This is a genomic window from Cytobacillus horneckiae (assembly GCF_002835735.1).
GTDB lineage: Bacteria > Bacillota > Bacilli > Bacillales > Cytobacillaceae > Cytobacillus > Cytobacillus horneckiae.
Genome location: NZ_PISD01000059.1, coordinates 1 through 56,230 on the forward strand (window position 1 = coordinate 1; position 56,230 = coordinate 56,230).

Sequence of the window (56,230 nt, forward strand, 5' to 3'; positions counted from 1 at the left end):
TGCGATTTGTTCACCTGAAGATGCGCGTGTGGCGTTGCTTTAGAGGGATAAATGAAATTTATTCCTCTTAAGCAGAGCAAGTATAATTGCTTAAGAGGAATAAAAAAGCAATTACTATTCTTCTCTTACATAATATCTATTTTTGTTGTTGCCTAAGTGTTTAAAGTTATTCTTGAGTACGCGATAGACAACTCTTTTATCAATCTCACATCCGCACCATTCATAGACCAGATTTGTGCTTATCTTTATTTTAGGGAAAACAAGTTCCAGTTCTTTTATATTGTAGAGGATTGCCTTGTCTAAGGATAAGGATTTATCACATTGTCCACAACATACAGTTCTTTTTCTCTTTATCATTAATCCATCACATATTGGGCAGCTCACGCCCTTTTTTAAGTCCGTCCATTCGCAAGGGACCGTTTGGCTCTGATATTGTTCTTTCTGTTTTAATATTAGCTTTTTTATTTCTTCATGTTTGCCACCTAAGACAGATGACATTTGATTAAGATGACTCCAGAATCTTTTTAGTTGTTGTGGAAGTATCACATGTTTTGAATAAGGCAATTGATAGGGGAAAAATTCAGGATTTACAAATACGATGTAGTATTCTAGCGGAAGATTAACTTTGAGGTTTTTTAAAAATGGGCTGAGCAGGGACTTACTTCGGAGGTATTGTAATAAAGGATTATTTATTTCATTTCCTGCCCCGCTCTTCCAGCGGTCGCCTTCTACATGAACTTCGCCTTTATAGTTTTTCACTTCAAAAGCAATCATACTTTTCTCAAAAATACATAGAAAATCTATTTGTATAGCTGAAGTATTGTGTATAAATGTTAAGTCATGCAAAATAATGACTTCCTGCGATAATTCATTTAACCAACTATACCAAATCTTTTCTCCTGCAAAACCTTTCTTTATATTTTCGTAGTACTTTTTCTGCTTTTGAGTTAAGGCAGCGCGTTTGTTTAAGGAATGCCAGTAAATTAGCTGATTCGGGATGGGCAGCTGCATTTTCATTTTACTCATCCTTTCTTTTTTAAAAATTATACACTCTCTACATAAAAAAGAGAACAACCTCACCCGGTCATTCTCTTTCTAAATAGCCAATAATCTTATCATACGCTTGCTCATCTGAAATTGAGTAAAAAGGTATAGTATTATATTTTAGCTGTAACTCTGAAATTGATTTATCCCAATAAATGACAAATTTGATTTGATCTAAAATATCTAAAAGGTGAGTGTCGCCAGAATTTCGCAACAGCACGACTTTAGGGTAGCCTTCCTTCTTATGTCCCTCAATAAAAATGTATTGCGGTTCGAGAGCGGAGGCCAATTCAATTTGTTTGGCTAGCTTCCATTCACTGCTCTCTGCCTGCATGATTAACCTGCCTTCCCCTTCCACTATTGAGGCGACTGCACCTGCTGCTACATGCTTGCTATTATCTTTATTGTCGACAATATCTGGCTTGCCACCATGTCCATGATGTTTAATCGTTACAATGTTCGATCCTCTGGCAGATAATAAATCAATTAGCTTTGTGACAAGAGTAGTCTTACCGCTGTTTTGATAGCCAACGAATTGGAGAATCTTCAGCTTGTTTACCAAGGCCATTCGCTGCCTACAAAGTCTTCAAGCATAAAAACATCGACTTCATCATCTATACCATATCCCCTTGTACCGCCTGGCAATAGCATTAGTGCATTTGCTCCGGCAAGGCTCATTACGATATTAGATTTATCTACACCGCTAGGGCTTGTGACCAGCTTACCATTCTCTATAGAGACGGTCGCTCTAACAAAGCGGGTAAACGGATTTGCTTTTGGAAAATCAGCTTTTAATATAGCTTTTTCTTTTCTTAAGTGCGGCTTTTTCGAATAAAGCATGTGGCGGATAATTGGACGAGTAAATAACTCAAAACCGACATAGCATGCCGATGGATTTCCTGATAAACCGAATAATAGCTTGCCGTCCAGCTGTGCGACGGTAGTGACACTTCCAGGACGCATCGCTACTTTGTTAAAAAGAACTTCAGCTTTCATTTTTTCATAAATCGCCGGCAAATAATCAAAATCGCCTACAGATACACCGCCTGTCGTAATTAGCATATCCACTTCATTCACTGCAGACTTCACCGCTTCATAGCATGTATCAAATTCATCAGGCAGTTTGCCAAAGTATTTAACCTCTGCTCCTGCTCGTTCGATTTGTGCAGCAAGCATTGTAGAATTGCTGTTTCTAATTTTACCTGGCTGGAGTTCATCCTCCACTTCGAGCAGCTCTGTACCGGTTGCAAATAAACCAACAAGCGGCTTCTTCACCACCGGAACCTCTGCATATCCGAAAGTAGCAAGAATTGCTTGTATGCCGGGGTTGATTTTTGTCCCTTTCTCTACTAGGGCATCGCCTGTTTTTGCATCTTCACCTTTAAAAGATACATTATCGCCAGGCTGATAGCTTCGTTTAATTGACATATAGTTCCTGCCATTCTTTTCATAAGCCTTTGCCAGCTCTAGCATCACGACTGCATCACAATCCTCAGGGATTTGTGCACCCGTCATAATACGCACCGCTTGAAACGGGCCAATTTGCTTTTCAGAAACAAATCCAGCGCCAATATGGTCAACGACTTCAAATTCAATCTCGTTTGACAACGATGCAGTCTGTGTATCAATGGAGCGAACTGCAAAACCATCATATGGCGAGCGGTCAAAATGCGGAACATCGCTCGTTGCAGTTAAATCCTGAGCCAAAAACCGATTATTACTATGTAAAATTGATACAAATTCTATATTACCTTCAACTTTATAATCCATAACCTTCTTCACTGCTTCTTTTACCGGTATTGGAGTTCTTTTTTCCACCATCATCTATATCTCCCATCGTATGTTAAAAACCCTGAGCGATACACGCTCAGAGTTTTTATTCATTATCCGCCAATATAAGACATCTCTAATTTTTTCCGGTTTTTTCTTGTCTCATCTGTACGCTCATCAGAATAGCGGTCCGTCCTTTTATTCCAAATATCTGTTACATATTGTTTGATTTCCTGGTCGGTTACGCCTGAACGAATAAACTTCTTAATATCATGACCATCTCCGTTAAACAGGCAAGTGTATAGCTGTCCGTTTGCTGACAATCTTGAACGGGTACAGCTTGAACAAAACGATTCAGAAACAGAAGTAATAAAGCCTACATCTACATCTGTTCCTTTATATCTGTACCTTTTGGCTACCTCACCAAAATAATCCGGATCAACAGGCTCTAAAAGATAATGCTCTTTTAACGTATTGTATATCTCTTTTTTCGTCACTACTTCATCCATGCGCCAACCATTTGTGCTGCCAACGTCCATATATTCAATAAATCTCAATTGCAATTCATTTTCTTTGCAGAACTTTGCCATCGGCAAGATTTCCTGATCATTCAGGCCCTTTTTTACGACCATATTCAACTTCACGCCAAGCCCTGCATCTTTTGCCGCTTTTATGCCTTTTATTACTGGGCCAACCCCAACATTGCGGCCATTTATTTCTCCAAATAGTTCGTCCTTTAAGCTATCAAGACTAATATTTACTCTTTTTAAGCCTGCATCTTTCAATGCTTTAGCATGTTTTGGTAGAAGCACGCCATTTGTCGTTAATCCTATATCTTTTAATCCTTCTATTTGAGACAATTTGTCCACCAACGTCGGCAATTCTTTTCTCAGCAGCGGCTCCCCGCCTGTTAATCTGATTTTTTCAACACCGAGTTCGACAAAAATATGAGCAAGCCGTTCAATTTCCTCATATGAAAGAAGTTCTTCTTTTGGCAAAAAAACAAAATCAGGGCCAAAAACCTCTGCCGGCATGCAATATTGACATCTAAAATTACAACGGTCTATAACCGATATCCTTAAATCTCTTAATGGTCTATTTAATGCATCTTTTACTTGCGTACTACTCATTTAATCAACTCCGTTTTAAAAGGTGAAATCTAGCCGATTGCCCTTTTAGCACATACTAAAAAACTAGTGTATTCTATAACAATACATCATCATATTTCTTATGACAATAGATGATGACTTGATGGCAAAGCTAGCTCTCAGAAAAACAGGAAAAACAGCAGGACTTCACCTGCTGTTTCACTTTTAATAATTGTGCTTTTATTTAGTCGCGGACACCTAAAGCGATTTTAGCATATCTGGACATGCGGTCTTTTGACCATGGTGGATTCCAAACAATATTCACTTCAGTTTCTTTTACTTCAGGAATATCATCCAATGCTGATTTTACTTGATCGACAATTGTGCCTGCTAATGGACAGCCCATTGAAGTTAAAGTCATTTCTACTTCTGTTTTGCCTTCTTCGTCCATTTTCACATCATATACGAGTCCAAGATTGACAATATCTATACCTAGTTCAGGATCCACTACAAGCTCAAGTGCACCCATAATACTTTCTCTTACATCTTGATCCATGATTGACAACTCCCTCATTGAATTATACTAATATTATCATAACAAAGTTAGAGAAAAAACAAAAAAGAAAGGTTAGAGATAAGTTTCAAACCATTGAACTGTTTGCAGCAAACCTTCTCGACTGACTTTATGTCCAGCTCGTTCGTCTGCAATAAATTGAAATCTTTCAGGAGTATCGGCATATAACGGCTTCACCGTTTCATAAAAATCATATGTAGGGGCAAATGGAACAGTTGCATCTTTTTTGCCATGCCAAAATAACAATGGACGGCCAGCTAATTTATCCTGTTGCATACTAATGTCCAACTGCCTTATTTTTTCCATTAAATGCTCTAATTCCTCTTCATTTAGAGGAATTTCCACACCATCCTTTTTCAGCATATCGATTTGTGCTAATGCAAATTTCTCATAATATGGCATACCCATTAAGCTTACTGCAGATTTAATCCATTTATATTGGGTTAAAGCTCCAAGCGTTACAATGCCGCCCATTGATGTACCTGCAATACCAATTCTATCTTCATCCGCTAATCCTGCTTTAACATATGAATCCTTGATCGTTTCCAGTTCTGAAATTGTATTGATGATAATGTCCCAGAAGTGAAGCTGCATTGCCCCTTCAGAAAGACCTTCATCCCTTTCACCATGGTACAACGCTTCTGGGAGAATCACTCGGAATCCGTTTTCAGCCATTAAATAAGCATAGTGTAAATTATGTTCTTTCGCACTTGAAAAACCGTGAACAAAAAGAATAAGTGGAAGCTTTTGCTCGCTCTTTGCAGAATCTGAAATATGTAAAACCGGTATATTATTTATTTTTTCATTATTAATCGTAATCACCAATTTATCCCCCAATGTAAAGATTATATGAAAATAATGTAACTTTTCTATTTTTTGAGTGATTTCTTTTACAAATACCCGTATATATTGGTAACATAGTGTAAAATTGAAATATGCATTCATGCAGTCTCATTTAAAAAGTTTAATTTAAAATAGCCAAGTTTTTCTAAAAAGTTTTTCTGCAATTATAGTTTACCATGGAAATTTCTAATTCCAAAATATATAAGCTTATTCAATAAAATCATCATATAGAAGGAGATATTATGGTACAAAAACATTTGATTGCGCTAGATTTAGACGGTACTTTATTAAAAGATGATAAAACAATATCGAAAACAACAAAAAACGTCATTCAAAAAGCGAGGGAAGCTGGTCATGAAGTCATGATAGCAACTGGGAGACCGTTCAGGTCCAGCGAGTTGTATTATAAAGAGCTGGATTTGACTACACCAATTGTCAACTTCAATGGAGCATTCGTCCACCATCCGAAAGATCAATCATGGGGTCTGCACCATACGCCTCTTGATATGCAAGTAGCAAAAGAAATTGTCGAGGCAAGCCATGATTTTAGCTTCCACAACATTATTGCGGAAGTCCTGGATGATGTGTATTTACATTATCATGATGAAAAACTCATGAATATCTTTAATCTTGGCAAACCGCAAGTAACGACTGGCGATTTAAGAGAGTTTTTAAGCGCTTCACCTACTAGTATGCTCATTCATACTGATGAAGCTCACATAAAACAAATTAGCCGCCATTTATCAGACGTTCATGCAGAGGTTATTCATCAGCGAAGCTGGGCAGAGCCATTTCATATTATTGAAATCATTAAAGCCGGACTTAGCAAAGCAATAGGCCTGCAGCAAGCATGCGATTATTTACAAATTCCAAAAGAGCGCGTCATCGCTTTCGGGGACGAAGACAATGATTTGGAAATGCTCGAATTTGCCGGATACGGAGTCGCGATGGGCAATGGTATCGACCAAGTTAAAAATATTGCAAAGGACGTTACTTTAACGAACGAGGAAGACGGGATTGCTGTTTACCTTAACGATTTGTTAAATTTAAAAGCACTTTAATCCAAAATCTACCCTTTTTTAAAATGGCTCCGATGCACATACTAAAAGACGAAGCAGCAAGTTGCTGTTTCAAAACTCTTTTTAAAGGGGAGATTCGAATGGGTAAACGTAATAAATCTAAGCGCTTTGTACAGCAAGGTGCTGACACTGTTTCTAAACATGATGAACGTATACCATACCATTCCACATATGCAGAGGCGGAAGCTGAAAAACTTAAAAATGTGACTGAATCTTCCCTCGGGGGAATCTAACACAAAGTAAAAAGCTGACATTTAGATATGTCAGCTTTTTACGTTAAAACTTTTCAAGCAGCAGTGGATAAGTATTTATCATCTTTCCATTTTCTTTTTCATAAAAGTAAGCAATGAGTGTGCCGTTTTTCGGCAGGTTATTTTTATCTACTTCAATTTGCACTGTAAACGATTGATTTTTTTCAATAGGTGTTTCTTTTATAAAGAGATGGTGACCATCTTCAACAACGTAATACAATGGGTTTGGTGAGGAATGAACACCAGTCACTTTGTAGCTTCCATCTCTGCCTTCAACCTTCATATTGCTCAATGAGGATCGATCGGAAGTCAATTGAAAGCTTGTTGTCGCCGACTTTTCTATTGCAGCTCCATGCGGCTTGAGCACCTCAGCTAATAGTTCTGCATTCACTTGATATTTTCCATCCTGGACTCTTTTACCAGCTTGCTGATAATCCCAAGTTTCCTGCCACTGTTTCGACTCTCCTGGCTGCAGTTCCAAATTCTGCAGAACTTGTAAAAAAGCTTTTCCTTCAGAAAAAGTGTAAACTCTATTCCCGTTCTCATCTTCAATGATAATTTCATACTTTTGAGAAGAAGAAAACTGCAATGTAACCGGGTCATTGGATAAATTTTCGATTTCTAAATCGATTTTAAGTTCGTCGGCATTAGCAACGGTATGAACTGAAAATTGTAATATCATATTAGTTTGATTTGCTTCCATTTCAACCTGCCCCAGAAGTAAGTGATTCATCATGATTGTCAAACCAAGCAGTAAATGCAGCATTTTATCCTCCTTAAATTAGTCTTTGCGGAATACACCATACACATCAGCAGTATTCACAATATTTGTAAATGCTGCCGGATCGACCTCTTGAATGGTTCTTTGTAAATCAAAAAGCTCAAATCGAGAAATGACTATCATCAGCATTTCCTTATTATCATTTGAAAATGCACCTCTAGCTGGGATGATTGTTATTCCTCTTACTAGCCGATTATGAATTGCTTTTTTCATTTCATCCTGCTTCTTTGTAATGATCATTGCAGTTAATTTTTCATGTCTAGTATGGATGGCATCAATAACACGTGTGGAAGCATACAGCGTAACAAGAGTATATAAAGCTTTTTCCCAGCCATATAATAATCCCGCTGTAATAATAATAATGGCATTTAAGGTGAAAAAATATGTACCGATTGGCCTATCCTTCATTTTTGATAATATCATGGCGATAATATCCATTCCACCTGTCGAAGCCCCCCATTTAAGTGTGATACCCACACCAATAGCTGCAATTACCCCGCCAAATACAGCATTCAATAATATATCATGGGAAATATGGACAATTGGAAGTACTTCCATAAATAAAGTCATGAGAGCCACACTTACAATACTGTAAATTGTAAAAGAACGACCTACTCTTTTCCAAGCAAAGATTGCGACAGGAACGTTTAAAATAAACAGTAGTATACCGGTTGAAATTGCGCCGTTTAAAATGCTTGACAAAAGCTGTGCGACACCGGTAAATCCGCTAGCGTAAACATTTGCAGGAATTAAGAAGAAATTCATTGCGAATGCATTAAGCAATGCGCCTATTACAACAATGATTATTTTCTTTGTTTGTAACCAAGCCATAATATCCCCCTTTTCACATACCTATACTTTCTTTACCCAACTTTCCCTTTTTCAATGCATTCCATTGTTTTTTTGCGGCAATTTCTATAAACTAAATACATCTAGATATGAAAGCAGGTGAATGAGTATGTCAGTAAAAATTTTGGCTGACAGTGCGTGTGATTTACCGTTGAGCTTTTTTGAAGAAAATGATGTCACACTTATTCCTTTAAAAGTTCATTTAGGTAATGAGGACTATGACGACATTATTACTATTGATTCAAAAAAAGTATATGAAGCGATTCGTGAGGGCAAGGTGCCAAAAACTTCACAAGCATCACCGCTATTGTTTGAAGAGATTTTCACAAAAATGGCACAGAATAATGAAGACGGAATATATATAGCATTTTCTTCGCAATTATCAGGAACATATCAAACAGCCGTGATGATGCTCGAGCAAGTGAAAGAAAGCTTCCCGGATTTTAATCTTGTGATTGTTGACAGCAAATGCGCATCTCTCGGTTATGGACTGGTCGTGCAGGAAGCTGTTAAGCTTGCAAAGGAAAACGCTTCAAAAGACGAGCTATTAAGTAAAATTAAATTCCATTGTGAACATATGGAGCATTTATTTACTGTTCATGATTTGGAATATCTTGCTAAAGGTGGACGTGTTTCAAAAGCATCAGCTTTTCTTGGCGGTTTGCTGAATATTAAACCTCTTTTGAATGTTGAAGACGGCAAACTAGTGCCTATCGAAAAACATCGCGGCAAGAAAAAACTATTCCGGCGGATTATTGAATTAATGAAAGAGCGCGGAGCTTCATTTGATCAGCAAGTAATTGGCATAAGCCACGGTGATGATGAAGAAACTGCACACGAAATTAAAGCGATGATTCAACAGGAATTCAACGCAGATCAATTTTATATTACACCAATCGGTTCCGCAGTCGGTTCTCATGCCGGGGCAGGAACAATCGCTATATTTTTTCTTAATAAGCTAAACGATTAACGCACTCATACATACTTCTTTCCTTTCTACAGACAATAGGGTTAGACCTATTATTCTTTGGATGGAAAGGAGTTTTTATTTATGTCACATACAACCGATAATGATAAAAAAGCGAAAGATAATAATGCGGTTCGCCATGAAAAAAACATGGAAGAGGAAAAGAATCGCAAAGCAGGCAAAAAAAGTTACTCAAAGAAGACTGATCATCTTTAATAGCAAAAAGGCTGTTTGGAGTCCAAACAGCCTTTTCCTTATTCTTTAGTCTCATCTTCCTTTAGATAAGTCCATCCATCTTTCTGATAAATCTTGCCTTCCTTCATCATGCGGCCCAATGCCCGTTTAAAAGAAGCCTTGCTTAAATTGAAGCGATCTTTAATATCCTCAGGCGCACTTTTATCCCCGTATGGCATCGCACCATTTCGTAATTCAAGATAAGACAGAATTGTATCCGTATCATCATGTAAAGCTTCCTGTTTTCTTGGAGTTAAAGATACATTAATCGTACCATCATCTTTTACATCGATGATTCTGCCCTCCACTTTTTCCCCAAGCCTCGGCTCCACTCGTCTTTGCGACTCATGGATAAAGCCTTTATAGCCCTCTGCCGTGTAAACCCAACTGCCTACTTTCGCTGTCCGATAAATAAAGCCGTGAATATCTTTATTATAGCTTGCCTTATCTGCTTTAATTGAAATTTCTTCAATGATGGGATCAGTAGCAAGCTTTACATAAATGCGCTGATTTCTATTCACTCTTAAAGTGACATAAAGGGTATCGCCAATTTCCGGCCATACTGATCGATGTGCAGGCAGATCTTCTTCACCGAGAAGCATATCCTTCTGCACCCCAATATTTATAAATACACCGATGCCAGGCTTCACATCACTTACTTGTGCCCATCCGTATTTCCCAACCATAATTTCAGGAATCGTTGTTGTAGCAGCAGTTCTCCCCTGGGAATCAACATAAAGAAATGCTTCAACCTCTTGACCTTCTTCTAAATTTCCTGCTGCTTCATTTTTATGAAGCAAAACGTCTTCCTGCCCGTCTGTTAAAAAGTAGCCAAATGCAGCCTGGCGGGAGACAATCAGTTTTGTTGTTTGTCCTATATATTCAATTAAAGCCATGATAATCCTCCTAAAGTTGTTCGCATTGCTATATTTTACTATAATGAGAACTAATGCTCAACAAACAACATTAAGCAAGACTACTGAAAGCTTGATATATCAATGTTTCTGGCTTTTTTATTTATTCTCTGCTTTGTAGAATCATGTATTCTTCAACAATCATTTGGGGGAGGTTTTTAAATCTATATTTCGTGGACAGACGCTTACTTTATTTCAATAGGATTTCGGTACTGTTATCGAAAATCAATAGTTGTAAAAACGTTTATTTAACAATCTTTTTTCATGGACACTATCACCGACTGCCAAAAGTAACCTTTTAAATTAATCAAATTTCATTTATTGGCCACTTTTCGGTCACCGAAAGTTACTAGTTTTTTAATCAAAAAATGGATTTCTTGTAAAAACAAAAGCGGTTAATAATAAAAAAGAACGCGTGAGTCACTGTCAAATGAAGGATTATAAAACAGAAAAAAGAGCACAGCGTGTGCATGTAGTGCTACCAACACTCATGTACCGTCCGCCTACCGTACTAGGCAAACACTTGCTGTACTCTCAATGAATTTAATTACATCCTTAGGGTTTTTTTAGCAACGGTTTGCATACCTGGTAACCGTTGCTTTTTAGTTTCCTTGAGTATACCCTTAAAAGAAGAAAATCGTCGAAATGAGTTAACAACAATAAATAATAAACATCCCTAATTCTAAATTAATAAAAAATACTTTTATTTATATTTTTCGTAATCACTATGATGATAAAAATATTACAATATTTCTTCTTTTTACCAACAATGAATTAATATTATAAAATACTTCTTTTTTCACTTTCATTTTAAAATTAATTAGTTCATAATTTCCTTTAAAGGGAATTAATATAAATTAGTATAGGGAGCTATATATAAAATGTATATTTTTTAAAACTATTGAAATGAGGAAAATATGAAACACTTTTTGATTAGGAATTTTATAATATATTTTATTGTGTCGATTATTACGAGTATTACAGTAGGAATTACATTTACGGAATACCCATCTTCTAAATCTTCAATGATAGTGTTTACATCTCTTTATGTCTTTCCATTTATTTTTATTTTGGGATTGATACCAAATTTGATTTATGAATTATTAAGTAAAAAAACTTTTCCGAAATTTAATCGTATAATAATTAAATCAATCATTTATGTTAGTTCGCTAATAACCTTTTATTTTATAATCGGCAAGAGTTTTTATATTTTGTCATTTGCAATTCTTGCTGCATCTCTTTACTTTTTGTTAGATGAATGGTTAAGAAAATGGAATAAAAAAACGCATTAGTCCTTTAATGAACTAATGCGTTTTTTTTAATTATAAATACTAAATGATATTTTTCTATCTGCCATAGGTGGAGCTAGGTAGTCAAATCCTTTATTTTCATGTCTGAAAATGGTTAACAATGCATCGGAATTAGGAATATATGCATACATTTCATGGGCTGGTGCTTGGTCATGAGAACCAGTAACTTGAATATCCCCATCAGAGCTTACAGCTGCAGTGTAATAATAATCAATGTTAGGTGGGCTAATATTATATATTTCAAATGGAATTCCTACTGAATGGGTTACTTTCCATGATACAAAATCTTTTGTTGCCTCAAGATTGGACTTAGACATTGTATAACTTTTCTGAGTTTTTGTTGTAGTTGTACCATCACAATTATATCTAGTGGTTGGACGAACATCCTTTGTTACCCAGCTAGTAGAACCGTTACTAGAACCAGTAAAATTAGCCTGCACTTCTGTCCTCGTACGATAATTATTATTTGAGAATGAGAAGTCACGATTGTCACCTTTGAACTGAGGACAACTCTTACCATCTGGAGGATCAGCTTTTGCTGTAGGAATAAATGTTGTATATCTAAAGTTATATTTCGCCGGATAATAAACAGTAGCAGCAAGACTAACATCTTGTGTTTTTATTTGCTCAGTATTAAAGGTTTTAACGATTTTACCCAAGTCAAAGCTTTCATAGGAAACTTCATTTAGAGTTTTTAGATCAATTGTCCATCCTTCTTTTTTTAATTTTTGTATTTCTTCTTCTATTTCAGTATCACTACGTTCAACCTTTCCGACAAGGTTATATGTGTAATAAGTATTAGGTTCTATATCGTTATCAGTAAATTGATGACCTGTAATATTAGCGATAAATTCACCGTTTCGATAAAGGTCTACATTTTCAGGAAGATTCTTATCCCAAGTTATTTTCACATTTTTTTCGGATACGATTGCATCTATAGTTTTACCATCTAATATTGGGTTATCATCAGCTTGTTTTTGTCCTAAATTTGAAAAGCTATTTAGTTGCGCTTTATTAGTTTTTTCTATCTCATCTTTAGTCATGACACTGATTAGTTTTTGGTCTACAACCTTTCTTTCCTTGTTTAAAGCGATAAGGTGATACTTGTATGATTTTTTAGGCTCTAATTCCTCAATAGTTTTTTGCTTTGATGTCCCTTCCCATACCAATTTGTCCCCTTTATACAATTGAAAATAGTCCGCGTCTGATACCCAATTAAGTGTAATAGCATTTTCACTTGTTTGAACTCTTAATTCTAAATTTGTTGCAGCACTAGAGTTATTAAATGAAAATAATAAAGCTACTATAAAAAGTGCTGTACAAAAAAGATATTTTCTCATACTGTTCTTCCCCCTGTTCATTAAAAATAGCGTAAATGTTTAAACCTTAGCTCAAATCTCTTCTTCCCTAATTTAGTCATTAAAAATTTATAATTACCAGAATTAAGACATTGAAAAATGTTCATTTCTTATTTTGTATAATTTTATAAAACCCACTTATTTTTTCCATTTTAAATTCCATATTTTAGTATACATTAAACCTTGCAAAATAGGAATATATTATTTCAAAATAAATCCATACAGATTGAATCCAATACACCAATTTTCTCTTTGAAAAATAGATTAATAAGTCATGCTACTTAAGAGTAAAAAACTATCAGATTTGAGGGCTATGAAATAAAGGAAGTTTACTTATTACAAAACCCAGAATGGAATCCACAAATTAAATACATCCCAAGAGTTGAACGCCTAAAATGGGTTTCAGTTTGTTAATTGGTCAACGCTTAGTTAGTTAGAGATCAGGGCAACTGCGAATTTAATGAATATTATCAAACCAATATAGATGGTATTGCCCCTAATTCAAATTTTCACGTGATGGAAAGGGCTGAACTGAACCAAGTGCGTATTCTATTAACCCCGGTTAACCTACCATAATAATAGCTTACAAACTATTTGGCTATTAGGAAAGCTGTGTTAAACTAAGTTTCAAACAAACTTAAAAAAATGGTAAAATTATAAAAATAAACTGACAAAAACTTTCAACAAAAGGTTATAAGAATAGGTAGAAAATAATTAACGGAGGTAGAAATATGGATAGCCCCAAAAAATTTCTTAATTTTTATGGTATTTTCGTAGTTTTATCATGGGGATTAATGTTTATTATCTACAATAAAATGTATTCAACAGAAGAAACAATTCAAGGGATGACATTCATCTGTATAGCTGCTGCTATTTTTTTATTCTTGTCTATTTATATCACAAAAGTAAAACTGGACAAATTATTGTTCTTTGGAGTTTAGGTTTACTATTTATACTTAGTTGTATAGGTATGTTTCTTGTAGCTTAAATTATTTTTCTTTCCATAAAAAATATCTCTTAAGTGAATACTCACTCGAGGTATTTTTTCTTTTCTACAACTAGTTAATCCCATAATTCAAATTTAATTGTGCCAACGATGTCACGTGAAGTCATAACTACAAATTCCGTATTATTATCTGATCCATCTACATATGGTTCTACATTAAATGTGAAACATTCACCATTTCCCCAAAATGATTGAGATTTGATTACTGGTTTAGACCCTCCATCATCATCGTATTCGAGTTATGAGGATTATAAATGAACTGTTGATTAAAATTATAGTTGCTCCGTTAAAGGGACATTTAATTGAATAAAGCTTTAAGTAAAAATTGGATAGAACTTTGGGTGTCTTAAAACGTATATCTGTTTAAGGGAGGATAACTGTTATAAAATGATGTAAAAGATTGCAATATTTAATCAAACATGTTTAATGAGGTGAAATTATTTGTTAGTTTTAATAATATCGGTTATTCTGTGGATGTTCTTAGCTGTTTATGCGATAAAAACAGTTAAAGAATATAGACAAAGCACAAAAAAAGAAAAGAAACAAAAGCATAGATTAATGATTTACGTTGTAGGAAGTGTTCCTTTAGCAGCAATATTGCTAATAGGGGAGAATTTAAAATTACAAGGGTTTACAATGAACGAAATTATGCCTTATCTCTTTGTAGCAGCCATTATTTTTATCTTTGTCCCCGGATACATTTACCTTTTTATGACATTGTTTAGTAAAGATACTTACGAAAGTTATGGGGAACCAAATAAGTATAAATCCAAATTTATATTTAAAAACAGAAAATTATTAGTACCTATAATAGTTGCTTTACCAATAGTCATTATTACATTTACTATTGTTAAGATTGGAGAAGCATTATTTTAACCAGATGGTAGGGACTAGCAATGAAGCTAAAGAGTTTCTACTAGCTTTTTTGGCAGGATTTCTTTTATGCATGTTAATAATCTATCTTGTTTTTGATTTCTTTAGGTTTTGCCTTAGGTTCTGTAATGGGTATAATTTTATTTCCATTTATAATAAAACGAACTAAATAAAGTAATCGGGTCCGATTGTGGGATAAAATGATTAAACTTTATTTCAAAGCAGCAGGAACATATTGGATATGTACAATATGTTCCTGCTTTTGATTTTATTGAGTTTAACTTCTATGACCTAAATTTAAAGAGCCCGTTTTTTATGCCGGAACATGTGAAGTTGCTTAATGATGTTCAATTTGATGCCAACAAAACATCAAAGCCGCAGCTTGAAGAACAACAATTAGAAGAATTACAAATTGTCATTATGGAATCTCACCATTACACCCTGCCCATTAAGATCTCCACTTGGGAAAATGGTTTTACTAATCATATGACTGCGATTGTAGATACCTTAGACATGATAAAAAAAGAAATAAGAGTAGAAATCCAAACTGATTATGAAATGAAATGTATGCTTATCGAAAAAATAATTGCTGCAGAAAGGATATGACCATGACTAGGATTCCGGAAAATGATCGCGACCTTATCGAACAGGCCATATACTTACCCATGATAGTCATCATTCTTGAACGTGATTTGCAGATTATTGAGAAGGCACTTTCAGGATAAGTAATTTCCTCATAGTTTTTAATAGTTTTTTCATTGTATATTTCCTCTTGTATAGTATTAATTTCACTGGCTTTTGCAGAATTGTCGCTAAGTTAGAAAACGAACTTGCAATCAAAATAAGAGTATCCTTTTACAAATTTGTATAAATAATGGTAAAATCCTAGTGGTTAAACTTACAACATTCTAGGGGGAAAGTTGAAAAAAATACCATCAATTGCGGCTTCAACAGAAGAAACAAGTTCAAAGGATGAAAATGAAGAGTCAAGCAAACTTAAATCATATGAGAAAGATTTTTATGAGGAAAGTTTTGGCAAGTGTAAATTTTAATTATTTCCTAAATAACTATATCGTAAAATTACTTTATTAATAGGTTTTTAGCTTGGTATGTAGAGGTGATTTAAATTGAAAAAGTATGTTTATAATGCACCAAAAATAAAAGTATCAACAAAATTAGTTGATATCATAAATGACGATAAAGAGGTTGTTGGAACATTTAAGAGGGAATATAAAAATATTTTATATCAAATTTTAGACTCTACAGTTTTTAAAGGTGATGGCTTTGTACAATACAATTCTTATTCTTCTGAAGGAAAATTGAATTATAAAGCTATAAAAAGATTAAAAATGATTAAACAGAGTGATTACTTAATAAATTGTTATAAAGGTGAAGAGAAAGTTTATACAGTTACATATCAAACATTGCAAGATATTGCTCCCGAGTTCCTCATTGAATCTAGGGATGAGAGGTATGTAATAAAGAAAATGCCCATGGATTGGGCACGAGTTTATTATAAAGATAAAGAGGTCGCCCGTTGGAAAATGAAAACGACAGAATTATTTAAGGTATATATAGAAATTGAAGAGGACTCCCCTATTCAAGATCCAGCATTTTTTAGTTGTTTGTTTCAGTGTATTTTGTATGTAGGGGATTAAGTGCATATAGTTTTTTCTCATATAGCACCACGGACTTAAAACTGAAATAGTTAAAGGCACCTGGAACGAAGAACATAATATCACTTAAATTGTCAAACAGGATCAACCTATAGAGCCTGTCGATAATAAATGTTATTAGGTGGGATAATTTGAAACAATATCATTACCCTACTAGCATCGTAGGGACATCAACCAAGACACTAAAAATATACACAGGTACTAGCAAAATTGGGGAAATAAAAGGATATTACGATAATGTAATTAAAAAAATCATTGATAACTATACTGACCGCTCGAACCCTTTCTTTATAAGATATCAAATCATAGATGAGTATGGAAGTGTTCGATTTACCTCCAAAAACGGGGGAGCATTAAAAAGAAAAGTGTATATTACTTACCTTTCCGATAATGGTACAAATCATGAATTAATTATGTTAGACACTAAGCACTTTGATGGCTTCGGAGAGAAGGGTGTTAACTTTAACTTTAATGGAAAAGATTATTATATTATTAAACACATATTTGAACCAGCACAACTATTTCACCTAAATAATTTAATCGCAGATTGGAATATAGAGCACAGATCAGGTAGGGTTGTAATTAAAATATTTGAACAAGATTACCTTGATGAATATTTAATCATTGGTCTTTTCCATGCTTGGTTTTACGCATCAAAAGGATAAAAATTTTAAAAATTAAGCCCCTCTCGAATGAGAAGGGCTTTTTTATTATCATTTATATTTTTTATTTTTTTTATAAATTCTTGAAATATAATTAATGTATAACCGTCTAATTAATAAAAAAGGAGAAATCAAATGTCAAATAAGGAGATTATTAGAGAATGGTATTCACTCTACGCAGATGATATATACAACTACCTTATATATTATCTTAATGATAAAAGTGATGTAGAAGATATTCTCCAGGAAGTATTTATAAGGGCAATTAGAAATTTAGACAACTTTAAAGGCAACTCACATCCTAAAACTTGGCTCATACAAATCGCTCGTAATATTGCTATCGATCAATCAAGAAAACAGAAAAGGCTCTCCAACTTATTTAGTAAAATCACAAATAAACATCAAACAACCTCTTTAGAAACGTCATTTATAGATAATGAAAATATACTTGAGCTTTATAAAAATATTAATAGGCTCCCAACAAAGTATAGGGAAATAGTAATAATGCGAGGAATTTTAGAGTTAAGTACGAAAGAAGTATCCCAAATTACAGGTAATAAAGAATCTAATATTAACCTTCTTTTTCACAGAGCAAAGCTAAAATTAAAAGAAAATTATTTTGAAGGGGGTTCAATAAGAAATGAATCAGTTTGAGAAAGAATTTAATCTTGATAAAAAGTTCCCTCGGTTCAAGATTAATTCAGAAAAGAAACAAGAATTATTAAACAACCTTTTAGAACAAGAGGAGGAGATTACAATTAAAACAAAAAAGAAAAATAACCTATTAAATTTCACAAAGAAAACATCAAATATTGTTATTCTTGCCGCAACTTTTTTACTAATGTTTGGTGCTTTATTCGGGATCATGACATACCAAAGTGCTAATGCCGCTCTATATGATGATGACAAAATTATAAATGATGTCAACATTGGAATTGAAAAATCTAGAAACATTTTTATCCCTCAGTTTCTTGAACAATCAGGTATTGAAACTAAAAAGGATGCTGAGAAATTACTAAGTAATTATTTTTCTGGTAATGCCTTAACAGAAATGATAAATGCGTGGGAAAGTAATTTAGATACAAACTTATCTTCACCAGCAGATTTAGAAGGCAGTGTTGCAGAAATTTCAATGGGATCACTTAACAATTCTAAGAACATTAAAATTAATGAACTTGAAAACAAAAATAGAAGCGTAAGTTATTATGACATTAACATAGATAAAAATATTAAATTAGAATGTGAATTGATAAATAAAAAATGGGTTATCTATGATATTAAAATAAATTAGGAATTGGAGTAAAAGGTAATGTTTTTCATTACCTTTTTTTATTTTTTTGAACTTTTTGTGAAACTTTCAATTTTTTTCAAAAAAAATTATATTTTTTAAATTATCATATTAATCAATTTATGCTTTTTACTAGCTTTATTAATTGGTGTAGTTGCATTAGGCGGAGTAAACGTGGTTCAAGCTGAAGAAGTTAAAAGTACTGATGTAGAAATACAGGTAATGAGAGAAATTTATACACACAAAGTAATGGGTAATATAAAGCAAGATTACTATTATTACTACAATCCTAGTACTGGTAAGACTTGGTGTGAAAACACTATGAGTTACGTAAATACTGTTCCAAACCATAGTTATTTCAACCCAAAAAACCCATTTGAAAAAGCTTGTGATTATAACTAAATATGTAACCCTCCCCTACTAATTTAGTAGGGGAATTTTTATCATTTGACTCTTAACTTTTGATTAGGGTAGATAGTATATTTTGAATCGAGTTTGTTCCAGTCACGAATTTGTTTAATCGTACTGCCATGTTTCTTGGCTAACTGTGAAACAGTGTCACCTGATTTAACAGTGTGATATTTTGTTGTGGATGCTACTTTAATAGTTTGGCCAATTTGAAGATTTTTCTCATCGACTCCTGGATTTAACTTTCTTAAATTAGAGACTGTTGTATTGTATTTCTTGGCCAAAGAATAAAATGTATCGCCTTTTGCAATCCTATAAGTCTTAGATGAAGTATTTGGCGTAGTTTCTGATTCCTTTTTCTTTTTCAATTTATAGACTTTAACTAAACCATTCACATGGCCGCGTGCGATTTTATTAATAAACGAAGCCTGCTTTAAATTATCAGTATCTTCTTTGTTGTCGATAAAGCCATTTTCGGTTAGGATTGCTGTCATATGGCTTTCACGTAAAACATGTAAATTCTTCTGTTTCTTCCCTCGATCATTAAATCCTGTCTCTTTAATTACAGCTTCGTGAATAGCTTCTTGTAATTCAAGAGTAATTCCTTTAACACCTGGATAAACAAAATCCTCATACCCTTCACCGCCGCCAGCATTTACATGTGGAGATACAAAAACATCAGCATCCCATGCGTTTGCTTCATCTGTTCGTTGTTTTAATGAACGTGTTTGATCGCCTGTGCGGCTCATTTTAATCTCTACATCTTCATACTCTTCCAAATAAGCTTTTATTTTTAATGCTATAGATAATGTTAATTGTTTTTCATAAAGACTGTTACCAATCGCTCCTGGGTCTGTACCGCCATGTCCTGGGTCAATATAGACTTTAACCATTTCAATCTCTCCCTTATTTTTAATAAAATAAAAAGGCTGCTCGAATGAGCAACCTATTTTTTAAGAAATTCATATTGCTTTGCTAAGTTACTATCCTTAATGCCTCTTGTTGTTGGGTCAGTTACTGCATTCCAAACGCTAATAATCACCAATACAACAACATATGGATTGGAAAAAGCATCAACCAATAAGCTGAATAATGACGCCCATGTGGTTATATCCTGCGCTGTTAATCCAAAGTATCCAAGAATCGGGACAATAAAAGACAGCAATAGCTGGCTAATAAATATAGGGTTCTTAAATCGAATTTTCCAGTTAATCATAATTAAACCCCTCCAATTTTAAATGCTGCATAAAAAATGGCTACGGCTCCACCGATTAACGCAACAATTAATGCGTTGGTAATCGATCTCCGTAACCATTTAGTATCATCTTTAATTTCCGTTAAATCGCTCTTAATATCTTTGATGTCTCTTTCATGAAAGTCAGTTCTTTTTGTTAATTCAGCGATTGCTACATCTTGTCTTTCTTCTTTTTCTTTGATTTTATCAATATCACTTTGAATTTTCTGCTGCCAAATGTCCAAGTTATTTACCTCCATGGCACTCTCCCCCAATGACAAAATAAAAAAGCCTGCTGCTTGCGGCTTCATCTCTTTTTAATTATTCATCTTCTTCATTTTCATTTTCATCAACTTTGAACTGCTCACATAAATAATCATAAGTCGTATTATCCTTACCTTGATATTCTTGATCTTCAAACTTTAATAAAATTGTCCTCATAGTACGAATCAATTCACGACTATTCCCCCCTTCAATTACATAAACCTCACTTTTAAGCTCCGCTACATCTTCCAGGTATTTCTTCATGTTCTCATCCGGAATTTGAACAGTTTCGCCTTTCATAATTGGCTTACCTTTATCATCTTTTTCACAATAGCTAGTTCCTTTCATATTCAAGTTGATAAACATATTCTATAAAATTATTAAACTGATCATCATAAATATACTTAAAAGACCATTTTAGAATATTAGTCACTACCATGTAAAACCAATTTGATGGAACTAACGTAACTTTCACAATAAATTTTGTTCCATCAGGTATCTCTTCTAGAATGTATTCTGTCCTGCTTACTCCTTCTTTTGTTTCTGTTTCAACCTTTGCGTGATAAGGAGGATTATATTTCGTGTAAGAACCTTGTAATTCATAAACCTTCTTACCAATTTTCTGCCTTGTTATAAAAGTTGAACCTTCTTTCAAATCATCCTCATGACCATCATATAAGTTTTCTATTATTTGTGTATTCCATTTCAATACATGCTTATCTTTGTTAAGGCATTCAAATACTAAATTTATGTCAGAGTTTATTTCTGTTTCAAACTTATAACAATGTATCTCTTTCAATTTGTCTTTCTCCTATCAGTGTTTTATAAAATCTCATAAATTATAACCTATTTAGGTAAATATCGAAAATCTTTTAAAAAAAGCACCCAATATTATTTGGATGCTTTCTTTAAATCCATTTCAGTTTTTCTGTTTAATATATCTTGTTTTAAAAAAATCCTATCGCGTTCTAATTCTTTTAATGGAACTAGCTTCCCATTATCGACCAGCCTTTTTATGTTTTGTCGAGAACATTCCAGTATTTCAGCTGCTTCAATCGTACCGATAACGTCCTTGTCCATAAACTCTCTTAATTCTTCAATCGTATTAAAGTTATATTTGGTCACATTCAGTCACCTTTCTTTCTTAATCGCTGAAACAATGATAAGGATAAATCAATAATCATTAATATCATTAGAACGATTAAAGCCCCATTTAAAACATTTGTAAGAAACCCTACAGGTAGTCTCTCTTGGATGAAAAGAAAATATCCTAGTATCAATAATACGATGAATCCCTCATACTTTTTCATTTGTTTGTATAACAAGTGGCATCCTGTTATAATTTTATCAAGGAAGAGAAGCCCTTAACTTCTCTCCCTCGGCTCAAGATGATTGCTTACTCTCCGTTCGCGTCATTTTTGAGCTTTTTTATTTTTGTTACGATGTCTACGACTTTTTCTATTATCATAAGTGATGTTAGAACCAGCCCTAGTATAATTGCCGCTTGTGCCACTTGTTCCTCCCTCCTTTCTATAATTCAATTATACTACAACCATTTACCACCGTCAACTATTTTAGAGGAAATTTTTAGATATTTTTCTACTTTTTTCAATAAAAAAGCACCCTCAAAAAGATGCATTAATTACAATATTTTTACTTATACTTAGGTAATTTGAAGGAAAAAATAATATTTTGTCGAATGAAATTTATACTAGTATTTTTTAATTCTAAGGTGGTGTTTATTTTCAGATAACTTCTAGAATCACCTCACCATTTTGTCTTACCATTATATTTGATACTATGTAGGCCCTTGAAGCAAAATTTATTATTGTTCCTGTAGAAACAACATTTTTGCAATGGAATAATTCATCTCTAGGATATTCGCCCAAGTAATTTGCACGATGGAAAATTTTGAAATTCATAATAACAATCCTTTCAGAATGGAGTTTTAAGTATGAATGAAGTAAAACATGACAACCTATTGAAAAATCTTTCCCTATTCCATCAATATCTAAAGAAATATATTGTTCAAGAGAAATTAGAAAAGTATATTAAAAAGTTTCCAACATTTTCGGAGGTTTATGCATCGTACCGTTCAGATTCTGTAAAGGACGATACCTCAATTATAGTTACTAAAACTTTAGTCCACGGAGTGGAAGAAGGTCTTATTACTGAATATGATTTAGACGAACTTCTCTTTTTAATTTTTGAAGATTCCTTATTTAATTCTCATTTGTATAAGTTAACTTCCTCAAGTTTTGATTATATTAATTCTGATTTTGCCAAATCTTTGTTTAAATCTTGGAGAATTCCTACAGAACACCGAATACTCAATAACATTAATAAGGAGATCTCTAAGGATTTTGTAATTTGTGGTTATAGGGTTGAAGATAACCTCGAAGGATTAGAATCCGTTAGATTACTTTTGCTAGATAGTACACCCCTAGAATTTTATTATAAAAATGAAGGGAACAAGGATGCAATTTTCCCAACTATTGTTGAGATAGACTTTAGAAGAAAATTGTTACACATTCGTCTAAAAGATGTTGATAATATTGCAGATGCAAATGAAAAAAGAAGCACAATGTCCGGAAGAATTGCTAACACATTAAATTTCATTAGTTCCTTCAATCCCAAAATACAATTCGAAGAGATTAAGAATTTCAAATCCTCTCTATACCATCTTGAAGAGCATCTCCTTAGTCAAAAAAGAGATTTGGCATATTCTAAACTAGAAGATTTTAATAAAGAGATAGATATTTTTACTGATAAAGTAAGTAAGAAGTTCAATCCTCCAAGTTCTAACGAAATTACACCTAAAGAGTATATCAGTACAGGAGTTTTATCCATAATTGCAACAACCTTATCTGGCAATGATATCGGAGATGTTGTTGGAATAAGGTTCCGGGATACTCAAAATGAAAAGAAATATGCTGAAATCACTATAAAAGATACTGGAAATATGTGCATTTCAACAAGCAATCTTTATTGGTTAAATTTATCTGTTCTTCAAAGCACCAAATCAGTTGAGTTCCTAAAGATAATACCGCAATTAGATAACGGTTCCGCTATTGTGAATCTTGAATTCTCTCTGGAAACAGCAAATGTTAAGCTACATCAAAGAACGCATTTGGAAGGAACTGATGGAATTAGACCGTCTCAAGAAAAGTATGATGACGTTATAAATTACCTAATGCAATTTATTAAATGATTCAGAAAAGCACCTCTTAAATTATAAGAGGTGCTTTAATACACGATTCAGATTTCTCTTTTCCCCTTCATATATACATAGTTTGTACGACAGAAATTACGAAACGAGGAAAAGGCTCTCCTTCTTTCTATTATCAATTTTCCTTAAGGCCCGTTCAAAATGAGTTTGTATTGTGCTTTTCTTCACTCCAAGCAAATCAGCCGTGTATTCAAATGTTAATCCTTCAACCTTAATCATCATGAATACTTCTCTTTCTCTATCTGTTAAAGTGCATAGTGCATCCTCTATTAAGTCTTTTTCATGCAAAGACAATTCTTTATCCACAGGCTTATCCACATCATTTACAGGCAGAACATCCAAAATACATGGGTCTGTAAGATATACGCCTTCTTTATCTGTCCCCCTGCGTGAATCAGGATTTCTTCCACTTTTCATCCATTCAATAGCATATTGCATGTCACTGATCATGCTGGAAATAATTTTCTTGTCCTCTTCATCTTGGCGAGTGGGTGTTTCCTTCTTATCTAAATCGCTCTTCATCCTGTTAGCTAGACGGAGAGACTTTTTATATTCAGCAATTAATACCCTCAACATGATCAACTCCTTTTATTTTTGTCTAAATGAACCTCTATGTCGCTTGTATGTTGGTTTGTATATCCCCATAAGCTCTTTCCATTCCCTCTCACTCATTTGCGCTGGTCTGGGCTTCTTCTGGCTTTTCAGTTTATTCTCTTTGATTGGAAGTGGGTTTACTTTTTTCCACTTTTTTAATTGGTCCTGTAGGGTATTCATTGGAATCCTCCCTATTAGAAAATAAAAAGGGCACCAACCATAGGCAGCTAAATGCTTCCTTAATGATTGATGCCCTCGGCTTGACCGTTAGGCTTATTTATTTATCAAAATCTATCTTGTGTTTCGTAAAAACCCCTGTAGTGAAAATAAAAACTTTTGCATCATTTTTCCTCACAACCTAAATATAATTAATTAGGAAGGAGTTGAATTGGATGCTTCAAATAATTTTAGAATTTTTGCTCGATATGATTATTTTTTTATTTCAAAAAGATGATAAAAAGATATAAATGTTTTTCCTGTATCAGAGCACTAAATACTCCTGTATGGTAATTGTAAACATCTCCTACCTTGTGTTTATTTATGCACCTGGGGACCCTCTCTTTATCTAACGACGAGCAGATTTCTATAAATGAGGTATTGGATTGTTTTGGCCACAAGCCGTTGTTCGGTGATACGTTGCAAGTTCTCAACCTCCATATCATCACCCTTGAACTAATACTCATACCAGCGTTCTTGTAACCAATGGCAAAGTAGTTTTGTCCAAGCCTCTTGATTCAATCTTTGCTACTTTTCCAGACCGTATAAGCGATTGTAAAAACGGGGGCAACCAGAAACACTAACCACCCAGGATGCCAGGCATTCCAAATAAAACCGATTGCCAGAAATATAACAGTCGTCAATGGCCAAATCACCGCATGAATCCAGCCATGTTTGCTCGATTCCTCATATTTCTCGTATTCCTTTACATATTCTTCATTATTAATAACCAATCGCTCGCCCTCCATTGCCGACCCTGCAATAATGAATAAGTACACAGCAAATGCCCATGTCAGTGGCATTAGTGCAAAGAGGGGATCTCTGTCTGCATGACCTGTATCGTTAGTCAAAAAAGGTATTCCAAAACTTAATATAATGATTACAATTCCGGTGACGATTAATATTACATACCTTTTACGATTGGCCAAGCTTTTCTGTCTAAAATCTTGAATAAACGAATCATCAAAAACTAATGGTTGTGTTTCAAGTTCCTTGTACGATTTTACGCTTAAGCCATGCCACACCAAGATGGCCACTCCAACAGCAACAACTATCATAAACAACACATAGCTAAACGTTTCTTGAAAATACATAGGAAATAAGATCGAGGCTATAAGAATAGCTACTCCAGCTGCGATGTTTTTTGCGTCCTGCTTCTTATTTAAAAGATAGGATTCCACAACTTCCTGACTGGCATAGTAGCCTTCCTCAGTCGTTCCTTGTTCTCCAAAGGGCTGATTTTCATCCTTTAATAGGTAATCGAGCGAAACCTGGAATAGCCTGCTCATTTTCACCAGTTTTTCTGTTTCCGGAAAGCCTTGACCGTTCTCCCATTTACTTACCGCTTGCCTGGAGACTTGAAGCTTTTCGGCAAATTCCTCTTGGGACCATCCTTTTTTTGCTCTCAGCTTTTTTAGTTTTTGATAAAATTCCATTATCTTCACCTCACCCTTATCTTAAACCGACAGCCATTATCCTTCTACCTATCAGAGGTTGCAACCTTGCCATCTTACGGTTGCACCTTCTCTTTTTTTGCGTAGCATCGCGATTTTTCTCGTTGCAAACTTATCCAATTTAGTCTTATTCCTATCCGAAATACTCACTGCATTATCCAATGAAACAAATTGCTTACTTTGTTAATTAAATTAATTTGTCCAAGCACTTATGGATAAATTTCATATAATATATAAACCTCCTATTTAAAGACTTCCTCCCTTGAGACAGAGCCTCTTCATGGGCTCTTTTTTTATTTTGGAAATTCCTTTACTCATCAATCACCTTATCTTACTCTTACGGCTTTCCTCGTCTCAGAGTTAATTGTCCGATGCATATTTCCTCCAAGCCACTCGACAACATGCTCTCCGTATCCTGATTCCGGCATTTTTAACATTTCCAATTTCCCATCTGAAACAACATATGTAGCATTTATTGACAAATTTATTTCAGCTGTAGTTTTATCTAAATTCAGTATTGCTTGATCATTTTTATTCATTTCACCAGCTCCTGTAAATCTTTACGTACTCTCATGGAATAGCAACGATTTTCTTGGTTATTCAATATTTTCCTTACATCACCCATGGTTTGATTTAATACCTTTTCTGATGGTTTCCCTACTGTTTGCAATCGCTTGATAACCTCTAATATTTCAAGTTCATTTTTCAACTGCCTTCGCCTATGTCTGACGTCTTTCATTTGACGGTAAATTTCAAACCCCTTGCTCGCACTAAGGGAAGCAAACTCCATTACATGTTGCAAATCATCAATTTCTAGCTCACATGTTTTTATAAGCCTTTGTACTTCTTCATGACGCTTTGGCATATTGACATAAATCTCGCGGACAATTAACAATGCATCTAAGATATTAGTCATTCTCCACCTCGTATTTAATTAAATATTCATTCATTTTTGATTGGAATTTTTCTTGTAGGAAAAACTCCAACCTTCCGTGATGATCCTCTAACTTAACTGACTTTTTCTCGTAAACTAGAAATCTTATGAGCAGTTGCAAGGAATAAAAATCATTAAGAATGGCTTCTTGATAAAGGTCCCTAACCGTCATGCCTTTTCTCCAGGTTAACAAAGAGGTTATATTCCTTAATAAATGCAAGCTGCACAGTTCCTGTTGGACCATTCCTTTGTTTCCCTATGATGATTTCGATTATATTTTTATCCTCTGATTCTTTGTTGTAGTAATCATCCCGATATGAGAATCCTATAACGTCCGCATCCTGCTCTATTTGCCCACTCTCGCGTATATCACTCATCATTGGGCGGTTTATCTTGTCTTTGTTCTACCGCCCGTGAGAGCTGGCTCAGAGCAATCACACAGACGTCTAATTCTCTAGCCATATGTTTCAACATTCTGCTGATCTCACTTATCTCTTGGGTACGGTTCCCTCGGTGCTTGTCATTACCTGAAATGAGTTGTAAATAATCAATGATAATCAAAATGTCCTTGCCTTCAAATTCTCTTTTCATCTTCCGGACCTTTGACCATATTTCATTAACACGGATACCCGGCTTGTCATAGATTCGGAGATTCATGTTCCCCATGTCTCCAACGGCATAAGTGAGTTTGCTCCAATCCTTACCCGTAATTCTCCCCGTTCGTATGCTCTGGCTATCTACTCGACCATTACTGGATATCATTCTTTTTAAAAGCTGTTTCCGATTCATTTCTAAAGAGAATATTCCGACCGCGAATTGTTCTTGCTGCGCAACGGCTTCTGCAATATTTAGGCAAAATGCTGTTTTTCCAACTGAAGGCCGAGCAGCAATAATGATTAAATCCTGCTTCTGTAAACCCGAAGTCATTTTATCTAGCTCTGTATATCCTGTAGGGATCCCTGTGACGTCCCCTTTTGGTGTTTCTAATTCAAGGTATAAAGAGACTAAATCATCTTGTATTGTTCCATCATCCTCATCCCCTGATGTATCCTCAAGCTTCATGAGTTCATTGATTCCGGTTTGAATAACTTCCGTTGGCTCTTCTCCCATTGCTGCTTCCTTAATTTTATTTGCTACCCTTATAGCCTCTCTCTTTTGCCAGTACTCCAAAATCACTTTTTCATAATAGCCATAATTGGCAGTGGTAGGGATACTCATCTTTAATTCATTCAGATAAGTAGCCCCACCAATCTTCTCCACTTTGTTCCCAACTCGCTCCAGAATTGAAATTACGTCGATTTGGATTCCTTTTTGGTCTAAATCCTGCATTGCCCAAAGAAGGTTGTAGTGCTTTCCTGCAGACAAATGATGCGGCTTAATTTTAGAGTCCTTTAGCAAATCAGGTTCAATCAGCATTATGCCTAGGAAAAATTGTTCTGCCTCAATGTTGTGTAAAAATATCTCCTCTGCAACCCCCATATTAATCACCGTATCCCTAAGATTTTTCTTATTTTTTGCTGTTCAATTTTAATTTGTTGTTCCTGTTCATCTGTAAGCTCCGGTCTATTATCAAAGTCATCCAGATATCGGCGTGTTTCTTCAGCGTTTGGGATAGCATTCATACGATCCATCGGCTTTTCTTTAATTAAATCAGCTAAAGTCGGAGGGAATGGGTTTGTTTCTATGTGTCTCTCTAAATTAAAAAATACTTTATTTGAATCATGTTTCAGTAATACTTTTTCCCAAATATCTAAAGTACGAGCTGGATCTTTAACATTAAATTTATTTTGATAGCTTGCTTGAATGGTTTGTAACAATTCTGCTACTTCTTTCCTTAGCATCCCCTAACCTCCTACACAAACTCATTAAAATCAACTTGAGTATTTCCCTTAGTTGATTTAGGCGAATTAGAACTACTTTGGAAAACTTTAAGTGGTTCTGATTCATCTAAAAAGCGAATAAGGTTGTTTGGCTTCATAAAATCTTGAAGTGTCCATTTATGAGTCCAATAGTATTGATTATCAAAAAGAACCTTTGCATAGTTATCTATCGCTTTTTGAACTTCATCAAGGGTGTATTCTTTTAATCTTGCTTGTATATGTGATTTAGTTTTATCAGTTAATGTTTTATGATTAATTATTTTTTTAGATATCCAATAGTCGAAGACTATATATATACTTTCCTTTACTTTACTTTCTTTTCCTTTTATTGCATCACTTTGCATTACATTTGCATCATTTTGCATTACATTTGCATTCTTTGGATTATCAGAATCATTGGTATCATTGGCTTTGCTCCATCTTGCTTTTGCGGCCGCACTTCTTTTTTGACTTACACTTTCTTTCTTTTCCATACGTTTAACGAGTGATTCTGACCAAAAAAATTCATCATCATTTTTGAATAAATCACATTCATTTATGCAAAATTCCACAAACTGTTTTGCATCATCTTTTGCAAAGTCATTGCATTGCACTTGCATTGCAATTGCATTCCAAACATAGTTTTTTATAGGTAATTTGTAATCATCTTCATTACGTAACATTTCGATAATAATCCAAAAAATACCGTATCCTTTAACTCCATATTCACTACGTAACGCCAAGATTTTAGGATCATGACGTGCATTAGCATCATGAGAGAAATAATATGCTTCTTTAGACATCTTTTTCTCTCCATTCCTTAAATTGTTCAGGTGTTTTATCTTTCTTTTGTCGATTACACTTTCTGCATGATGTTTTTAAATTAGAGGTTTCATTTGTTCCTCATTTTGAGATAGGAATGTAATGATCCACTTCTAATATTCCGCCATATTGCCCACAATAAAAACATGTAAAACCATCTCTTTCAAACACTTGTTTCGAAATCAATTTCCACAGTTTTAAGTTAGTGTTGTATAACCGACTTTTTATATACTTTTCTTCAAACTCTTGAAATTCATCGTCTAAATCAGCTTCGAATATAGTTCTTTCTTTCGCACACCAACTAATAAATCTCCCCTTAAAACCACCTAATTTCTTGGATATTTCCGGACTTTTTTCTAAATCATTTATAACATCAACCCTTAATGCGGCTTCATAAACAGATAAGTAATCCATAATCACACCTTCCTTTTGGTCTTGCCATGTTAAACCTCCATTCAAGCTATTTAAGTAGCTCGTCACCTGTACCATATTTAATCTCACGCATTAAAAATCTAAAACCACTTATAAAGCCTTGTATATAGTAATCCTCTCTTGAGCACCCCAAATAACTTGTCTGTTCATCTTCATATTCTAGAAACATTTTTTGCTGTTCTTCATCCAAGGTTTTAAATAACTTATCAAATTTCTCTTGAGTAGTTACAGCTAGTGATTTTGTCATATCTGATTCCTTAAATGTGCTTGGATCATCTTCAACAATTTGCTTTTCTGCAAATAACCGAAGAATAGAAATCATACCCGCATCATAACAAGCTGTTCCAATTCTCAAACCTTTATCGCCAATTCCACCATTTATTCCAACCGATTCTGCAAGTTCGTAAACTTTTTCCCCATGTACCATTGGTTACATTTATAATTTCCCCTTTTTAACAGGCATACTTGTCCACCATTTGCATATATTTCATAGTAATGGGAGAAAAATCTCCCATTACTAATTGCAAAATAAAAATGTAAATGATACAATTGCCTTGGATTTAGTTAATTTTTTCTGTAAAGTGCGCCAACACATTTACAGAATTTTATGGCAGTGTTAACACTTGTTCAGCTGTTGAAGGCGCTCTTCAACGGTTTTAGCCATTTGACTAGAAAGAATATCACTGCCTACTATCCTTTCTTTTACACCTAATAAAACCTCCGGATCAATATACTCGACACATTCTGTCCATAAATCTATAAAGCTCTTATTCTCAGTAACCTCTACTCCAAAAAGCTGACAAACTTCATTTAGTTTACTCCAGAGCCTTTCTAGCGAAATATGCTCAGATACAGCAGCTTGTCCATTATTCATTTCCTTTACTCCCTTCATTTGCATGGAAATCACCAACCATAACACCAACCGCAAAACATACTAAGCAAAATAAATATACAGCCATATTTTATCCTCCGGTATTTAATGTAATTTTGTAGACTAATAGGTCGTCTTTATAAAGGTTTCAAATACCGCGGCCTCTTCTTTTTAACAATAGTTTCCTCGCCTGTCTGATTGTTAATCAAAATATTTTTTCCTTGATGATCTTCAGCCATGGTGTATGTAGGAACACCTTGTTCCTCTAAAAACTCATCCATTAACCCTTTATGGCCTTGAAGCCGTCTAATATCACTCAGAATACATAACTCATTTATCGCAAAATGGGTCACATCCCAATTCTGATAATTCCATAAAAATTCATCTAAGTTTTCGCCTATAGTATTATGCTCACCAATTTCAAGATTGAATTTTTTTGTAAAAAAGTAATCCTTTGATTCAAATCGTTCTCCGTCATACTCCTTAGTTATCGGAAACAATTTTTCCACTTCTGATGGAGTTAGTTGTGTTATAGATAACTTTATAAAGTTGAATATTTCCAACTGCGCTAGAAACGACTCCTCAGTCTTACTCATCATTTTTACATCATACAAATTCATCATTTTAACCCCTGAAAATACCACTTTCTTTAAGATTTCTGTGCTTATTTCATCTTTACTGCGATAAAAATCGACTAGTTCTTTTATTGCTTTTGAGTACATCCTTGAGTATGCATCGAAGTAATCAAACTTTGGTTTTGAAATTCCGTTAATAACTTTTAATGTGGACATTTTAACACCCTATCCTTCCTATAATTTCTTACTTTGACTTTTATAAAATCTGTATAATAGATAAAACGATTAGACCTGTAATTGCTAATCCATAAAAACGTCCCTTCCATATCTTTGCACTTTCAATCGCAATTTCTGAATGATCGAGCGCTTTTTCTGCGGTATCTACTGATTGTCGCTGCCTTTTAATACTTTCAGAAGAAATATAATTACAAATTGATACCCAATCTTCCACATTAAACATTTCTAATACTGAGGTATTCTCTTCTTCACAAGCTTTTAACATACAGTTGTATAGATGTTCACCGCGTTTTATTATGCGGTTATATTCCTCTGTCCCTTTCACACTTTCAAATTCCATCGGTCATTCCTTCTTACGATGATTTATCCACGCCTAGAATTTCTTCTAACCTAGGTATTACTGAGTCAAAATATCTAAAACTATCAATCTCTTTGGAACTATATCTACTCTTGTCCCGATACCACTCACCGTATTCTTCAATTTTTAGATTATGTTTGTTTGTGATGAGCCCTATCCTTTGTGGGGATACACCAAACATTTCCCCTAGATTTTTTGCTGAATAGGTTTGTTGTTCGGATTTAGCATATGGAAGTATTTTCTCTCCGCTTAATGTTTCAGACGCTTTGGCCACTAGGATACTTTTGTACTCTTTTGATAGAGTATCCACGTTTGATAATTTTAAATAAGTATTTGCTTTTCTTACTCGTGCATTCTCCAATCTTGCTTCTGCGTTCATTCTTTTGATTTCTTGCTCAGAAGGGCGGATGTATGGTCTATAACTATTTTCTAGTTCTTCAATTCTCTGAATTACCTTGAATCTAGTTTTTGCATCGTACTTCAGTGCTAGTTGCATTGCACCGTCTTTTCCAAAGGAGAAGCAGGGGTGTTCCTTGTTTTGTGAGTTAATATATGAGGACGGCTGAAATATGAGCTGTCCTACTTCTTCTCCTAATTCTTTGATTTCTTTACGAATATCAGCCATAACATTTTTATGCTGTTTGCCGGTTAACTGCGCAATATCTAAGCTAGTCATTTTAATGTTGCTATTCATTAATTGACTCATTCTAAGTTCCTCCCTCAAATTATTGGCGTCTGTCCACGCTTTATTTATTTACCATTCATCCATAATCTGTTTCATAACTAGTTTTGAATCTTCATAAAACCAAAACCTTTTGCCCTTTTCCTTTCTTCTCTCCAACAACTTCATCCGAGAATCACCCAAGAACTCGTTTTCGAGAAAGGACTTACTCATACAGGTCCTTTTTGACATTTGTTCAATGTCCCAAGTAAACAAAACTTCATTTAGGGTGTGTTCAATTTTCTCGTTAATTTGATTTTTAATTTCCGTTTGATCGACATCAACGTTTATTTTAGCAATCGGCATAATTATCACCTTCAACAACCACTTGTATTTCCGTCATTTTAATTAAATTTAAATCTAAGTTTTAAAAAAAATTGCTATCTTTGATAAAGAATCAACAGACGGAGAGTAACGCCCGTTTTCAATATCAGAGATGTAGTTCCGTGATAACTTTGTAGCGACTGATACTTCACTCTGTGTATATCCCAGAGATCTTCGTTGTTTCTTAATTTCTTGTCCCAAAAACTTTTTGTCTAACATTTCGCACCTCCCATGAATATAATGTATTGTATTTCCGTCATTGTGTAAATTAGCAAATTCAAGCAAATTCGAGCATTTATAAGGAAAATACTTATTATATCTTGTATTTCCGTCGTTTTCCTTATTTTTTACTTGTATTTCCGTCATTACAAACATTGTTTATCCGACATTTGAATAGTATCATATGAGTAGATAAAAAATACTTGTCTAACCGACAAAGAAGGTGAAATCAAATGTCTTTGGGTAAAAGTATTAAATTTTTCAGAAAAAAATCTGGCTTAACACAAGTGGCTTTAGCTGAAAAGGCTAACATCTCTAGATCATATTTAGCAGATGTTGAGAACGATAGATATAATGCAAGTTTGGAGGTTCTTGGTAAAATTTCAACTGCTTTAAATATTTCTACTTCTACATTGCTAAATGAAGATTCAGAACTAGCCAAGGCTGAACAATACAAGGTCGAATCAATCAACAAAATATTAAATATATTAAAAACACTTACAGATGATGAGGGGTATTTCCATGCTAATCTGAGGAAAATTGTTTTCGACTCTTTCATCCATTTCATTAATATAAACTACTCTTTACACCAGCCACCTTCTGATTACTATATTGAACAAATGATGGATTTTTTCGAATCACCGGATGATTACACTGAATCAGATAAAAAGGAATTTATTGAATCCTTTAATCAAATGTATAATTATAGAACCATAAAAAATGCTTTAAATTATCATTTCGACATAAATGGTGTTCAAAAAACTTTAGAAAAAATTGCAGCTTGGAATGATATTGAAAATGAATATTTCGATAAAGAATCTCACTGGGAAAATACTCCTTTATATTTACATTTCTTAAAAAATGCTACCAATCAATTTCATTCGATGAAAAGCACTGCTTATAATGAAAATCTTATAAAATATGTAATCCTAGAAGCATATACTGCGCTTGAAATGCGTTTGAACGAAGTATTATTTGCAGCGATGGAGCATAAGGGTTCTAATTCAGAAATAAGTTTGGATTATTTAAATAAACTTTCTATGTTTGACAAGCTTCACATTTCACTAAAAAATTATTTAGATTTCGATATAACTTTGGAGGACTTTTACTCTGAATTATTGATGTGTATAAATACGAGGAATTTGATTGCACATTCTGGACCAATTAGAATTACTGAAGTAGATATTGAAAAATATTTATATACAATATCCACTTCTTTAGATGTTATTAATAGAGTTGTCCAAAAAAACACAAAATAGAAATAAATTATTAAGGAGGTGTTGCTACTTAATCATACTTATACTCCCTGATATAGCGTCTGTCCACGCACGAAGGGAAAATAAAAATGAAACTTAATAAATCAAAAAAAGATAAAGATTTATATTACTACTTTAACGTAAAAAACGAAAAATTATGGTGCTATAGATATCGTTATTACGATGCTCTTGGAAAAAGGAAAGAGAAATCAAAACAAGGTTTCAAAACAGAAAATGAGGCTTATAGAGCATTATTAGAAGTCAAAACAGATATTCTTAACGGTGAAGTAAAACGTGTGGAAAATTCCAATCTTACGGTAAGTGAATGGCTAGATATTTGGTATGAAACACATAAGAACGATTGGAAAATATCAACCAGACGACAAAGAGAATCAGCTATTCGTTTACAAATCAAACCACTACTTGGGAAGTATAAATTGGAAAAATTAGAAAAAACCACGTACAAACGAGATTTTATAAATGAACTTTTGAAAAAATATAAACCAACTACTGTCCATTTGATTCATAGAATATTTAAAATAGCAATAAACTCAGCTGTAGATGATGAAATCATTCCTAGAAACAGGTTCAATAAGATTACTATTGAATTAAATCGGAAAAATGATAATTTTTTTACTGCTCTTGAATTAAAAAAATTTCTTGTAAATTGCGAGAAGTTATTAACTACCACAAATTATACTTTGATTTTATTACTGGCTCACACCGGTCTTAGAAAAGGTGAGGCTCTTGGTTTGCAGTGGAAGGACATTAATTTTGATAAGAGAACCTTGACTGTTGAACGGACAAGAGATCACAAAGGAGTTCGAACTCCTAAGACCAAAAATAGCTATCGAACTATTTTAATTGATGAAGCTTTTATAAAACAACTGGAAACTTATCGTACTTGGTGCAAACAAACAATGCTCTCATTCGGTAGACATCTTAAAGATGACGCTTTTGTTTTTATATCCTATCAAAAAGGTACTCCGATATCCGAAAGCTTGCTTGAACATACGATGAATAAAATTGTTCAAAGGACAAGGTGTAAACGTATCACACCGCATGGACTAAGACATACACATGCAACGATATTAATTAGTCAGCGAATTCCGGTAAAAGTAATATCTGACAGATTAGGAAATACTCCACAAATGATTTTAGACATTTACGGTCATTCTTTCAAGGACCTTGAAGAAGAATCTGTACAAGCTTTCGAAAATGCACTTAACATGTAACTGGGGGAGGTTTTGGGGGAGGTTTTTATATCCCCCTTCTCAAACCCCATTAACACAAGGGTTTATAATAATGCTATATTTTACTATAATGAGAACATAAAGTGAAACCTCTTTTCAAAAAGAGTGTTTAAATGTAAAGATAGGGAGGATATTATGGCAAAGGATAGTTCATTTGATATTGTATCGAAAGTAGATTTTTCTGAGGTAACAAACGCGATTAATATTGCAATGAAAGAAATTCAAACACGCTATGATTTTAAAGGCAGCAAAAGTCAAATTTCATTAGACAAAGAAGAGCTTGTTTTGATTTCCGATGATGAATACAAGCTTGATCAATTAAAAGATGTATTGCTAAGCAAATTGATTAAACGCGGCATTCCTATTAAAAATCTTGATTATGGAAAAATCGAGGGTGCTTCAGGAGGAACAGTAAGACAGCGTGCCAGCCTTGTTCAGGGCATTGATAAGGATAACGCGAAAAAAATTAATACTTTAATTAAAAATAGCGGCGTAAAAGTGAAAAGCCAAATGCAAGAAGATCAAATCCGCGTGACTGGTAAAAATCGCGATGACTTGCAAAAGATCATTAGTCTAGTTAAAGAAGCTGACTTAACGGTTGATGTACAATTTGTCAATTATCGCTAAGGGACGCTGAATATTTTACTAAAGGGAGACATTTTAAAGTCTCCCTTTTTTCTTTCTTATAAACCTTCCATGTTTTCCCCATAATAATTAGGGAAATGAATGTACTAACGGAGGGATATATATGACAAACAATAATGAGATTCCAAAAAACTTTGCAGCGCAACATCAAAATCAACAGCCTGGATTAGAGGATGACATGATCCCTGAGCCAATCTATATTAGTGACTCATACAAGGCTGCCGGGAAGCTTAATAATAAAGTGGCCATTATTACTGGCGGTGATAGCGGAATCGGTAAATCAACCGCTATTTATTTTGCGAAAGAAGGAGCAGACGTTGTTGTAGTTTACTTAAATGAACATCAGGATGCCGAAGATACGAAAAAATATGTAGAAGCTGAAGGTAAGCAATGCTTATTGCTGCCTGGTGATATTGGACAAGAATCATTTTGCGTAGACGTTGTGAAGCAAACGATTGAACAATTCGGCAAAATCGATATTTTAGTAAATAATGCCGGTGAACAGCACCCGCAGCAAAATTTACAGGAGATAAGTACAGAACAACTGGAAAAAACGTTTAAAACAAACATTTTCTCTATGTTCCATTTAACAAAGGCCGTTCTGCCGCATTTACAATCAGGCGCTGCCATCGTGAATACTGCTTCTGTTACTGCTTACGCTGGCAATAAAACATTAATTGATTATTCATCTACGAAGGGTGCGATTGTGTCTTATACTCGATCTTTATCGTTGACGCTTGCAGATCAGGGTATCCGCGTCAACGCTGTTGCACCCGGACCGATTTGGACACCATTAATTCCTTCAACATTCCCTGCTGACCAAGTCGCTCAGTTTAGAAAAAATGTACCGTTCAAGCGGGCTGGCCAGCCATTCGAGCTTGCACCAGCTTATGTTTATTTAGCAAGTGATGATTCAAGCTATGTGAGCGGGCAAGTGATTCATGTAAATGGCGGGAAGGTTGTAAACGGATAGTTTACATAAATTCCTGAAAAAAATGGCAAATTCCCAGCAAGAAAACCAAAATCCGCATCAAGTGAATAAGAAACAAAGGGGCCGGGACAGAAGTACTTCAACCAAAGAAAAAACCAATCTATTGCGAAATTCTCATTTAGAGATTCGTAATAGATCGGTTTACTTATTAACATCGCTGAATTAAATTAGAAATTATTCGGTTAATCTTTATTATTTCTCATTCCTCTTCGTTTTGCTAAGAAAAGGAATAAAAAGAATGCAAATAGAACAGCTAAAAGGGTGATTCCATAAGTTAAGTTGAAGCCGGCTTTATCTGTTAAAACATAAATCTCCGCTTCCTCACGATCTAAGACAATATGGTACTCTTCATCTGGATTGCTTTTGACTAAGTCTCCAGCAAGTAAGCCTCTTAATTCTTTATTTGCTTCCAGTTGATCTGCTGTAAGAATAATATCCTTCGTTCCGGATGTATTATTTATGACTACAACAGATGTTTCTTCTTCATACTCCCGTTTAAAAACTGTAAATCCGTCCTCTTCATGAAGCACTTCGATCGTGCCTCTTGTAAGTGAAGGAAGCTGTTCTCTGACAGAAGATAACTGACCGAGATACTCAATTAATTCCTTGTCAGTTCTGAAATCCATTTGCTTTCTATTATCAGGAGTCTCTCCTCCGTCAACCGCAATTTCACTTGCGTAATAAACGATTGGTATCCCTGGCACAGTAAATAAATAGGTGAGGGCATTTCTCCAGCGCGGACCAGGGTGCTGATTAAGCTCTATCATATCCCTTGTAAACCTGACCATATCTTGATTATCGAGAAATCTGGCCATCATATATGGATTTTCATATGTATCTAAATTTGTTTCCAAATCAGCAAGCGTTTCTGTCATTGCTACATCCGGCTCTTTAAAGGAGTCTCTCATTGCCGCTACAGATGGATAGTCAGCAAAGCTGTCAATCCCGGTAGATTCAAATTGAGCGATTTCATTCGGATCATTTGACCACACATCACCCAATACATAGAAATCTTTTTTTGTAGCTTTCACTGCTGAAACAAACTCAGTTACAAAATTTTGGGATGCTAGCTGCACACCTTCAATCCGGTAACCATCAATATTTGTTTCATCGATCCACCAATTTGCTGCATCTATTAAATATTCCTTTACCTCTGGATGATCTTGATTTAATGCAGGCAGTCCATTCAGCCAGTCTTTATTCATATTGTCTTCTGTCTCAATTGGTTCCTTATCAATAAACCACTCTGCTTTATCAGGGTCATTTACCCATGGGTGTGAAGTACCTACGTGATTAATCGGAAAATCTATCATAACTTTTATATCACGATCATGCGCTTCTTTAACAAGCTTTTTAAACTCATCAATCGAACCGAACTGCTCTTCTGTTTCATAAAAGTCTTCTACCCAATAACCGTGGTAGCCATCTTTGCCATTTGCAAAAACAGGGCTTAATGCAATGGTGGTAAACCCTAAATCCTCGATATGATCAAGCCGATCAATAATTCCCTTAAAGTCTCCGCCATGAAAACGCTCTGGATTTCGCACATCCACATCATAATCATTGCTATTATCACGATTACTATAGCGGTCAATTAAAAGATAATAGATAGATTCATCCTGCCAGATACGTTCTTCCTTTGCTGCAGTCCCCGAAGCAGGCAGAACGGTGAGAAAAAGAAGCGGGATTAAGATGAGAGCGATGATACTCTTTTTCATCGTTGTCCTCCTCAAATAAAAATAAAATGCCGATATTAAAAAGTTCCAACCCTTTTAGATTAGCTGTTTGTACCCTTTCCGTCAAACAGAAGTTTTAAATTGACTGAAAATCGTAACATTTGACAAAAAACCGCTAAGAATATTGCCTATCTGAAGCAAATGAGTAGACTCACTGACAATTACCTGTTATTTAATAACGGTTATGCTCGTTTTTCCTGAAAGAATATTTCTTATAATTGGTTGCTATTTGACCTGCTGCCCGAAAACACTTCACTTACCGTTGGCACATTTTCCGCTGGCGTCTTCGTGTATTCATGATGAATTCATCTGCCTTATATATAACAATATTTTTTTAACAATAAAAAACTGCCCTTGCTAGTCATCTAGGGCAGTCGTCATATACGCATTATTCAACTATATTAATATTGTAATCTTTAAACCAATAATGAATTTGGGCAAGGTGGGCTAGAAGCTGCGGGCCAGTCATTAATTGGCCGAACCAAGGCACCTGGAATGCATCCCCTTTTGTTGCCACAATTTCTCTTAAATTCTTTTCATCAAAAAATTCATATAGCGCGGATGATGAATCATCAAGTACTTCATTAAGCATATTTTGTACGATACTAATATAAACTGGATTATGCGTTTTTGGATAAGGGCTTTTTTTGCGATAAAGCACTTCTTCTGGCAAAACGCCCTCTAAAGCTTTACGCAAAATGCCTTTTTCCCTGTTTCCATGCATTTTCATCTCCCAAGGGATATTCCATACATACTCGACTAGACGGTGATCAGCGAATGGCACACGCACTTCCAGGCTTGCTCCCATGCTCATGCGATCTTTACGATCAAGCAGCGTGGTCATAAAGGAAATCATATTAATATAAAATAGCTCTCTTCTTTTTGTCTCCAACTCCGATTCGCCATCCAGGTTTGGCGTTTCAGCTACCGCCTGCTTGTATTTTTCCATGCTGTATTCCTGCAGCTGAAGTTTACTGCGCCAGTCGGCTTTTAACAGCCTTTGTCTTTCATCGATTGATCGCATCCAAGGATAGCCGGTCCTGCTAAGATCATCTGTCCGATGAAACCAAGGATATCCTCCAAATATTTCATCCGCACATTCTCCCGATAGGCTAACAACATGATCCTTTTTGATTTCACGACAAAACCATAGTAGTGAAGAATCGATATCTGCCATACCTGGCAGGTCTCTGACATGTACCGCTTCAATTAAATTTGCTGCCAGCTCCTCTTGGCTGATAATACAGTTTTGATGAACCGTCTGGAATGTATCTGACATTTTATTAATATACACTCCGTCAGAATTCGGCTGAAAATCATTTGCTTTGAAAAACTGATCGTTCCCCTCATAGTCAATCGAATAAGTTCTTAATGGCGGCTTGCCTTCCTTTTGATAGGCTGTAGCTGCAATCGCAGTAATCGCACTTGAATCCAAGCCTCCAGATAATAAAGTACATAATGGAACATCCGAAACAAGCTGTCTTGTAACAGCATCTGTCACTAAGTATTTTACCTTTTCCGCTGTCTCCTCTAGGCTATCTTTATGCTCATCGCTTTTCACATTCCAGTAACGCCAAATATTTAGCCCATTTTTTGAAAGAGATAACGCATGTGCTGGACGCAATTCAACCAAGCCTTTGAACACGCCGAATCCAGGCGATCTGGAAGGTCCAAGCCCGAAAACCTCAGCAAGTCCTTCTCTATTAAGCTCTGTCTTTACTTGCGGATGCTTTAAGATTGCCTTCAGTTCAGAGCCAAAGATGATGCCAGCGGCTGTTTCTTTATAGAATAGCGGCTTTACCCCTAGACGATCACGTCCTATAAACAATTCCTGCTTGTGCTCATCCCAAATGGCAAAAGCAAAGATGCCATTTAACCTTTCCAGACAATTTTTACCCCATTCAATGTAAGAAGTTAGCAAAACCTCTGTATCAGAATGGCCTTTAAAAGAATATCCTTTTATAAGGAGTTCTTTTCTAATGTCTTCTGTATTATATAGCTCGCCATTATAGCAAATTGTATAAAGATTGCTCCTTTTTTCAATTGTCATCGGTTGCTTCCCGCATACCGGATCAACGACAACCAGTCTTTTATGCCCGAAGCCTGCATGCCCTGAGGTCCATACATTTGTATCGTCCGGCCCTCTTTTAGATAATGTTTCGGTCATTTTACCAAGTGTATTTAATTCATTTTCCATATTTGTATTAAAATCAACCCAGCCTGTGATTCCACACATATTGTCATCATCCTTTCTTTTGCACCTCTTAACCAGTTTGAGGTACAGTCTGTAGCTTATTAATCGCTTAATTTATTATGGAGTGTTTAAGCTGATTAGTGGAATTGCCCGGCACATCATGCATGGATTCATTCTATGCAGGGTAAAGTAATTGGTTAATTGTCCTATATAAGGTTATAAAACGTTCGGCAATTGACCAAAAATAGAGTGTAGAGAGAAAATGGAGGTTTTTTATGAATAAGCAACAACGTTTGAAACTTATAGATAAACAATCGCGTGCGTTTTCCGAGGGGTCAGTTGAGTTTATTAATGAACAATGGGTATTCTTTGATCAGGAGACTGATGAAGCATCTCTATTGGATGAATTTCTCCAACAAGAGGTTGAAGTGTACAGATTTAAGCGGTGGAAAAAAGGCGTGTTAGTTGGTAATGGAAAAATATCTTGTGACGATGAAATACTTTTCTTAAAGGATCAGGATACAGTTCGGATTCGCAAACTTCTCATATTCTCGCTCGAAAGATTGTTAGATGAAGTGAATGATGATGCGTTCATCCAGTTTGTCACGAGTTTAAATAGCATTCATTTTTCTATATTTGATTGCATTTACTGCTATAATCAATTAACCTTCTTTAACGATGAAGATAGAAAAAGCGGTGTTAACTTTATGATTTTTGATAATCAAGAACATATATGCAGTGTGCAGCACCACTTTTTCTATTATGAGAACGAGACAGACCGGTTTGAATTTACACTTAATAGTGGAAAAAGAATGGTAATAGAAAAAATATCATCCTCTTAATTTACCGAAAAAAGAAAGGAGCTTACGTTTGCTCCTTTCTTTTTTATGACGATTCTCTTATTCCTTTTTCAAAGTCTAAAATATTTAAAGGCTTTTGAATATAATATCCCTGTGCATAGTGGCATTTTAATTGTTTGAGAAGCTCAATCTGTTCTCTAGTCTCCACACCTTCTGCGAGTACTTTCACGCGCAAACCATGCCCCATCGTAATGATCGCCTTAACAATGGCAATATCTGATGTGTCTACTTTTAAATTGTTTATAAATGATCGGTCAATTTTTAATGTATTGATCGGCAGGTCCTTCAAATAGCTGAGAGAGGAATAGCCTGTTCCGAAATCGTCAATCGATACTTTGACGCCCATTTTCCTTAAGCTGTTCATTACTTCGATACTGTATTCTATATTTTGCAGCATTGTACTTTCGGTTAGCTCCAGCGTTAAATATTTTGCTTCTAGTCCTGAGCGGAGCAATGCTTCCTCTACAATTGATAAAAACTCGGGCTGCTGGAACTGATAGGCGGCTACATTAACAGAAATGACTAAATCGCCTAGTCCGAGTCTCTGCCATTGTTTATTTTGACTGCAGGCTGTGTTAAGGACCCACTTGCCAATCTCATTTATTAAGCCTGTCTCTTCTGCCAGCGGGATAAATCTTGAAGGTGTAACCAGCCCTAGTTTCGGATGATTCCATCTTATTAGCGCCTCACTTCCAAAGATTTTTCCGCTTTCTAAATCGATTAAAGGCTGATAATGCAATGAAAATTGTTTATGTTTGATTGCTTTCCTTAAATACCCTTCCATTTCAACACGCTGAATAATGTGCTGATTCATTTCATCAGAGAAAAAGGTGGTTCGATTGCCGCCAAGCTGCTTCGACGAATTTAAAGCAATATCTGCATTCTTTAGCAAGTGATAGCGATCATTTCCGTCGTCAGGAAAGAGGCTGACGCCGACGCTTGCTGTCACATAGAACTCTTGTTGATTAAATTGAATCGGCTCGGCAATCGCAGCCAAAATCGATTGCGCAATTTTCATCACTTCATCGACATTCACACTTTGCGAAAGAATTAATGTAAAGTTATCTCCACCAAAATTACCTAGGTAGGATTCCGGCGGTATTTTCTTTTCAATTTTTTCTGAAAGCTGCTTTAAGATTCTATCACCAAAGTAATGGCCAATGCTTTCATTAATGATTTTAAACCTGTCAATATCAATACTTAATAATGCAAGCTTTTGCTGATTCTTTCGTGATCGCTTGATTAATATATTGAGCTGTTCAGTAAATTTTGTTTTATTCGGCAAACCAGTTAGATGGTCGTAATATGATAATTCGGTTAATTTATTTTCGATGATTTTTAACTCGGTTAAATTTTTTGCCATTCCATATAAACCAACAATATCGCCTTCAATATGTATTGGGACAAGCTTGATTTCATAATAGCTTTTAGCCCCATTTTTTCCTATTATTTCTGTATGAAAGATTTGTTCTGTTCCTTTTAGAGCATGATTAAAATGCATTCTAAGCCTCGGCACTACTTCTTTAGAAACCATATTGATAACTGATTGACCTAATAGCTCATTTTCTTTATAGCCGGTATTCAATTCAAACAAAGGGTTGATACTTGTAAAAGTTCCTTGTTTATCTGTAGTAAAAACTACATCCGGATTATTTTTGAACAGAATATGATAATATTGACATGTTTTATTCAACTGCTCCTGCAATTGTTTGTTTTTATGATTGGTTACCTGTACTAAATGAGCTAACGCCTCTTGTTTGATATTCTTCTGTTCCAATTGAGCAACGTTCACCTCTGCTGGAGTAGTGAAGGATTCTGTTATTCCCAAACCAGAGCATATACGTCTTTCTTCTTGCCCAATTGACAGCTCGCCAAAAGATACCAATCCAGTTAACGGTAAATGTGAAGAGATAAACTGTAAATCCTTTTCGGCTTCATGACCTAAAACTTGACCGTTTCTGTATGGGTAAAATAAAAACATCGTTTCTATATCGTTAGCAGATAAAATGTCTGGCTCGATTGAATTCCCTTTAAAAAAATCTCTCGAATCGCTATATGATATCGATAACCTAGCCCCTGCTTGTACAGTGGTGTTCAACTTTATACTTCCGTTGTTATACTGTTTAACTATTAATGCACGAGTACGAATTTGATTGTAATGCACAATAAACGGAAGTGCTGCGCTTGAATGTGGTATTTGCTTTACAAACGCCTTCCCCAAATATCTTCCGATTACGTTTGCTGGAGATTCATCGTTCAATTCTATAATTGTTTGACCTCTTGCCTTTGTAACGACAAATGGAGTGGCTAATTCCTTTTTTTCATACTGGGAAATAGGCGTGACAGTCAAATTTTTACCGAAGAGTAAGATAATGACAGCCCCTTCATCGATTATCGACTGATTGCAAAGTAAAAATCCAGCTTTACTTGCTTGCCCGACAAAGAGAGGGATATGGTCATAATGTTCTTTTAGATCGTCCAAGAGGTTTTTTGCCTCTTTTTCTAAAGGACCTGCCAATACCATAAAGGCTTTAATGTCACTCTGCATCATCTGTTGCTTTTTCATCATATCTGCAAGTGTCTGCTTGAATATAGAATGCTTATCTACTAGTATGGCCTCTGCAGCTGCCTCATTGAACATTGTAAAAAGAAGAATCGTTTCTTTTTCAATAAATTCTCCATCAATCATTGCCCCGCCCGATGTGCAGCCTACAACCTTTGCTTGCGGCAAATAAGTATGCAGCAGTTTCAATATAGCCTGTGCTTCACTGCGATCCAAACTACCTGAATACACTTGAATAAGCAGACTAGGAGATTCTTGCAAACGATCGTTTCTTATATATGTATAAAGTTGACTTTGATCCTTATATTTGCATGAAATTGTTATAGCCATAGTCATCACCACTAAATAAATTTGTTTTCCTTCAACAGGAATAAAAGACTATTATGACTGCACTCGTTAGTTATATTAGTTTAAAAATAACACAAATATAGGAATAATGACATCTAAATAAAAGAAAAAAGCTGCTTAAATAAGCAGCTTACTAAGTATATTTTACTATTACATAAATGGTGTAAAACCGAGTGGTAGACTTAACCCAAGATAAAGCACAAGCAAAAATGCTACAACTAGCTGTACCCATAAGATTGTCGTCTTCTTCCCTTTTTTCGTACGAACTAAAATCATTTCAAGCATTGAAATAACCCATAGGCCAACAATTGATTTTAAAACATACATTAAATCAATATTGCTTATGGAAAATAGCATCATTACACCAGTAGCGATAATTAATAAATAGAAAAGCCTTAAAATCATATGTACGACTTTGTCTTTGCCGCTTTTTTGCAAGCCAAGAGCTACGAAAAATAAAATCAATGCAATAATCCATGTCGATAAATGAGCATGAGTCAAAAAATTCAACCTCCTTTAGTAATCAATCCCCCTTAATGCCTGTCATGTAAGGGTGAATTCGTTTACATCATATCATATCCACCTTATAAATCCTAAGAAAAAAACGGATAACCTAGATTTATCAATAGAATGTGTCTATTTTTTGAAAAATCCCCTGTCAATCCTCTATCCGATTGACTAATGTGCCTACACTTTCAACAGTAATTTCAACTTGGTCACCACGCTGTAAAAAACGAGGCGGCTTAAATCCCTTGCCTACCCCTTCAGGTGTACCTGTCGCAATAACATCACCGGGCTCTAAAGTCATCCCTTGAGATAATATGCTAATCACTTTTTCAACTGGGAAGATAAAATTTTCTGTATTTGAAGACTGTCTAATTTCCCCGTTAACCTTCGTCTCGATATTTAATTTATTCGGATTGCCTACACTCTCTTTAGCAACAATCCAAGGCCCCATTGGACAAGTAGTATCAAGACTCTTCCCAATAAAGAACTGTTTATGTTTGCTTTGCAGATCACGTGCAGTGACGTCGTTTATGATGGTGTATCCGAAAACATAATCCAATGCAGCTTCTTCAGTAATACCTCTGCCTTCTTTGCCGATGATGACTGCTAGCTCGCCTTCATAATCAAGCTGTGAAGTGATTTCTTGATGATTTAATATAATTTGATCAGGTCCAGCTACAGCTGTCGGTGCTTTTGTAAAAACGATGATATCATCTGGAATGTCTGCTGCACTGCCCATTTCAATTGCGTGCTTTGCATAGTTCTTCCCAACACAAAAGATGTTTTTCGCCGGACGAGGAATCGGCGCCAATAACTTTACAGCTGTTAATGGAATGAATAGCTCTTCACCCTCATGATCATTTAAAGCCCACTCTGATAGATTCCCTGCTTCTTCTAAAAGCTGTGGTAAGGCTATCGCTTCAATAAGCTGACGAGGCAATCTTCTCTCTCCATACTTTCTTTCTGCTGCCTCTTGTAAAGGCAGAATAACTGTATCCCCCTTTATTAGCGCACCGTATTTCACTTCCCCATGATGTTCAAATGTGACAAATTTCATTTTTCCTCACCCCATTTATTATTATTAGAGTAAAGTATAACGCACATTTTTCGGAATGTACGATATTTTGCATTCATTCATCACTTTCTTTTTAATTCAGGCTTTTTCATGTAAGTAAATGCTCTCCATAACCATTCCACTGGCCCGTAATAATAATGCTTCATCCACAGCTTGCTTAAGAAGATTTGAAAAATAAATACGATGATAACGATCACTGTCCCTTCAATAATCGAAACCTTTCCGTAAAACCCTAATCCATAGCCATAAAAAAGAAGGGTGGACAGAATCGATTGAAGCAGGTAATTGCTAATGGAAAGACGGCCAACATAGGCGAGCGGCTCCAATATTTTTCTTAGCTTATTCATTGTTGCTAATGTAGCAATTGATAAACTATAGCCAATTGCCAGCAACGGTCCGCCAAAGGTATCTTGGATATATTGCGCAGCCAGATTTTCATCCCACACATAAGGAATTGCCTTAATGGCCAATCCGGCAATTAATGTGAATACGGCCGCTTTTTTAATGATAGATTGATGAAGTTCAATATGCTCAAACAGTTTAAGCTTTTGCACACCTGCCCCGATAAGGAAGAGCGGAAGAATCGTGATGACCAGTAAAGGCAACGTTCCAAAATTATTTGTAAAATACCAATCTTCAATCCGCTGTTCTGTAATTTCTACAAAGCTTCCTTGCTGATATGTATGGATATATGACTCTATATTTACAAACATTGTCACCCCGCTGCCAGGCTCTAGCATCATCGCGACTAATAACAGCAATGATAATAAAATATTCGGTAAAACATACATCACTATTCCAGTAATGATTAAGGATTTTGCTGACATTTTCATAAATAGCAAAAAAATAAACCCTATTACAGCATAGGTTACTAGAATATCACCATGCCATATTAATAATGCATGCAACAAGCCAAGGATTAGCAGGAATGTGAAGCGTCTAAATGCAATAATTGGAAATGACAGCCCCTTTGCCATCACCCTTTCCCTTAAAATCATTACTCCGTAACCAAATAATAAGGCAAATAGCGGATAAAAGCTCGCTTGCACAAAAATATCGATAACCGTATAAAGATTGCGATCAATGCCGCTATCCCACCAAGTATACGGGTCGATATAAATAAATGGTGTATGAAACGATAACATATTAACTAAAAAGATGCCAAATATCGCAAAACCTCTCATCATGTCAATCGCAATGATTCTATTATTTTCGGTTATTGGCTTCATATAAACCTCCTTTTTATATACCTCTACATACATCTTAGATAATGCGCTAGCAGTTTGTCTAGAAAAGCTATTGAAATCTTGTTTGTTCATATTCATTCGCTGCCGGTATACAATTTGCTTTCCAAGAGTGATCGCGAGCTGAGAGGCACAAATATCCAATAGATTCTACTGCTTATAAAACAACAAATGAAAAGAGATTACAGAATAGGCAATCTCTTCTCACTTCAATATTAATTTACAAAGCGGCCGTCATGGTTCCCTTCTGCTTCCCAATAACGTTTTCGCAAATGGATTTTTTGGATTTTTCCCGATGCGGTCTTAGGCAATTCATCCGTAAATGTTACCCCGGTAATCGCCTTGAAGTGCGCCATATTTTCTCTAGTAAAGGCAATCAGCTTTTCCTCTGTCACTGTATGTTCTTGGCGAAGAACAACTAAGGCATGAGGTGTCTCTCCCCATTTATCATGCGGCACTGCGATAACCGCTGCTTCAAGAACGGCCGGATGCTCATAAAGTACACCCTCAATCTCAATGGAAGAGATGTTCTCGCCGCCGCTAATAATTATATCTTTTTTCCGGTCAACAATATCGACATTTCCTAAAGAATCTACTGTTCCCATATCGCCAGTATGCAGCCATCCATCTCTAATCGCTTCCGCAGTTGCTTCCTCGTTTTTCCAGTACCCCTTCATTACTCCGTTGCTGCGCACAACGACTTCTCCTATATCGTTTCCATTTTTTTCCACCTCTACACCACGTTCATTTATTACTCTTACTTCTGCACCAATCATCTGATAGCCTGCTTTCGCTTTCATACGATATTTCTCCTTGTTTGGTAGTTCCTCAAGATGTGATCGAATCGTTGAAATGGTACTTAAAGGCGAAGATTCCGTCATTCCGTAAACCTGAATAAATTCCCATCCCATCTCCTCTTCCACCTTTGTTACAAACGCTGGCGGCGGTGCTGATCCTGCAATAACAATTCTTATGCTATGTTTGAATTTTGTTTGATGTTGATCATAGAATTGCATTAACGAATTTAATACTGTTGGAGCCATATGGATAACAGACGCTTCGTACTTCTTCAAGGCGTTAAAAATGACTTCAGGCGTCGTTTTACGCAAACACACTTGCGCGGCACCATTTGCCGTATAGTAAAATGGCGAGCCCAGCCATTCACATGAAACATTGGCAGCACGTGAATCAATGTATCTTTATCACTTACACGGAGGTGATGCATTGTACTTAGCGCATGCAAATAATTATTGCGGTGAGTGAGCATAACTCCTTTTGGGTTTCCAGTTGTACCGCTTGTATATAACAGACTGCATACATCATTTTCCTCTAAAGGTTCTCTTGTAAATTCCTTGCTTGGGAAGCTTTGCAGCCAAGAATCGTAACCGGTTTCATTTGTCTCTTCATCTTTATAATGTACGATGATTTTCTCTACGGTAGATAATTGATCTTTTACTGGTTCTATAAGCTGATAAAGACCTTGATCGACAAATAACACTTTTGATTCGCTATGATTTAAAATAAATACATAGTCAGCAGGCATTAAACGAATATTGAGCGGTACCATGATTCCACCAAGCTGAAAGACACCGTAAAAGCCTTCAAGCATTTCCACAGAATTTGGTGCCAAATAAGCAATTCTGTCTCCCTTTTGTACGCCTAAAGATTTTAACCCATATGAGAGCTGATTGACCCTGTCATTTAATTGATTATATGTAAGTACTTTATTATCCCCGTATATAGCTTCTTTTTCTCCATATAAACGAACGGCACGATCTAAAAACTGCGTTAATATTAAAGGAACATTCATGACAAAACCACCTCGAGAATATTTTTAAATTTCTGATTATAATTATTTTAGCATAATTGTATAAGTACAGCCATATTTTTCTATCCTGTTATAGAACATTTTTAAATAATTTTGGGCTTTGTTTTCACACTCTTGCTTTAGGCACATACGATAGTGGTAAATAGGCTACCCGGGCGGATGCCCGTTAAGTTTATGAAAGTCAATGAAATGAAAAGGATGTTCATAATGCCAGCAATTGTCGGAGCGGTCCAGGTCATTTCAATCGGGAGCAGTTCTGTGTTTAATATTGGAGATGTTTATAAGATTATGCCTTTGTCAAATGCAAAGACGTTTTCAGGTGCAGGCTCCTTTAACACAGGTGATGGGCTGGAAGTTGTCAACCATTATAGCTCAACAAATACGTATGATAACGATACAGTAGATCAAGGTAACTTCTTTAATGCTTAAAAGACGGGTGATCATATGAGCAATTTTTATATACAGCAGTCCATTCATATTAATCTTATCAAAATAGGCGGTGTCTCTAACTCATCCGTGTTTCAAATTGGCAGTGCGGGTATCATAAAGCCTTCCTCTCATTTGTATAATACAGGCGGTTTTACTGAACCAGCTCCAGAATATGAAACCCCTCTTCCATCAGGAACATTTGTAGGGACGCCAATGGTACCGTTAATTGCACCAACAAAACCATAATATTTAAAAATGACGGGGTGGTGTTTTAATGAATCAGGATATATTCGCATACCTTCAGCAGCTTCAAGCATACATTCAAACACAGGAGCAGCGCATCAAAAAGCTTGAAAAATCGGTAAAAAAATTGCAGCATGAATCAGCTGAAACGAGAGAACGCCAGCCAATCCATATCGACCGCATCGAATATAAATTTGACCAGCTGAAAGTAGAAACGCTTGAAGGCACATTAAATATAGGTTTAAATCCATCAGACTTCCAAGATATAGACGATTTCTCAGTAGATAACAAAGAAATAAACACCCCCGTATCACCCAAAAATTTCTTAAAGCGCAATATGGATATTGAAAATGAAATGATCAGCTATATTGAAGGTGAGCTTCCTCTAGTGGTTGCTGAAGCTGAGAGCAAATTAAATATGTCTGGAGAAGGATCGTATTCAGAGTTTATTAAGGAGGATGTGAAAAAGCAGCTTCCGAAACGCATCGATTATTATTTGAAACAAAGCCCTGTTCGAAATGATATGGATACCGTCCAGCAAAATGAGCAAGTAATCGCACAATTGAAAAATGAAATTGAAAACGGTGTTCATGCCTTTTTGAGCCATCTGCCTGAAAATATGAAAGGGACGAAGAACGAATGAATTTCCAAGTATATAATCGAGAGCTTTGTGTTGGCCATATAAGAGTCATTGGTGTATCCAGTTCTTCTATCTTACTCGTTGGAGATGCAGAAACAATACAGTTAGCATCAACCTTTGATACACCGCCTGAATCCCTCATTATCGGTCCTTTCGTGCCTTTGACACCGGAGTGAGTCTAATGTTAAAAAGAACATCTGTTGTTAAATCAATCAAAGCTGATACTTTTGGGTTCTCTTCCATTTTTGAAATTGGAGATTCCTCCTATATTCAATGCTTTTCTAGAGCTCTCGCCCTGCAAAGAGATACTGAAATATTCTTCGGAAAAGAGGGTAAGTTCACTGAGTATGACATTTATACTGAACCATTTATCATTAGTCCCATAACAGAAAATATTTATATGGACACAGCAAACCTTCATCCAATAATTAATGTAAAATCAATTGATATTATTGGTGTATCTGCCAGCTCAGTTCTTCATATCGGGAGCACTAAGGATATTTCTATGGAATCAAGAGTTAAACATTTTCGGCAACTTTCTTCAAGCCCTAATCGATAATTAATTATAAAGGATGTTTTACATGCCAGCGATTATTGGACCTGTACAGATTATAAGTGTAGGTGGAGGTATCGTTCAATTCGGCGATACGCTCTATATTTCTCCTAAAAGCAATGCAAAATCAAATTCTGGTGCAGGCGCAGTAAATACAGGCGGTTTTATCATTACAAATAACGGACTCAGTGCCAGTAACGTGTTAGATACAAATCTAGTTGACCAGCCAACGATTGGCAACTTATAACCTCTAATAAAGAAGCAGAAAGCTAAAAGCTTCCTGCTTCTTCAGCTTAAATCTTCAAGGTATAGGCTCCGTCAAAGAAAAATAAATATCTTTCTTTAATTTGTCTCCTGAGAATTTTTTCAAGCGCTAACGTATACATATCTAATTGTAGATTATAGCGCTCCATTAAAACTGGAGCAGCCTCTTCAATTCCACCTTTAAAACGGCTTTTAATTTGATCAGTCTTATAATCAATCAAAACTAGACCCGCCTCATCCTCAAAAATACAGTCAATGATTCCTTGCACAAGAACCGCTTCTTCATCACCTGTCCAATTGCGATAAATTTCGCTTGCAGGAATCGATAAACTAAATGGAATTTCTTTTCTTAACGAATCTGACTGCCTCATCCTGTCTGCAAGTTCTGTGCGAAGGAAAGCCAGTATAAGTTCCGCATCGATGACATCAACCTGTTCTTCTGTTAATAGTTCTTTTTGGACTAGCATGTCCAGCTTCCTTAATATTTTCTCTTCGGAAGTATCTTCATTTAAGTCCAAATGCTGCATGACAGTGTGCATCGCCGTCCCGCGTTCTGCCGGTGATAATGTTTTCTCCTGCATAAAAAGAGGTCGGTTTAAAAGCGGCTTCTTAAAAGTTGTTAACAATTCTGTTCCGCTTTCTTCAACTGCGAAAATTTCCTTTTGCCTTTTAACTTCTGACACAGATTGTTTTGAGCGTGATTGTGATGCATCCTTATAGTCGTACAGCCAAGAAAGCTGAGACAATACTTGGTTATAATGCGTCGATTCTATAGGAACGCGCTCGCCATTATTTACTTTATCGAGCAGCAATTCCTTCTCTTCTTCCGCTTCTCCTGCAGTGTCAGCTGCTTCTTCTTTGCTCATCACTTGAATTTCCCAGCAGGATGGATGAGATTGAATCTCATGATGAATCAATCCGCTTATGGTGCCATCTTCACCACTTATCAGTTCTCCATCAGGATGTCGAACTAAAGCTGGTCCTATCCAATCAAGATAGCCGGATGCACTTGAGCGGGAATAATCATTCAACAGCCAATCTGGAGAATTTGCCGAGGCTTGCCAATCCTTCAGCTTTTTATCCGGGTTTTTCAATGAGGCAACAAGATACAATTTTTCCTTTGCTCTTGTCAAGGCAACATACAGCACTCTCATCTCTTCAGAAATCATCTCCATCTTCTTCTTCCGTTTGAAAGCTAGCTGAGGAAGTGAAGGGAAAGAAATCCGCTTTTGGGCATTGACATATTTATAGGCAAAACCTAAATCCTTATCAAGTAAAAATGATTTCTTCAAGTCCATTGTGTTAAAGTTTCTCGCAAGCCCGGCGATAAAAACAAACGGAAACTCCAAACCTTTACTGCTGTGAATGGTCATAATACGGACAACATCTTCCTGCTCTCCTAAAGCACGTGCTGCACCCAGATCATCGCCGCGATCACGCATTCTTTCTATAAAACGCAAAAAGCGGAACAGCCCTCTAAACGAAGTTGATTCATATTGCCTGGCACGATCATAAAGCGCACGAAGATTCGCTTGCCTTTGCTTTCCACCAGGCATTCCACCGGCGAAATCATAAAACCTGGTCTCACGGTACAAATGCCAAATTAAATCCGAGAGTGAGCCTTGCCTTGCCATTTTACGCCATTCATTTAAGCGTGCGAAAAATGGCTTTACCTTATCATAAAGGGCTTCTTCTTCTCCAACAGGTTTGCCGCTGCAAAATCCTGCTAGTGCTTCGTAATATGAGCCTTTTTTATTGTGAATACGAATAGTTGCAAGTTCATTTTCAGTTAATCCAATGATGGGTGATCGCAAAACTGATGCAAGTGGGATATCCTGGTATGGATTATCAATGACCTTAAGCAGTGACATCATAATTGAAACTTCTGTAGCTTCAAAATAGCCATTTGATAAGTTTGCATAAACAGGAATACCTTGCTGCTTAAACTCCTCCATAATCTGGGGCGCCCAAGTCATCGAACGCAGCAGAATAACAATATCACGATATTTCGTAGGCTTTACCGTCTTTGATTTCGCATAGTATACTTCCTGGCGTTTGGCAATCAATTCTTTTATCTTTTTCGCCATATACCTTGCTTCCAGCTGAGATTGCGCCAAGTCCGCTGCATCGAATCCTTCAGCTTCAGCCTCTTCACTTCCTGTCTCTATGCTGCCTTCCGCTTCGATCAAAGTTAATTCTATCGGGTGCTTGTGATTTTCAGGATAGGAAGCACCTGTTACAAGTTCAGCTGCATTGTCATATTCAATCTCACCAACAGATGTACCCATGATTTGTTTAAATATAAAATTTGTACCATGAAGTACTTCTTTTCTGCTGCGGAAATTCTGCGCAAGATCTATTCTTAAACCATTCTCTTCACCATCTGTTGAAAAGCGGTTATATTTACTCAAAAAAAGATTCGGCTCCGCAAGTCTAAAGCGGTAGATTGATTGCTTTACATCTCCAACCATAAAAAGATTTCCATCTTGTTCTGTATCCTTTGTCACCAATTGTAAAATGGCTTCTTGAACCAAATTCGTATCCTGATATTCATCCACTAGCACTTCTTTATACTGTGCTCTACATGCGAGAGCTGCCTGAGATGGAATGATTTCTCCGCTCTTATCTTTTGCAGAAAGGATTGCTAAACAATGATGCTCTAAATCAGCAAAGTCAACAAGCCCTTTTTCAATTTTCACTTGTTCAAAGCGTTCAGAAAATGCTTTTACCAATTCAGTTAATCCTTTAATATATGGCTGCATTTCCTTCATGTCTTTTAAAAAGCTTTCAGGCTTTCGAATAAATAGCTCTTCCTTCATTTTTTGCAAGATCTTTTTCGCCTGATCTCTCAGCTTTTTTGATCTTTCTATTAATTCCGGATCATATTCGTCACCTTTACAAGTCTTCAATGTGCCGAACTTATATGTTTGCATTCCTTCATATAAAGCAAGCCATGATATATCTTTTGCTTCTATCAAAGTATCTACAAGCTGAAGGTCTGCTTCAAAATTAACCGCTCTAGGAGCTGGTCCGCCTGGCTGCTTTGTTAAATCTAAAGCATGCATCAATAGCTGCTTCACTCCTGATAATTGCAGTGAGATATCTTCAAAGACATGCTGAACAAATGGAAGATTCTCTACTTCTGTCGATTCATTGACATCATACATGCGAACAATTTGTTCAAGATAATCATTAGGTGCTGGATTAGATCTGGCAAAATCATAAACATGTCGGATCATATCCTGTAAACCGGTGTCGCTGCGATCATTAGTAAAAGTATCTACTAAATCAAAGAAGTGATTATTTCCTTCTTTGCCGTATGCTTCTTCAAATAATTCATCCAGCACCTCATCTCTGATGAGCTGGGCTTCTGTATCGTCTGCAATTCTAAACCCCGGGTCTACATCAAGCATATAGTAATATTTGCGAATCATATCAAGGCAAAAAGAATGCAAGGTTGAAATGGATGCTTTATTCAAGAGCGATACTTGCTTCCTCAAATGTCTTGATGTCGGATTCATGGCTATCGCATGATCCAACGCTTCACCAATACGATGCCTCATTTCAGCAGCTGATGCATTCGTAAAGGTTACCACTAATATCTCGTCCACATTAAGCGGGTCCTCTTCTGAAAGAATCCGTGTAATAATTCTTTCCACAAGCACAGCTGTTTTGCCTGATCCGGCTGCTGCAGCTACGAGTATATCCTGCCCTTTTGCCATAATTGCTTTCCACTGATCATCTGTCCATGTGACCTCAGGAGGCTTAGGCGGAATAATAGACTTAGCCATCTTGTTCGACCTCCTTCCGTATTAATGCGAGCATTTCATCTTTGCCTTTATTATCAAGGCTTCTAAACTCATTTGACTCAAGCGTTTCATCAAATTGGCAAACCGACTTAAATGAACAAAATGTACACGGTGTGCGATCCTTCATTTTGTATGGAGAAATATCTACTTGCCCATCAATGATTTGATTCCCTGTAGCCGTATATTTGTGGCGGACAAATCGGCGCAAATCATTAAATTCCTGTTTATTTGCCACTTTAGATCGTTTTGATAAAGAACCATCTTTATTAAAGCCTGCTGATATAATCGGTGAATCGCCAGTTTCCAGCGTTTGGTCCATAAGCTTTACTACATTTTCCTCACCTAATAGCAATCCGTTCATCTTAAACTTCTTAAAGATTTCTTTTTCAAGCTCATCAATTGATAACATTTTAGCTGCGCTTATCATTGGGTTATGAACATGAAAATATAATACGCCTGCAGGGTCGGCATTCA

The 56,230-nt window shown here is 35.6% G+C and carries 67 protein-coding genes and 4 pseudogenes (1 of these 71 cut by a window edge); 26 read left to right on the forward strand and 45 right to left on the reverse strand.

Annotated features, from left to right (window positions below):
• Window positions 1-114: 114 nt before the first annotated feature.
• The 6 genes from CWS20_RS22290 to CWS20_RS22315 form a co-directional block, all read right to left on the reverse strand.
• Complete coding sequence (locus tag CWS20_RS22290) at window positions 115-1,017, reverse strand: nuclease-related domain-containing protein (RefSeq protein WP_066196186.1); 903 nt, start codon at window positions 1,015-1,017, stop codon at window positions 115-117.
• A gap of 67 nt (window positions 1,018-1,084) precedes the next feature.
• A complete protein-coding gene (mobB, locus tag CWS20_RS22295; RefSeq protein ID WP_066196183.1) occupies window positions 1,085-1,612 on the reverse strand; it encodes a molybdopterin-guanine dinucleotide biosynthesis protein B in 528 nt (175 codons plus the stop codon).
• The gene (locus CWS20_RS22300) at window positions 1,600-2,865 is read right to left on the reverse strand and encodes a molybdopterin molybdotransferase MoeA (RefSeq protein ID WP_066196180.1); all 1,266 of its coding nucleotides are present in this window, start codon (window positions 2,863-2,865) and stop codon (window positions 1,600-1,602) included. Before CWS20_RS22300 ends, mobB begins: the two co-directional genes overlap by 13 nt.
• A 62-nt stretch (window positions 2,866-2,927) precedes the next feature.
• Window positions 2,928-3,944 carry a GTP 3',8-cyclase MoaA gene (gene moaA / locus CWS20_RS22305; protein WP_066196177.1) on the reverse strand — a complete coding sequence of 339 codons (1,017 nt, stop codon included), beginning with the start codon at window positions 3,942-3,944 and terminating at the stop codon, window positions 2,928-2,930.
• Between the two features lie 202 nt (window positions 3,945-4,146).
• Window positions 4,147-4,458, reverse strand: a complete 312-nt coding sequence (locus CWS20_RS22310) for a metal-sulfur cluster assembly factor (protein ID WP_066196175.1) — start codon at window positions 4,456-4,458, stop codon at window positions 4,147-4,149.
• A 72-nt stretch (window positions 4,459-4,530) separates the two neighbouring features.
• Window positions 4,531-5,298 (reverse strand): prolyl oligopeptidase family serine peptidase, encoded by a 768-nt coding sequence (locus tag CWS20_RS22315; protein WP_066196171.1) that lies wholly within the window; start codon window positions 5,296-5,298, stop codon window positions 4,531-4,533.
• Window positions 5,299-5,561: 263 nt separating this feature from the next.
• Here CWS20_RS22315 and CWS20_RS22320 point away from each other — a divergent pair, with 263 nt between their 5' ends.
• Window positions 5,562-6,380 carry a Cof-type HAD-IIB family hydrolase gene (locus tag CWS20_RS22320; RefSeq protein WP_066196168.1) on the forward strand — a complete coding sequence of 273 codons (819 nt, stop codon included), beginning with the start codon at window positions 5,562-5,564 and terminating at the stop codon, window positions 6,378-6,380.
• Between the two features lie 98 nt (window positions 6,381-6,478).
• The gene (locus CWS20_RS28425) at window positions 6,479-6,631 is read left to right on the forward strand and encodes a hypothetical protein (RefSeq protein WP_162840977.1); all 153 of its coding nucleotides are present in this window, start codon (window positions 6,479-6,481) and stop codon (window positions 6,629-6,631) included.
• Window positions 6,632-6,674: 43 nt separating this feature from the next.
• Here CWS20_RS28425 and CWS20_RS22325 read toward each other — a convergent pair whose 3' ends face one another.
• Window positions 6,675-7,415, reverse strand: coding sequence for a BsuPI-related putative proteinase inhibitor (locus tag CWS20_RS22325; RefSeq protein WP_066196165.1), 741 nt, complete (start codon window positions 7,413-7,415; stop codon window positions 6,675-6,677).
• 15 nt (window positions 7,416-7,430) lie between these two features.
• Window positions 7,431-8,261, reverse strand: a complete 831-nt coding sequence (locus CWS20_RS22330; protein ID WP_066196162.1) for a YitT family protein — start codon at window positions 8,259-8,261, stop codon at window positions 7,431-7,433.
• 127 nt (window positions 8,262-8,388) lie between these two features.
• Here CWS20_RS22330 and CWS20_RS22335 point away from each other — a divergent pair, with 127 nt between their 5' ends.
• The gene (locus CWS20_RS22335; RefSeq protein ID WP_066196159.1) at window positions 8,389-9,249 is read left to right on the forward strand and encodes a DegV family protein; all 861 of its coding nucleotides are present in this window, start codon (window positions 8,389-8,391) and stop codon (window positions 9,247-9,249) included.
• An 81-nt stretch (window positions 9,250-9,330) separates the two neighbouring features.
• The gene (locus CWS20_RS22340) at window positions 9,331-9,462 is read left to right on the forward strand and encodes a DUF3941 domain-containing protein (protein ID WP_083957340.1); all 132 of its coding nucleotides are present in this window, start codon (window positions 9,331-9,333) and stop codon (window positions 9,460-9,462) included.
• Window positions 9,463-9,500: 38 nt separating this feature from the next.
• Here the strand turns inward: CWS20_RS22340 and CWS20_RS22345 are convergent, their stop codons facing one another.
• Together CWS20_RS22345 and CWS20_RS22355 are read right to left on the reverse strand one after the other, a co-directional pair.
• The gene (locus CWS20_RS22345) at window positions 9,501-10,376 is read right to left on the reverse strand and encodes a CvfB family protein (RefSeq protein ID WP_066196156.1); all 876 of its coding nucleotides are present in this window, start codon (window positions 10,374-10,376) and stop codon (window positions 9,501-9,503) included.
• Between the two features lie 1,336 nt (window positions 10,377-11,712).
• Window positions 11,713-13,044: a DUF3238 domain-containing protein gene (locus CWS20_RS22355; RefSeq protein ID WP_066196150.1), complete on the reverse strand. Its 1,332-nt coding sequence runs from the start codon at window positions 13,042-13,044 to the stop codon at window positions 11,713-11,715.
• A gap of 749 nt (window positions 13,045-13,793) precedes the next feature.
• Here CWS20_RS22355 and CWS20_RS22360 point away from each other — a divergent pair.
• Window positions 13,794-14,003, forward strand: a complete 210-nt coding sequence (locus tag CWS20_RS22360; protein ID WP_066196147.1) for a hypothetical protein — start codon at window positions 13,794-13,796, stop codon at window positions 14,001-14,003.
• Between the two features lie 121 nt (window positions 14,004-14,124).
• Here CWS20_RS22360 and CWS20_RS29510 read toward each other — a convergent pair.
• Window positions 14,125-14,292: pseudogene (locus CWS20_RS29510) on the reverse strand (YndA family protein); the annotation flags it as partial.
• 217 nt (window positions 14,293-14,509) lie between these two features.
• Between CWS20_RS29510 and CWS20_RS22365 the strand changes: the two are divergent.
• The 9 genes from CWS20_RS22365 to CWS20_RS22395 all read left to right on the forward strand — a co-directional run bounded on the left by CWS20_RS22365 (window position 14,510) and on the right by CWS20_RS22395 (window position 18,969).
• Entirely contained in the window at window positions 14,510-14,944 is a 435-nt protein-coding gene (locus CWS20_RS22365; protein WP_066196145.1) for a hypothetical protein, read from the forward strand.
• Between the two features lie 312 nt (window positions 14,945-15,256).
• Window positions 15,257-15,547, forward strand: a complete 291-nt coding sequence (locus tag CWS20_RS22370) for a YolD-like family protein (RefSeq protein WP_066196142.1) — start codon at window positions 15,257-15,259, stop codon at window positions 15,545-15,547.
• 2 nt (window positions 15,548-15,549) lie between these two features.
• Window positions 15,550-15,666 (forward strand): YhjD family protein, encoded by a 117-nt coding sequence (locus tag CWS20_RS29515; RefSeq protein WP_491523030.1) that lies wholly within the window; start codon window positions 15,550-15,552, stop codon window positions 15,664-15,666.
• Between the two features lie 195 nt (window positions 15,667-15,861).
• Window positions 15,862-15,993, forward strand: coding sequence for a hypothetical protein (locus CWS20_RS29095; protein WP_276328334.1), 132 nt, complete (start codon window positions 15,862-15,864; stop codon window positions 15,991-15,993).
• Window positions 15,994-16,068: 75 nt separating this feature from the next.
• Window positions 16,069-16,599 (forward strand): tubby C-terminal domain-like protein, encoded by a 531-nt coding sequence (locus CWS20_RS22375; RefSeq protein ID WP_066196139.1) that lies wholly within the window; start codon window positions 16,069-16,071, stop codon window positions 16,597-16,599.
• A gap of 149 nt (window positions 16,600-16,748) precedes the next feature.
• Window positions 16,749-17,282 (forward strand): tubby C-terminal domain-like protein, encoded by a 534-nt coding sequence (locus CWS20_RS22380; protein WP_066196136.1) that lies wholly within the window; start codon window positions 16,749-16,751, stop codon window positions 17,280-17,282.
• Window positions 17,283-17,414: 132 nt separating this feature from the next.
• Window positions 17,415-17,933, forward strand: a complete 519-nt coding sequence (locus CWS20_RS22385; RefSeq protein WP_066196133.1) for an RNA polymerase sigma factor — start codon at window positions 17,415-17,417, stop codon at window positions 17,931-17,933.
• Entirely contained in the window at window positions 17,920-18,570 is a 651-nt protein-coding gene (locus tag CWS20_RS22390; protein WP_066196130.1) for a hypothetical protein, read from the forward strand. Before CWS20_RS22385 ends, CWS20_RS22390 begins: the two co-directional genes overlap by 14 nt.
• Window positions 18,571-18,741: 171 nt before the next feature.
• Entirely contained in the window at window positions 18,742-18,969 is a 228-nt protein-coding gene (locus tag CWS20_RS22395; protein ID WP_066196128.1) for a hypothetical protein, read from the forward strand.
• Window positions 18,970-19,010: 41 nt separating this feature from the next.
• Here the strand turns inward: CWS20_RS22395 and CWS20_RS22400 are convergent, their stop codons facing one another.
• The 7 genes from CWS20_RS22400 to CWS20_RS22430 form a co-directional block, all read right to left on the reverse strand.
• Window positions 19,011-19,868, reverse strand: a complete 858-nt coding sequence (locus CWS20_RS22400) for an N-acetylmuramoyl-L-alanine amidase (RefSeq protein WP_066196125.1) — start codon at window positions 19,866-19,868, stop codon at window positions 19,011-19,013.
• A 53-nt stretch (window positions 19,869-19,921) separates the two neighbouring features.
• Window positions 19,922-20,191 carry a phage holin gene (locus CWS20_RS22405; RefSeq protein ID WP_066196122.1) on the reverse strand — a complete coding sequence of 90 codons (270 nt, stop codon included), beginning with the start codon at window positions 20,189-20,191 and terminating at the stop codon, window positions 19,922-19,924.
• Between the two features lie 2 nt (window positions 20,192-20,193).
• On the reverse strand, window positions 20,194-20,469 hold the full coding sequence (locus tag CWS20_RS22410) for a hemolysin XhlA family protein (RefSeq protein ID WP_066196118.1): 276 nt from the start codon (window positions 20,467-20,469) through the stop codon (window positions 20,194-20,196).
• A gap of 61 nt (window positions 20,470-20,530) precedes the next feature.
• Complete coding sequence (locus CWS20_RS22415; RefSeq protein ID WP_083957489.1) at window positions 20,531-20,773, reverse strand: hypothetical protein; 243 nt, start codon at window positions 20,771-20,773, stop codon at window positions 20,531-20,533.
• A gap of 34 nt (window positions 20,774-20,807) precedes the next feature.
• Window positions 20,808-21,272 carry an SRPBCC domain-containing protein gene (locus CWS20_RS22420; RefSeq protein ID WP_066196111.1) on the reverse strand — a complete coding sequence of 155 codons (465 nt, stop codon included), beginning with the start codon at window positions 21,270-21,272 and terminating at the stop codon, window positions 20,808-20,810.
• A gap of 92 nt (window positions 21,273-21,364) precedes the next feature.
• The gene (locus CWS20_RS22425) at window positions 21,365-21,553 is read right to left on the reverse strand and encodes a helix-turn-helix domain-containing protein (RefSeq protein WP_066201481.1); all 189 of its coding nucleotides are present in this window, start codon (window positions 21,551-21,553) and stop codon (window positions 21,365-21,367) included.
• A 47-nt stretch (window positions 21,554-21,600) separates the two neighbouring features.
• Window positions 21,601-21,798: a hypothetical protein gene (locus CWS20_RS22430; RefSeq protein ID WP_066196108.1), complete on the reverse strand. Its 198-nt coding sequence runs from the start codon at window positions 21,796-21,798 to the stop codon at window positions 21,601-21,603.
• 629 nt (window positions 21,799-22,427) lie between these two features.
• Here CWS20_RS22430 and CWS20_RS22435 point away from each other — a divergent pair.
• Entirely contained in the window at window positions 22,428-23,684 is a 1,257-nt protein-coding gene (locus CWS20_RS22435) for a hypothetical protein (RefSeq protein WP_066196102.1), read from the forward strand.
• A gap of 96 nt (window positions 23,685-23,780) precedes the next feature.
• On the opposite strand, the gene CWS20_RS22440 is transcribed toward CWS20_RS22435, so the two are convergent.
• The 18 genes and pseudogenes from CWS20_RS22440 to CWS20_RS29225 all read right to left on the reverse strand — a co-directional run bounded on the left by CWS20_RS22440 (window position 23,781) and on the right by CWS20_RS29225 (window position 33,474).
• On the reverse strand, window positions 23,781-24,278 hold the full coding sequence (locus tag CWS20_RS22440) for a sigma-70 family RNA polymerase sigma factor (protein ID WP_083957338.1): 498 nt from the start codon (window positions 24,276-24,278) through the stop codon (window positions 23,781-23,783).
• Between the two features lie 12 nt (window positions 24,279-24,290).
• Window positions 24,291-24,476: a hypothetical protein gene (locus CWS20_RS22445; protein WP_066196098.1), complete on the reverse strand. Its 186-nt coding sequence runs from the start codon at window positions 24,474-24,476 to the stop codon at window positions 24,291-24,293.
• A 554-nt stretch (window positions 24,477-25,030) separates the two neighbouring features.
• The gene (locus CWS20_RS22450) at window positions 25,031-25,948 is read right to left on the reverse strand and encodes a helix-turn-helix domain-containing protein (protein WP_066196095.1); all 918 of its coding nucleotides are present in this window, start codon (window positions 25,946-25,948) and stop codon (window positions 25,031-25,033) included.
• 344 nt (window positions 25,949-26,292) lie between these two features.
• Window positions 26,293-26,505, reverse strand: coding sequence for a DUF3954 domain-containing protein (locus tag CWS20_RS22455; protein ID WP_066196090.1), 213 nt, complete (start codon window positions 26,503-26,505; stop codon window positions 26,293-26,295).
• Window positions 26,502-26,882: a hypothetical protein gene (locus CWS20_RS22460; RefSeq protein WP_066196088.1), complete on the reverse strand. Its 381-nt coding sequence runs from the start codon at window positions 26,880-26,882 to the stop codon at window positions 26,502-26,504. Before CWS20_RS22460 ends, CWS20_RS22455 begins: the two co-directional genes overlap by 4 nt.
• Window positions 26,875-27,072 carry a hypothetical protein gene (locus CWS20_RS22465; RefSeq protein WP_066196085.1) on the reverse strand — a complete coding sequence of 66 codons (198 nt, stop codon included), beginning with the start codon at window positions 27,070-27,072 and terminating at the stop codon, window positions 26,875-26,877. Before CWS20_RS22465 ends, CWS20_RS22460 begins: the two co-directional genes overlap by 8 nt.
• Window positions 27,062-28,379, reverse strand: a pseudogene (dnaB, locus tag CWS20_RS22470) (replicative DNA helicase). Before dnaB ends, CWS20_RS22465 begins: the two are co-directional and overlap by 11 nt.
• A gap of 5 nt (window positions 28,380-28,384) precedes the next feature.
• Complete coding sequence (locus tag CWS20_RS22475) at window positions 28,385-28,741, reverse strand: replicative helicase loader/inhibitor (protein WP_066196082.1); 357 nt, start codon at window positions 28,739-28,741, stop codon at window positions 28,385-28,387.
• A gap of 11 nt (window positions 28,742-28,752) precedes the next feature.
• Complete coding sequence (locus CWS20_RS22480; RefSeq protein ID WP_066196080.1) at window positions 28,753-29,562, reverse strand: DUF4373 domain-containing protein; 810 nt, start codon at window positions 29,560-29,562, stop codon at window positions 28,753-28,755.
• Window positions 29,555-29,656: pseudogene (locus tag CWS20_RS29375) on the reverse strand (hypothetical protein); the annotation flags it as partial. The pseudogene CWS20_RS29375 and the gene CWS20_RS22480, both read right to left, overlap by 8 nt.
• Before the next feature lie 6 nt (window positions 29,657-29,662).
• Complete coding sequence (locus tag CWS20_RS22485; RefSeq protein WP_142385411.1) at window positions 29,663-29,995, reverse strand: HNH endonuclease; 333 nt, start codon at window positions 29,993-29,995, stop codon at window positions 29,663-29,665.
• Window positions 29,996-30,041: 46 nt separating this feature from the next.
• Complete coding sequence (locus CWS20_RS22490) at window positions 30,042-30,440, reverse strand: DUF6809 family protein (protein WP_066196074.1); 399 nt, start codon at window positions 30,438-30,440, stop codon at window positions 30,042-30,044.
• A gap of 189 nt (window positions 30,441-30,629) precedes the next feature.
• A complete protein-coding gene (locus tag CWS20_RS22495) occupies window positions 30,630-30,887 on the reverse strand; it encodes a hypothetical protein (RefSeq protein ID WP_066196071.1) in 258 nt (85 codons plus the stop codon).
• A 134-nt stretch (window positions 30,888-31,021) separates the two neighbouring features.
• Window positions 31,022-31,675, reverse strand: a complete 654-nt coding sequence (locus tag CWS20_RS22500; protein WP_066196068.1) for a hypothetical protein — start codon at window positions 31,673-31,675, stop codon at window positions 31,022-31,024.
• Window positions 31,676-31,715: 40 nt separating this feature from the next.
• Window positions 31,716-32,036: a hypothetical protein gene (locus tag CWS20_RS22505; RefSeq protein WP_066196066.1), complete on the reverse strand. Its 321-nt coding sequence runs from the start codon at window positions 32,034-32,036 to the stop codon at window positions 31,716-31,718.
• A gap of 13 nt (window positions 32,037-32,049) precedes the next feature.
• On the reverse strand, window positions 32,050-32,760 hold the full coding sequence (locus CWS20_RS22510; RefSeq protein WP_066196063.1) for a Rha family transcriptional regulator: 711 nt from the start codon (window positions 32,758-32,760) through the stop codon (window positions 32,050-32,052).
• A gap of 48 nt (window positions 32,761-32,808) precedes the next feature.
• The gene (locus CWS20_RS22515) at window positions 32,809-33,081 is read right to left on the reverse strand and encodes a hypothetical protein (RefSeq protein WP_066196060.1); all 273 of its coding nucleotides are present in this window, start codon (window positions 33,079-33,081) and stop codon (window positions 32,809-32,811) included.
• Window positions 33,082-33,135: 54 nt separating this feature from the next.
• A complete protein-coding gene (locus tag CWS20_RS29225) occupies window positions 33,136-33,474 on the reverse strand; it encodes a helix-turn-helix domain-containing protein (RefSeq protein WP_338064080.1) in 339 nt (112 codons plus the stop codon).
• A gap of 77 nt (window positions 33,475-33,551) precedes the next feature.
• Here CWS20_RS29225 and CWS20_RS22525 point away from each other — a divergent pair, with 77 nt between their 5' ends.
• The 4 genes from CWS20_RS22525 to CWS20_RS22540 all read left to right on the forward strand — a co-directional run bounded on the left by CWS20_RS22525 (window position 33,552) and on the right by CWS20_RS22540 (window position 37,445).
• Entirely contained in the window at window positions 33,552-34,577 is a 1,026-nt protein-coding gene (locus tag CWS20_RS22525; protein WP_066196056.1) for a helix-turn-helix domain-containing protein, read from the forward strand.
• An 86-nt stretch (window positions 34,578-34,663) separates the two neighbouring features.
• On the forward strand, window positions 34,664-35,809 hold the full coding sequence (locus CWS20_RS22530) for a tyrosine-type recombinase/integrase (protein WP_066196053.1): 1,146 nt from the start codon (window positions 34,664-34,666) through the stop codon (window positions 35,807-35,809).
• Window positions 35,810-35,962: 153 nt separating this feature from the next.
• Entirely contained in the window at window positions 35,963-36,454 is a 492-nt protein-coding gene (locus CWS20_RS22535; protein WP_066196050.1) for a YajQ family cyclic di-GMP-binding protein, read from the forward strand.
• Between the two features lie 121 nt (window positions 36,455-36,575).
• A complete protein-coding gene (locus tag CWS20_RS22540) occupies window positions 36,576-37,445 on the forward strand; it encodes an SDR family oxidoreductase (protein WP_066196047.1) in 870 nt (289 codons plus the stop codon).
• Between the two features lie 200 nt (window positions 37,446-37,645).
• On the opposite strand, the gene CWS20_RS22545 is transcribed toward CWS20_RS22540, so the two are convergent.
• Both CWS20_RS22545 and asnB read right to left on the reverse strand, forming a co-directional pair.
• Window positions 37,646-39,181 carry an alpha-amylase family glycosyl hydrolase gene (locus CWS20_RS22545; RefSeq protein ID WP_066196044.1) on the reverse strand — a complete coding sequence of 512 codons (1,536 nt, stop codon included), beginning with the start codon at window positions 39,179-39,181 and terminating at the stop codon, window positions 37,646-37,648.
• 406 nt (window positions 39,182-39,587) lie between these two features.
• On the reverse strand, window positions 39,588-41,435 hold the full coding sequence (gene asnB / locus CWS20_RS22550) for an asparagine synthase (glutamine-hydrolyzing) (protein WP_066196042.1): 1,848 nt from the start codon (window positions 41,433-41,435) through the stop codon (window positions 39,588-39,590).
• A 233-nt stretch (window positions 41,436-41,668) separates the two neighbouring features.
• On the opposite strand from asnB, the gene CWS20_RS22555 reads away from it, so the two are divergent.
• Window positions 41,669-42,235 carry a DUF2777 domain-containing protein gene (locus CWS20_RS22555; protein WP_066196038.1) on the forward strand — a complete coding sequence of 189 codons (567 nt, stop codon included), beginning with the start codon at window positions 41,669-41,671 and terminating at the stop codon, window positions 42,233-42,235.
• Window positions 42,236-42,278: 43 nt separating this feature from the next.
• On the opposite strand, the gene CWS20_RS22560 is transcribed toward CWS20_RS22555, so the two are convergent.
• From CWS20_RS22560 to CWS20_RS22580, 5 genes and pseudogenes are all read right to left on the reverse strand, one after another.
• The gene (locus CWS20_RS22560; protein ID WP_066196033.1) at window positions 42,279-45,146 is read right to left on the reverse strand and encodes a bifunctional diguanylate cyclase/phosphodiesterase; all 2,868 of its coding nucleotides are present in this window, start codon (window positions 45,144-45,146) and stop codon (window positions 42,279-42,281) included.
• A gap of 168 nt (window positions 45,147-45,314) precedes the next feature.
• The gene (locus tag CWS20_RS22565) at window positions 45,315-45,665 is read right to left on the reverse strand and encodes a YisL family protein (protein WP_066196032.1); all 351 of its coding nucleotides are present in this window, start codon (window positions 45,663-45,665) and stop codon (window positions 45,315-45,317) included.
• Window positions 45,666-45,822: 157 nt separating this feature from the next.
• On the reverse strand, window positions 45,823-46,728 hold the full coding sequence (locus CWS20_RS22570; RefSeq protein WP_066196029.1) for a fumarylacetoacetate hydrolase family protein: 906 nt from the start codon (window positions 46,726-46,728) through the stop codon (window positions 45,823-45,825).
• Window positions 46,729-46,808: 80 nt separating this feature from the next.
• Window positions 46,809-47,975: a DUF418 domain-containing protein gene (locus tag CWS20_RS22575; protein WP_066196026.1), complete on the reverse strand. Its 1,167-nt coding sequence runs from the start codon at window positions 47,973-47,975 to the stop codon at window positions 46,809-46,811.
• A 230-nt stretch (window positions 47,976-48,205) separates the two neighbouring features.
• Window positions 48,206-49,800: pseudogene (locus tag CWS20_RS22580) on the reverse strand (long-chain-fatty-acid--CoA ligase).
• 225 nt (window positions 49,801-50,025) lie between these two features.
• Between CWS20_RS22580 and CWS20_RS22585 the strand changes: the two are divergent.
• From CWS20_RS22585 to CWS20_RS22610, 6 genes are read left to right on the forward strand one after another with little or no spacing between them, the layout of a single operon-like run.
• Window positions 50,026-50,247 (forward strand): spore germination protein, encoded by a 222-nt coding sequence (locus CWS20_RS22585; RefSeq protein ID WP_066196020.1) that lies wholly within the window; start codon window positions 50,026-50,028, stop codon window positions 50,245-50,247.
• A 15-nt stretch (window positions 50,248-50,262) separates the two neighbouring features.
• A complete protein-coding gene (locus CWS20_RS22590) occupies window positions 50,263-50,493 on the forward strand; it encodes a spore germination protein GerPB (protein ID WP_066196018.1) in 231 nt (76 codons plus the stop codon).
• 28 nt (window positions 50,494-50,521) lie between these two features.
• On the forward strand, window positions 50,522-51,133 hold the full coding sequence (gene gerPC / locus CWS20_RS22595) for a spore germination protein GerPC (protein ID WP_066196015.1): 612 nt from the start codon (window positions 50,522-50,524) through the stop codon (window positions 51,131-51,133).
• A complete protein-coding gene (locus tag CWS20_RS22600) occupies window positions 51,130-51,306 on the forward strand; it encodes a spore gernimation protein GerPD (RefSeq protein WP_066196013.1) in 177 nt (58 codons plus the stop codon). Before gerPC ends, CWS20_RS22600 begins: the two co-directional genes overlap by 4 nt.
• 5 nt (window positions 51,307-51,311) lie before the next feature.
• Entirely contained in the window at window positions 51,312-51,689 is a 378-nt protein-coding gene (locus tag CWS20_RS22605; RefSeq protein ID WP_066196010.1) for a spore germination protein GerPE, read from the forward strand.
• Between the two features lie 22 nt (window positions 51,690-51,711).
• Entirely contained in the window at window positions 51,712-51,930 is a 219-nt protein-coding gene (locus tag CWS20_RS22610; protein ID WP_066196007.1) for a spore germination protein, read from the forward strand.
• A 46-nt stretch (window positions 51,931-51,976) separates the two neighbouring features.
• Here the strand turns inward: CWS20_RS22610 and addA are convergent, their stop codons facing one another.
• Window positions 51,977-55,738, reverse strand: a complete 3,762-nt coding sequence (gene addA, locus CWS20_RS22615) for a helicase-exonuclease AddAB subunit AddA (protein WP_066196005.1) — start codon at window positions 55,736-55,738, stop codon at window positions 51,977-51,979.
• Window positions 55,731-56,230: the final stretch of a helicase-exonuclease AddAB subunit AddB gene (addB, locus tag CWS20_RS22620; protein ID WP_066196001.1), read on the reverse strand. The gene runs 2,992 nt beyond the window's last position; only the last 500 of its 3,492 coding nucleotides appear in the window; the start codon falls outside the window, past its right edge; its stop codon occupies window positions 55,731-55,733. The genes addA and addB overlap by 8 nt, the downstream gene beginning before the upstream one ends.

Coding starts and splice junctions, on each gene's coding strand:
- CWS20_RS22510 (WP_066196063.1), bottom strand. CDS start 32,760: ATGAGTCAATTAATGAATAGCAACATTAAAATGACTAGCTTAGATATT.
- CWS20_RS28425 (WP_162840977.1), top strand. CDS start 6,479: ATGGGTAAACGTAATAAATCTAAGCGCTTTGTACAGCAAGGTGCTGAC.
- CWS20_RS22545 (WP_066196044.1), bottom strand. CDS start 39,181: ATGAAAAAGAGTATCATCGCTCTCATCTTAATCCCGCTTCTTTTTCTC.
- CWS20_RS22505 (WP_066196066.1), bottom strand. CDS start 32,036: ATGGAATTTGAAAGTGTGAAAGGGACAGAGGAATATAACCGCATAATA.
- CWS20_RS22480 (WP_066196080.1), bottom strand. CDS start 29,562: ATGTCTAAAGAAGCATATTATTTCTCTCATGATGCTAATGCACGTCAT.
- CWS20_RS22340 (WP_083957340.1), top strand. CDS start 9,331: ATGTCACATACAACCGATAATGATAAAAAAGCGAAAGATAATAATGCG.
- CWS20_RS22575 (WP_066196026.1), bottom strand. CDS start 47,975: ATGAAGCCAATAACCGAAAATAATAGAATCATTGCGATTGACATGATG.
- CWS20_RS22465 (WP_066196085.1), bottom strand. CDS start 27,072: ATGACGGTTAGGGACCTTTATCAAGAAGCCATTCTTAATGATTTTTAT.
- CWS20_RS22515 (WP_066196060.1), bottom strand. CDS start 33,081: ATGCCGATTGCTAAAATAAACGTTGATGTCGATCAAACGGAAATTAAA.
- CWS20_RS22555 (WP_066196038.1), top strand. CDS start 41,669: ATGAATAAGCAACAACGTTTGAAACTTATAGATAAACAATCGCGTGCG.
- CWS20_RS22440 (WP_083957338.1), bottom strand. CDS start 24,278: ATGTTGAGGGTATTAATTGCTGAATATAAAAAGTCTCTCCGTCTAGCT.
- gerPC (WP_066196015.1), top strand. CDS start 50,522: ATGAATCAGGATATATTCGCATACCTTCAGCAGCTTCAAGCATACATT.
- CWS20_RS22290 (WP_066196186.1), bottom strand. CDS start 1,017: ATGAAAATGCAGCTGCCCATCCCGAATCAGCTAATTTACTGGCATTCC.
- CWS20_RS22585 (WP_066196020.1), top strand. CDS start 50,026: ATGCCAGCAATTGTCGGAGCGGTCCAGGTCATTTCAATCGGGAGCAGT.
- CWS20_RS22540 (WP_066196047.1), top strand. CDS start 36,576: ATGACAAACAATAATGAGATTCCAAAAAACTTTGCAGCGCAACATCAA.
- CWS20_RS22425 (WP_066201481.1), bottom strand. CDS start 21,553: ATGGACAAGGACGTTATCGGTACGATTGAAGCAGCTGAAATACTGGAA.
- CWS20_RS22450 (WP_066196095.1), bottom strand. CDS start 25,948: ATGGAATTTTATCAAAAACTAAAAAAGCTGAGAGCAAAAAAAGGATGG.
- CWS20_RS22335 (WP_066196159.1), top strand. CDS start 8,389: ATGTCAGTAAAAATTTTGGCTGACAGTGCGTGTGATTTACCGTTGAGC.
- CWS20_RS22490 (WP_066196074.1), bottom strand. CDS start 30,440: ATGGTACATGGGGAAAAAGTTTACGAACTTGCAGAATCGGTTGGAATA.
- moaA (WP_066196177.1), bottom strand. CDS start 3,944: ATGAGTAGTACGCAAGTAAAAGATGCATTAAATAGACCATTAAGAGAT.
- asnB (WP_066196042.1), bottom strand. CDS start 41,435: ATGTGTGGAATCACAGGCTGGGTTGATTTTAATACAAATATGGAAAAT.
- CWS20_RS22530 (WP_066196053.1), top strand. CDS start 34,664: ATGAAACTTAATAAATCAAAAAAAGATAAAGATTTATATTACTACTTT.
- CWS20_RS22560 (WP_066196033.1), bottom strand. CDS start 45,146: ATGGCTATAACAATTTCATGCAAATATAAGGATCAAAGTCAACTTTAT.
- CWS20_RS22435 (WP_066196102.1), top strand. CDS start 22,428: ATGAATGAAGTAAAACATGACAACCTATTGAAAAATCTTTCCCTATTC.
- addA (WP_066196005.1), bottom strand. CDS start 55,738: ATGGCTAAGTCTATTATTCCGCCTAAGCCTCCTGAGGTCACATGGACA.
- CWS20_RS22605 (WP_066196010.1), top strand. CDS start 51,312: ATGTTAAAAAGAACATCTGTTGTTAAATCAATCAAAGCTGATACTTTT.
- CWS20_RS22455 (WP_066196090.1), bottom strand. CDS start 26,505: ATGAATAAAAATGATCAAGCAATACTGAATTTAGATAAAACTACAGCT.
- CWS20_RS22445 (WP_066196098.1), bottom strand. CDS start 24,476: ATGAATACCCTACAGGACCAATTAAAAAAGTGGAAAAAAGTAAACCCA.
- CWS20_RS22600 (WP_066196013.1), top strand. CDS start 51,130: ATGAATTTCCAAGTATATAATCGAGAGCTTTGTGTTGGCCATATAAGA.
- CWS20_RS22495 (WP_066196071.1), bottom strand. CDS start 30,887: ATGAATAATGGACAAGCTGCTGTATCTGAGCATATTTCGCTAGAAAGG.
- CWS20_RS22400 (WP_066196125.1), bottom strand. CDS start 19,868: ATGGTTAAAGTCTATATTGACCCAGGACATGGCGGTACAGACCCAGGA.
- CWS20_RS22325 (WP_066196165.1), bottom strand. CDS start 7,415: ATGCTGCATTTACTGCTTGGTTTGACAATCATGATGAATCACTTACTT.
- CWS20_RS22460 (WP_066196088.1), bottom strand. CDS start 26,882: ATGACTAATATCTTAGATGCATTGTTAATTGTCCGCGAGATTTATGTC.
- CWS20_RS29515 (WP_491523030.1), top strand. CDS start 15,550: ATGACTAGGATTCCGGAAAATGATCGCGACCTTATCGAACAGGCCATA.
- CWS20_RS22310 (WP_066196175.1), bottom strand. CDS start 4,458: ATGGATCAAGATGTAAGAGAAAGTATTATGGGTGCACTTGAGCTTGTA.
- CWS20_RS22610 (WP_066196007.1), top strand. CDS start 51,712: ATGCCAGCGATTATTGGACCTGTACAGATTATAAGTGTAGGTGGAGGT.
- CWS20_RS29225 (WP_338064080.1), bottom strand. CDS start 33,474: ATGTTTGTAATGACGGAAATACAAGTAAAAAATAAGGAAAACGACGGA.
- CWS20_RS22410 (WP_066196118.1), bottom strand. CDS start 20,469: ATGGAGGTAAATAACTTGGACATTTGGCAGCAGAAAATTCAAAGTGAT.
- CWS20_RS22405 (WP_066196122.1), bottom strand. CDS start 20,191: ATGATTAACTGGAAAATTCGATTTAAGAACCCTATATTTATTAGCCAG.
- CWS20_RS22570 (WP_066196029.1), bottom strand. CDS start 46,728: ATGAAATTTGTCACATTTGAACATCATGGGGAAGTGAAATACGGTGCG.
- CWS20_RS22390 (WP_066196130.1), top strand. CDS start 17,920: ATGAATCAGTTTGAGAAAGAATTTAATCTTGATAAAAAGTTCCCTCGG.
- mobB (WP_066196183.1), bottom strand. CDS start 1,612: ATGGCCTTGGTAAACAAGCTGAAGATTCTCCAATTCGTTGGCTATCAA.
- CWS20_RS22330 (WP_066196162.1), bottom strand. CDS start 8,261: ATGGCTTGGTTACAAACAAAGAAAATAATCATTGTTGTAATAGGCGCA.
- CWS20_RS22485 (WP_142385411.1), bottom strand. CDS start 29,995: ATGGATTACTTATCTGTTTATGAAGCCGCATTAAGGGTTGATGTTATA.
- CWS20_RS22320 (WP_066196168.1), top strand. CDS start 5,562: ATGGTACAAAAACATTTGATTGCGCTAGATTTAGACGGTACTTTATTA.
- CWS20_RS22300 (WP_066196180.1), bottom strand. CDS start 2,865: ATGGTGGAAAAAAGAACTCCAATACCGGTAAAAGAAGCAGTGAAGAAG.
- CWS20_RS22500 (WP_066196068.1), bottom strand. CDS start 31,675: ATGTCCACATTAAAAGTTATTAACGGAATTTCAAAACCAAAGTTTGAT.
- CWS20_RS22385 (WP_066196133.1), top strand. CDS start 17,415: ATGTCAAATAAGGAGATTATTAGAGAATGGTATTCACTCTACGCAGAT.
- CWS20_RS22475 (WP_066196082.1), bottom strand. CDS start 28,741: ATGCTAAGGAAAGAAGTAGCAGAATTGTTACAAACCATTCAAGCAAGC.
- CWS20_RS22370 (WP_066196142.1), top strand. CDS start 15,257: ATGCCGGAACATGTGAAGTTGCTTAATGATGTTCAATTTGATGCCAAC.
- CWS20_RS22535 (WP_066196050.1), top strand. CDS start 35,963: ATGGCAAAGGATAGTTCATTTGATATTGTATCGAAAGTAGATTTTTCT.
- CWS20_RS22525 (WP_066196056.1), top strand. CDS start 33,552: ATGTCTTTGGGTAAAAGTATTAAATTTTTCAGAAAAAAATCTGGCTTA.
- CWS20_RS22415 (WP_083957489.1), bottom strand. CDS start 20,773: ATGAAAGGCGAAACTGTTCAAATTCCGGATGAGAACATGAAGAAATAC.
- CWS20_RS22345 (WP_066196156.1), bottom strand. CDS start 10,376: ATGGCTTTAATTGAATATATAGGACAAACAACAAAACTGATTGTCTCC.
- CWS20_RS22355 (WP_066196150.1), bottom strand. CDS start 13,044: ATGAGAAAATATCTTTTTTGTACAGCACTTTTTATAGTAGCTTTATTA.
- CWS20_RS22590 (WP_066196018.1), top strand. CDS start 50,263: ATGAGCAATTTTTATATACAGCAGTCCATTCATATTAATCTTATCAAA.
- CWS20_RS22360 (WP_066196147.1), top strand. CDS start 13,794: ATGGATAGCCCCAAAAAATTTCTTAATTTTTATGGTATTTTCGTAGTT.